Here is a 52707-nt window from a genome sequence, read left to right as displayed (position 1 = left end):
ACACCCCAGCCCAACGCCTAGCCGCGCTCTTGAACCAAGCCGCCTAGCCACGTTGCACTAATCGATTGACTTTGAGGGGCGAATTCTCGCGATCTTCTTCACGTTCGACGCAAAACGCCCTAGCGGGCAAACATCAAGGCGCGCTTGACTTCCTGGATCGCCTTGGTCACCTGGATGCCACGGGGGCAGGCCTCGGTGCAGTTGAAGGTGGTGCGGCAGCGCCACACGCCGTCGACCTCGTTGAGGATGTCCAGACGCTCGGCGGCGGCCTCGTCACGCGAGTCGAAGATGAACCGGTGCGCGTTGACGATGGCGGCGGGGCCGAAGTACGAGCCCTCGCTCCAGTACACCGGGCACGACGTGGTGCAGCAGGCGCACAGGATGCACTTGGTGGTGTCGTCGAAGCGGGCGCGGTCGGTCTGCGACTGGATGCGCTCACGGGTCGGGGGGTTGCCCGACGTGATGAGGAACGGCTTCACGGCGCGGTAGGCGTCGAAGAACGGCTCCATGTCGACCACGAGGTCCTTCTCCACGGGCAGGCCGCGGATGGGCTCGATGGTGATGGTCAGGTCCTTGCCGGGCTTCTTCGGCAGCAGGTCACGCATGAGGACCTTGCAGGCCAGCCGGTTCACACCGTTGATCCGCATGGCGTCCGAGCCACACACGCCGTGTGCGCAGGACCGGCGGAACGTCAGCGTGCCGTCGAGGTAGCCCTTCACGTACAGCAGCAGGTTCAGCAACCGGTCGCTGGGCAGGCAGGGCACGCGGAAGCTCTGGAAGCCGGCGGCGTCCGGGTTCTCCGGGTTGAACCGGGCGATCTTCAGCGTGACCATGACGGCGCCTTCGGGCACCGGGGGCAGCGGCGGGTCGCCGGCTTCGGGCTTGTCCAATACGGGTGCACTCATGTCAGTACTTCCGTTCCATCGGCTCGTACCGGGTCTGGACGACAGGCTTGTAGTCCAGCCGGATGTCGGACAGGAGGTCGGCGCCCTGCTTGTAGGCCATGGTGTGGCGCATGTAGTTGGTGTCGTCGCGGTCCGGGTAGTCCTCGCGGGCGTGGCCGCCACGCGATTCCTTGCGGTTCAGCGCACCGACGACGGTGACCTCGGCCAGTTCGAGCAGGAAGCCCAGCTCGATGGCCTCGAGCAGGTCGCTGTTGTAGCGCTTGCCCTTGTCGTGCACCGTGATTCGGCTGTACCGCTCCTTCAGCGCGTGGATGTCCGTCAGTGCCTGCTTGAGGGTCTCCTCGGTGCGGAACACGGCGGCGTTGTTGTCCATCGACTGCTGCAGCGCGGTGCGGATGTCGGCGACGCGCTCGTTGCCGTGGTCGGACAGGATGTCGCCGACCCAGCCCACGACCATGTCGGCCGGGTTGTCCGGCAGCTCGACGTAGTTGTGGTTCTGCGCGTACTCGGCGGCCGCGATGCCGGCGCGACGGCCGAACACGTTGATGTCGAGCAGCGAGTTGGTGCCCAGGCGGTTGGCGCCGTGCACCGAGACACAGGCGCACTCGCCGGCGGCGTACAGGCCCGGGACGATGTTGACGTTGTCGCGCAGAACCTGGCCGTTGATCGTGGTCGGGATACCGCCCATGACGTAGTGGCACGTCGGGTACACCGGCACCAGTTCGGTGACGGGGTCGACGCCCAGGTAGGTGCGCGCGAATTCGGTGATGTCCGGAAGCTTGGCCTCCAGCACCTCTTCACCGAGGTGACGCACGTCGATGTAGACGTAGTCCTTGTTGGGTCCGGCGCCGCGGCCCTCGAGGACCTCCAGCACCATCGAGCGGGCCACGATGTCACGCGGCGCGAGGTCGACGATGGTGGGGGCGTAGCGCTCCATGAAGCGCTCGCCTTCGGCGTTGAGCAGACGCCCACCTTCACCACGCACGGCTTCCGAGATCAGGATGCCGAGGCCGGCCAGGCCTGTCGGGTGGAACTGGTGGAACTCCATGTCCTCCAAGGGAAGTCCCTTGCGGAAGATGATGCCCAGGCCGTCACCGGTGAGGGTGTGGGCGTTGGAGGTCGTCTTGTACATCCGGCCCGAGCCGCCGGTGGCGAAGACGATCGCCTTGGCGTGGAAGATGTGGATGTCGCCGGTGGCCAGCTCGTAGGCGATGACGCCGGTGGCGACGGGGCCGCCGGGGGTCTCGGTGAGGACCACGTCGAGCGCGTAGAACTCGTTGAAGAACTGGACGTCGTGCTTGACGCAGTTTTGGTACAGCGTCTGCAGGATCATGTGGCCGGTGCGGTCGGCGGCGTAGCAGGCGCGGCGGACCGGGGCCTTGCCGTGGTCACGGGTGTGACCGCCGAAGCGACGCTGGTCGATGCGGCCCTCGGGCGTCCGGTTGAACGGCATGCCCATCTTCTCGAGGTCCAGCACGGCGTCGATGGCTTCCTTGCACATGACCTCGACGGCGTCCTGGTCAGCGAGGTAGTCGCCACCCTTGACGGTGTCGAAGGTGTGCCACTCCCAGTTGTCGTCCTCGACGTTGGCGAGTGCGGCACACATGCCGCCCTGCGCGGCACCGGTGTGCGAACGCGTCGGGTACAGCTTGGTCAGCACGGCGGTGCGCACGCGCGGGCCGGCTTCCACGGCCGCGCGCATGCCTGCGCCACCGGCACCGACGATGACGACGTCGTAGCGATGTTCCTGAATCATCCTGCGAGCCCCTATTTGATGTTCGCGTCGAAGGTGACGAGCACGTAGCTGCCCAGCACCAGGGTGAATCCGGTGGCCAGCAGCAGAATCGAGTTCAGCCAGAACTTGGTGGTGTTCTTGCGGGCGTAGTCACCGATGATGGTGCGCATGCCGTTGGCGCCGTGCACCAGCGCCAGCCACAGCAGGGCCATGTCCCAGATCTGCCAGAACGGCGAGGCCCAGCGCTGCGCGACGTAGTTGAAGTCGATGCGGTAGACGCCGTTCTGCCAGATCAGCCCGATGAACAGGTGACCGAGGGCGAGCAGCACCAGCGCGGCGCCGGAGAAGCGCATGAACAGCCAGGCGTACTTCTCGAAGTAGGGGATGCCACGGGCGCGCCGGGGAGCGCGCGGGTGATCGAGGGCTGCGGGGCGGTCGTGCTCGCGCTCCATGACCGGGGCCGGACGGCCCCCGCGGCGCGCCTCGGCGGCGCCGGAATCGGTGTGCGTGGTCACTTGAGCCACCCGTAGTGCTCAACCATGTGCATGCCCTCTACCCCAACTGCGGCGATGACGACCGCGATCCAGATGGCCAGGATGGTCCACAGCATGACCCGCTGGTACTTGGGTCCCTGCTGCCAGAAGTCGATCAGAATGACTCGCACGCCGTTGAGGGCGTGGTAGAGCACCGCCGCGACCAGGCCCATCTCCATGAACCCGATGATCGGTGTCTTGTAGGTGTTGATCACCTCGTTGTAGGCCTCGGGGCTGACCCGGACCAGAGCCGTGTCCAGAACGTGGACCAGCAAGAAGAAGAAGATGGTGGCACCGGTGATGCGGTGTAGCACCCAGGACCACATGCCCGGGTCTCCGCGATACAGGCTCCGTCGCTTCTGTGCTGAACGCGGCGCGGGTATGGCGGATTCCGCGGCTGCCGCTGTACTCATTTCGACCTCCAACGCCGTCGGTGGACGCGTGACCCGGCAGCAACTTTTTCGCGTGCCGAGCCCAAACCTCGGGGCGACTCTAATCCCAATTTGCGCACAGTCAGAACTAGCGTGTGGGGGGAATGGGCAACCCGCGCCGGAAATTAGGTTTGCCTACATTAACTTACTTGGTGGTCGGGTCGGTCCTCGAGGCAGTGTCGGGGTGCCGGGAACGGGGTGTCAGTGATGCCGGAAATTGACTGGAAACTGTTGCGGGACAAGGCCATAGCTGTTTCTCGGGGTGCCTATGCACCCTATTCGCACTTCCCGGTGGGGGCGGCAGCGCTGGTCGACGACGGCCGAATCGTGGTGGGCTGCAATGTGGAAAATGTCTCATATGGCCTTGGCCTCTGCGCGGAGTGTGCTGTGGTCTGCGCCCTACATTCCAGCGGTGGTGGACGGCTGCTCGCGCTGGCGTGTGTGGACGGTTCGGGGGCCGTGTTGATGCCGTGCGGACGCTGCCGGCAGGTGCTGCTCGAGCACGGTGGGCCGGCCATGTTGATCGATCACGCATCGGGTCCGCGGCCATTGGCCGAACTGCTGCCCGACGCCTTCGGGCCGGATGACCTGAACCGCCGGTAACGCCAAGCGGTGCAACACTTCTGATTACCCGCCGGTAACCAGTTTCGATGGGGTCGACCGAGGCCCCGGCAGGAGGATCCCAGCGATGCCGTTCGATGCGCCGACAGTCATTCGCACCAAACGCGACGGCGGTGTGCTGTCCGACGCCGCGATCGACTGGGTGATCGACGGCTATACCCATGGGCGCGTCGCCGACGCGCAGATGTCGGCCTTGTTGATGGCGATCTTCCTGCGCGGCATGACGCCGGCCGAGATCACCCGCTGGACCGCGGCCATGGTCGACTCGGGGGAGCGCTTCGATTTCACCGACCTGCGGCGCGAAGGCCGTCCGCTCGCACTGGTCGACAAGCACTCCACCGGCGGCGTCGGCGACAAGATCACCATCCCGCTGGTGCCCGTCGTCCTGGCCTGCGGCGGCGCCGTCCCACAGGCCGCCGGCCGTGGCCTCGGGCACACCGGCGGCACGTTGGACAAGCTGGAAGCGATCCCCGGATTCACCGCCGAGCTGTCGAAAGACGCTATCCGCCAACAGCTTTCCGGCATCGGCGCGGCGATCTTCGCGGCCGGGGACCTGGCGCCTGCCGACCGCAAGATCTACGCCCTGCGCGACGTCACGGGCACGACGGAATCGCTACCGCTCATCGCCAGCTCGATCATGAGCAAGAAACTGGCCGAGGGCGCCCGCTCGCTGGTGCTGGACGTCAAGGTCGGTCGCGGTGCGTTCCTCAAGACCGAGGCCGAGTCGCGTGAGCTGGCGCGCACCATGGTCGACCTCGGCACGGCCTACGGCGTCCCGACGCGGGCGTTGCTCACCGACATGGACCGGCCGCTCGGTCGCGCGGTCGGGAACGCGATCGAGGTCGCCGAGTCGCTGGAGGTGCTGGCCGGCGGCGGCCCGGACGACGTCGTCGCACTGACTGTCGCCCTGGCGCGCGAGATGCTCGACGTGGCCGGCCTCGACGGCGTCGACCCCGCCCAGACCCTGACCGACGGCACCGCGATGGACTGCTTCCGGCAACTGATCGCCGCACAGGGTGGCGATCCCGATGCGCCCCTGCCGATGGGGACGCACACCGAGACGGTCGTGGCGTCGCGAAGCGGGGTGATGGGCGACGTCGACGCGATGGCGATGGCGATGGCGGTGTGGCGGCTCGGCGCGGGACGGGCCCAGCCCGGAGACCCGGTGCAGGCCGGGGCGGGGCTGTACCTCCACCGGCGCAGCGGCGAGCCCGTCGCGGCCGGTGAGACCCTGTTCACGCTGTACACCGAGACCCCCGAGCGGTTGCCGTCTGCGCTGGCCGAACTCGACGGCGGGTGGTCGGTGGACGACGCGGCGCCGCCGCAGCGTCCCGTGGTGCTCGACCGCGTCGAATAGCCGCGAAACCAACGGTGGTCAGCGACCCCGCCCGCCACTAGGGTCGTCCGCATGGCTGACGATGACCTCCGCGACTTCGAGCGCACCGAGTTCACCCACGATGGCACGACCCGCACGGTCTTTCGGAAGGGCACCGGTCCGGCCGTCATCGTGATCGCCGAGATACCCGGCATCACGCCCAAGGTTCTCGACTTCGCCCGCAAGGTCGCCGACCTGGGTTGTACCGCCGTGCTGCCGCACCTGTTCGGCATCCCCGGCCTGGATCCGAACGCCAGCAACCTGGCGGCACTCAAGGCCATGGGGTCGGCGCTGCCGTCGTGCATCAGCAAGGAGTTCACCATCCTCGCGACCGGGAAGACGTCGCCGGTGGTCGATTGGCTGCGCGCGTTGGCCCGTGCCGAACACAAGCGCTGCGGTGGCCCCGGCGTCGGCGCCATCGGCATGTGCTTCACCGGCGGCTACGCCCTGGCGATGGCCACCGACGACGTCATCCTGGCGCCGGTGCTGTCCCAGCCGTCGATGCCGTTGGGCCTGACCGCCAAGCAGCGCCGCAACATCGACATCTCGCCGGCCGACCTGGAGGTCGTCAAGGGCCGGTGCGCCGCGGGCCTCAACGTCATCGGCATGCGGTTCAAGAGCGACAAGCTGGTGCCCGCAGAGCGTTTCGACTTCCTGCGCGAGCAGCTGGGTGACGCCTTCATCGCCGTCGAACTCGAGGACGCCGACGCCAACCCGGATGCGCGCCTGGCGCCGCACTCGGTGGTCACCGAGCACCTGATCGACGAGCCGGGCCAGGCCACCCGGGCGGCGCTGGACCAGGTGCTGGATCTGTTCCGGACGCGGCTGCTGCTGGCGGACGAGCCGGCGGGCTAAAAGCGACGATCCGGCGCAAGATGGACAGATGACCACCCTGACGCTGGATCAGATCAAGCAGGCACCGAAAGCGCTGTTGCACGATCACCTCGACGGCGGGCTGCGTCCCGCCACGGTGGTGGAGCTGGCCGAACAGAGCGGCTACGGCGACCTGCCCACCATGGACGTCGACGAGCTCGCGAAGTGGTTCCGCACCCAGGCGCACAGCGGATCGCTCGTCCGGTATCTGGAGCCGTTCGCGCACACCGTCGGCGTCATGCAGACCACCGATGCGCTGTACCGCGTCGCGTACGAATGCGTCGAGGATCTGGCCGCCGACAACGTCGTCTACGCCGAGGTGCGGTTCGCGCCCGAACTGCACATCGACGGCGGTCTGGTGCTGGACGAGGTCGTGGACGCGGTGCTGGCCGGGTTCGCGGACGGCGAGAAGGCGGCGGCCGCGGCCGGGCAGGTGACGACGGTCCGCTGCCTGGTCACCGCCATGCGGCACGCTGCCCGGTCTCGCGAGATCGCTGAGTTGGCCATCCGGTTCCGCGACCGGGGTGTGGTCGGCTTCGACATCGCCGGTGCCGAGGCCGGCTACCCTCCGACCCGCCACCTCGATGCCTTCGAATACATGCGGGGCAACAACGCGCGGTTCACGATTCACGCCGGTGAGGCCTTCGGCCTGCCGTCCATCCACGAGGCCATCGCGTTCTGTGGCGCCGACCGGCTGGGCCACGGCGTCCGCATCGTCGACGACATCGAGGAGGGGCCGGACGGCACCTTTCACTTGGGTCGGGTGGCGAACATCGTGCGGGACAAGCGAATTCCGCTGGAGATGTGCCCGAGCAGCAACGTGCAGACCGGCGCCGCGGCCAGCATCGCCGAGCATCCGTTCGACCAGCTGGCGCGGCTCCGCTTCCGCGTCACCGTGAACACCGACAACCGCCTGATGAGCGACACCACCATGACGCAGGAGATGGCGCTCCTCGTGAACGAGTTCGGCTACGGCTGGACCGACCTGCAGCGGTTCACCATCAACGCCATGAAGTCGGCCTTCATCCCGTTCGACGAGCGACTGGCGATCATCGACGACGTCATCAAACCGCGCTACGCCGTGCTGGTGGGGTAGCTGTCGGTCGGGGTGTCGTCGACGAAGCCGGAGCGACCGGCGGCGCCCGCCGACACCGGCTCCTGCCGGGCGGGCTGCTGGAACGCCTTCGGCACGAACTTCTCGGTGTTGTACCTGCCGCGCGGGTGCACCACCTGCGGCCACCAGAACCAGCGGCCCAGCAGCACCGCGATCGACGGCATGAGCAGTGACCGCACGATGAAGGTGTCGATCAGCAGACCGATGGCGATCGTCGAACCCATCTGTGCCAGCACGATGAGCTTGCTGGCCATCATGCCGGCCATGGTGGCCGCGAACACCAGTCCGGCCGAGGTGACGACACCGCCGGTGCCGGCCATGGACCGGATGATGCCGGTCTTGAGGCCGGCGTGGATCTCGTCCTGGAACCTGGAGACCAGCAGCAGGTTGTAGTCCGAGCCGACCGCCAACAGGATGATGACCGACATCAGCATGACCAGCCACTGCACCTGAATCCCGAACAGGTCCTGCCACAACAGCACCGAGATGCCGAACGACGCGGCGATGGAACTGCCCGCCGTGCCGACGATCGTCAGGGCCGCGACCGCGCTGCGCGTCAGGATGAGCATGATCATGAAGATCAGCGTCAGCGATGACACCACGGCGATCATCAGGTCGTAGCGGGCGCCGTCGGCCATGTCCTTGTAGGTCGCCGCGACGCCGCCGAGGTAGATCTTGGCGTCCGACAGCGACGACATCTTCAAGGCGTCCTGGGCGGCCTTGCGTTCGGACTCGACGCGGTTGATGCCGTCGACCGTCGCGGGGTCGGTCTGGTGCGTGATGAACATGCGCGCGGACTTGCCGTCCGGCGACATGAACATCTTCAGGCCGCGCTGGAAGTCCGGGTTCTGGAAGGCCTCGGGTGGCAGGTAGAACAGGTCGTCGTTCTTGGCGCCGTCGAATGCGGCACCCATCGACAACGCGGTGTCGTTCATGGCCTGCATCTGGTCGATGAGGGCCTTCTGCGAGTTGTACGACGCCAGCGACAGGTCGCGGCTGGTCTTCATCGACGCGATGGTCTGGGGGAGCAGCGCCGTCAGCTTCGGTGCCAGGTCGGCCAGCTTGTCGGTGTTGACCTGGACGTCGCCGGTCCGGTCGGTCAGCTCATCGATGCCGTCCAGGGAGTCGAACACCGACCGCATCGCCGCGCACATCGGGATGTCGAAGCAGTGCGGTTCCCAGTAGAAGTAGTTGCGCATCGGCCGGAACTGGTCGTCGAAGTTGGCGATGTTGTTGCGCATCTCCTCGGTGACCTCGAGGAGCGCCTGCGACTTACGGGCCGAGTCCTGCGTCAGCTTGGTCTGCTCGAGCGACAGCGCGTACTGCTTCTCGAGGATGCTGATCGACACGTTCGTGGCGTCGACCATCCGGAGCTGGTCCTCCAGCTGCTTGCGCTGGAACGGCAGGTTCATGTTGCTGGTCTGGCCCGAGACGCTCGTCTGGAACGGAATCGAGCTGTGCTGGATGGGAATTCCCAGCGGCCGGGTGATGCTCTGCACCATGGCGATGCCGTCGGTGTGCATCACGTTGCTCGCGATCTTGTTGAGCACCAGCATGTCTGCGGGATTGCGCATGTCGTGCGTCGACTCGACCATCAGGATGTCGGGGTTCATGCGGGCCTGCGTGAAGTGCCGGTCGGCGGCGGCGAAGCCGACGTTCACCGGCGCGTCCTCGGGCAGGTAATAGCGGTCGTTGTAGGCCGGTTTGTAGCCGGGGATGGCGACGATGCCGACCAGCACGACGAACAGGCTGGCCACCAGAATCGGTGCGGGCCACCGCACGACGGCCGTCCCGATGCGGCGCCAGAAGCGGCTCTGCGGCGGTCGCTTGGACTCGTACATCCCGACGCGGCTGCCGAGGTACAGCACGGCTGGGCCGAGCGTCACCGAGATCGCCACCACGACGAGCATGCCGATCGCGACCGGGGCGCCCATCGTCGTGAAGTACGGCAGGCGGCAGAAACTCAGACAGTACGTCGCGCCGGCGATGGTCAGGCCGGAACCCACGATGACGGGTGCGACGGACTTGAACGTCGCGTAGTACGAGTCGTCCCGGTCCAATCCGATGCCGCGGTCTTCGCGGTACCGCCCGAAGATGAAGATGCCGTAGTCGGTGGCCGCGGCGATGGCCAGCATCGTCAGGATGTTGCCCGCGAAGGTCGTCAGCCCGAACACGTCGTGGGTCGCCAGGACCGACACCACGCCGCGCGCGGTCAGTAGCGCCAGGAACGTCAGGAACAGCTGGACCAGGGTGGTCCGGACCGAGCGGTAGACCACGAGCAGCATGCCTGCGATCGCGGCCAGGGTGATCACCGTGATCATGACCAGGCTGGCGTTGCCGATGACGTGCATGTCGTTCGTGAGGGCAGCGGGCCCGGCGACATGCGCCTGGACTCCGGGCGGAGCCTTGGTCTCCTCGATGACCTTGCGGACGGCGTCGACACCCTCGTTGGCGAGCGTCATGCCCTGCTCGCCCGCGAGGTTGATCATCACGTAGGACGCCTTGCCGTCGGCGCTCTGCGCGCCGGCCGCGGTCAGCGTGTCACCCCAGAAATCCTGGATGTGCTGGATGTGCTCGGGATCCTGCTGCAGCTTGCGGATGATCTCGTCGTAGTACTTGTGGGCGTCCGGACCGAGCGGTTCCTTGCCCTCGACGACGATCATGATCGTGCTGTTGGAGTTGAACTCCTTGAAGTTCGCGCCCATCAGCTTCATCGCGTGCATCGACGGGGCGTCCTCGGGCGCCATCGGCGCGGCGTGCATTTCACCGACGACTTCCAGTTGCGGCGCGATCACGTTCACCAGAACGGCGATCGCGACCCAGAACAGGATGATCGGCACCGACAGGATGCGCAGCGCATGGGCGAACTTCGGCCGCTTCTCCGCCGTCTTGTGCTGTGTCTCAAGTGTTTCGGTCATGCGGACTTCACCAGGCAGTAGGTCTGGGCGTTGACGCCATCGGCGGACTGCTCCTCGCGGACGGTCCCGTTCACCGTGACGCGGCAGCCGATGTGGTCGCTGCTCTGCTCACTGTCGCTGCGCGCCATCAGGTTTGCGCTGACGGTCGGCAGCGTGGTGGACAGGGTGACGGACCAGGGCAGCGCGGCGCTCACCGAGTGCACGTTGGCGTCGGGATCGAAATAGCTGATCTCCGCCGAACTTCCCGGCGGCCCGTAGACCTCGTACACCAGGACCTTGGGGTTGAACTGGACGATCTCGACGCCTGCGCCCGCATGCGCGTTGAGGTTCTCCGACCCGAACTTCGCGTGCAGGCGGGACACCACGAGGCCCGACACCGCCAATACGGCCACCAGGACGAGCGGTATCCAGACTTTCTTCAGCAGGCCCTTTGATTCCGACCGCACCCGACCACCTTCCGCTCAACACGCGCTGACCGAATCCCCGACGATCAAGCTGCTGCCTTCGCCTGCGCTCGGCAGGCGGCTCCGCTCACTCAGCGGATTCTTGGGAAATTCTTACGCCTTGCTAACTAATTTTGCAACGCGGCGTAGTTGTGTGTCGGCTGTGAGCGCGCGCGGTGGCCGGGCGACTCGGGGTTTCAGTCGGACAGAACGGCCCGCAGCGCGTCGGCGAATTCGCCGGGCGCACTCATGAACCCGCCGTGATCGCCCGGGAAGATGACGGGCTCGACGCCCAGCAGGCGGCACAGCGCCAGTGAGGTGCCGTAGGTGATGAGATGTTCCGACTCGGCGCCGATGCCCACCACGACCCGGCCGGCCCGCAACGCCTCAACATCGGGCACATACGTTGTGGTGCAGAGCAATTCATGGTTGAAGAACCGGGACAGGTCGGCGAGTTGCTTGGTCATCTCATCGGGAGCGGGCGGCGGCCCCTGCGGCCCGGGAGCGCCGTCGTCGGCCTGATCGAAGCCCGCCGTCGCCATGAACTTCGCCATGGCCGCGCCCGGCCCGTCGCTGTGGAAGGTGTCGATGATGTCCCGCGTCGCGGCGCGCTGCTTGGCGGCTTCCGAAGCCGGCAACAACTCCAGCAGCGGCGGCTCGTGCGCGATCAGCGTCCGAACCCAACCGGGGTACTTGGCGGCCAGCGCCAGGCCGGTCACCGCGCCGCCGCTGGAGCCGAACACGTCGGCCGGACCGGCACCGAGATCCTCGAGGACCGCGGCGACGTCGTCGGCCCGCAGTTCGGGCGTCGAGTCCTGTGCGGGATCGTCGATGGGGCTGGCGCCGAGTCCCCGCGGGTCGTACGTCACGACGGTGTGGTCGGCGGCCAGGGCATCGGCCACCGCGACGAACTCCGATGCCGTCATGGGCGAACCGATGACGGCCAACACCGGCCCGCTGCCCCGCACCTCGTAATGCAGCGTGGCGCCGGGAACGGCGAGATTTCGGATGATGGGCTGGGCGCTGGTCTGGGTCATGTCAGTGCAGACCCGACCAGTCGCTCTAACTCATCGCACCGCGCGTCATTCCTGACGCAGGCGCGACTCGACGAAACGCTCCAGGGTTTCCCACTGGGCCACGGCCTCGGCGTACGGCTTCGACGGGGCGCCGACGGTCTCGGGCTCCAGCACATGACCGACGAACTTGCCCAGTGGCTGGCTGGTGGTCAGGTACTTGTCGGCGGTGCCGTCCTCGGCGTAGTCGCACACGTCGCGCACGAACTCGACCGCCAGGTCCAGCTGCTCGCGGTCGACGGCCTCGGGGCCGTCGGCGATGTCGTCGGACAGGCCACTGAGCACGTAGACGTTGTCCTCGGTGACGCGGATCTGCAGCGAGCCGTCGGTGGCAGCGGTGCGGATGTCGCTGTAGGCCTCGAAGCTGGACAGGTCGCTCTCGTGCTCGTCGGCCAGGTAGCGGGCCAGGGTGCGCTCCGAGCCGAACACGCTGATCCGGCCGTTGCGGCCGAGGAACCGCGGCTGGTCGTTGTAGTAGCAGCGCAGCGTGTAGAGGGTGGCGCCCTTGGTCATGATGCGGATCGGGTCGATGCCGACGCGCTCCCAGAAGTCCTCGTCACTGCCGAGCAGCTGCCGCTCGGCCTGCGCGGTGAGGGCCGCCTCCTCGGAGTCGGTGTCGACCTCGTCCTCGATGACGACGTCGTCGACGTCGGTCTCGTCGACCTCCTCGAGTTCGTCTTCCTCGGGCTCGGGTGCGGGCCCGTCGAGTTCGGCCTGGGCCTTCTCTGCGGCCTTGGCGTCGACCTCGGGGGTGGTCACCAGGGCGTCGATGGCGTCGAGCACGTGGTCCCAGCTGCGGCCGACGGCCGCCTCGATGTCGGCCCAGCGCTTACGGCCGGCCCGGCCCGAGTAGGCCTCGGCGCCGCCGCCGAGCGTCGACAGCACGGGGTTGCCGTTGAAGAACTTCGCGACCGCGATCAGGTCGCAGACCGAACCGAGCGCGCCGACCACCTGGAGCGTCCGCCGCAGCGAGGTGACGGATTCCTCGGTGGGCTTCTCGGCGACCAGCTCGGGCACGCCGACCAGGTCGTGGATGTGGCTCTCGTCGGGGTTGAGGCGGTGGGCGTTGGCCTCGCCGAGCGCCTTCCACTTCGGATGGTCGGCGAGGTCGTTGTCGGTGTTGGTCCGCACGAAAGCGGCCAGGTCCGCGACGGATTCGAAGGCGTAGAGGTCGTCGCCGTGACCCAGGAACGCTTCCCACTCGTCGTCGGAGTCGCGCCACAGCGGCGCCCACAGGGTGTACAGATCGCCATTGGTCAACCCGAGCCGAACCGGCACGATGTCAGCAGCCATGCGGCACAGCCTATCGACGTGTGGGTCGGGCCACGCTGGGGGCATCTTGTCGGTGCAGATCGTCGCGCAGGTGGCGCAGGGCCGTGGTGACATCAGCGGTGGCGTCGGCGTTCGACAGCTCGGCAGCCGTGCGCCGGAACACCGCGAGCGCCGCGCGGGCGCGGGCCATCGCGTCGTCGTATTCCGGCTTCATCTATGGGCCGCATTCCTCATCGCGCTCGTTCCTCGCTGCTTGATCGTCATGCGGCGGTGTCATGCCGTCGGGCGGAAGAAGCCGTGGAAACCCTGATTCAGGTTGGTCGTCCGGATCGGGGACAGCTGAACCGGATCGCCCGCCTCGACCATGAGGCCGTTCCCGACGATCATCGCGACGTGGCCGTCCCACACCGCGAGGTCGCCCGGGCGCAGCGAGCCACGGTCGACGGCGGCGCCCACGTCCTGCTCCTGCGCCAGCCTCGGCAGGTCGAGTCCCGCTTCGCGGTACGCCCACTGCGTCAGGCCGCTGCAGTCCAGGCCAACGCCGGGCGTCGTGCCACCCCACACGTACGGCACGCCGAGCTGGGTGAGGGCGTGCCGCACCGCGTCGGCGGCGACCTTGTTCGGTGCGGTGGCGGTGCGGCCGTCGGGCAACGTGACGGCCTCGCCGGCGCCGAACTTCCCGGGGTCGGGTGGCCGGCGGTGGTTCCGTGTGCTGAGTGCCGCTTGCGCGGCGTGCGCCGCGGGAGTGGCGAGGGCGCCGAGTCTGCCGGCCCCGGTCGCACCTTGGCCACCGGACGCGCCCAGGCTGGGCAGGCTCACGGCCGGGCGTGATCCGCTTGTCTCCCAATCTGATCCGTGGCTCTGGGGTGCGGCGGCGCTCGTCGTCGCGGTGATCTGCTCGGCCTGCGTGGCGAGTTCGGTGTGCAGCTCGTCGACGACGCTGATGGCCTCAGCCAGGGCCCGGCCGGCTTCGTCGACGAGCGCGGCGGCGTCGGCAGGGGATTCGAGAGTGGCTTCCAGTTCGGTCGCGCGGGCCTCGAAGTTCTGGAGGATGGTTTGGAGGCGCTCGCGGGCCCGGGCCACCGCGGCAGCGGACCGTTCGGTGTGCGTGCTCAGTTGCCCGGCCGTCATCGCCATCGCCACGATGGCGGTGACCGCCGCGCTCGCGAACTGGCCCGCACTGCCTGCTGCCGTGCCGGTCCACTGGTCCTGGGTCCGCTGCCACCCGTCGTCGGCAGCGGCGGCCACGCCGTCGAGCCCGGTTTGCACCGCACGCAGGGCACCGGCCGGATCCGCGCCCGAGAAGCCGGGGCCCACCAGTGCCTGCACGTCTCGGATCGGCGCGGCCAGCGCGGCTGTCAGGGAGCCCGTCACCACCAGGTTCCGATCCGGCCGCCGACGTTGTGGTCGGCGTCGACGAAGGTGTTCGCGGTGGCGACGGCGGTCGTGGCGCCGGCGTCGAGATGCGCGCTGAGGCGGTACGCCAACTGGGCCTGGTGGTGCGTCGCCTGCGCCAGGGCCGCGGCGAAGGCCTCGCCCACGGGGCCGAACACGTCGAACTGTCGGGCGATGGCGGTCAGGTCCGCGGCGTGCGCGGCCAGTTCGGTGCTGTGACCGCGGTAGTCCGCGGACAGGTTGTGCAGGGCTGACGGGTCCACGGTCAGGTTTCGGATCATGTGGATAAGACGGGCGCCGCGCCCGTTCGGTTCCATTAATGTTGGCGCCCATGGACGTCCGGGTCGTCGATCACCCTCTGGCCGCGGCGCGGCTGACCACTCTGCGCGACGAGCGCACCGACAACGCCGGGTTCCGGGCGGCGCTGCGCGATCTGACGCTGATGCTGGTCTACGAGGCCACGCGCTCGCTGGCCAGCGAGGAGTTGCCGGTGCAGACCCCGGTCGCCGCGTGCACCGGCTCGCGTCTGTCGAACCCGCCACTGCTGGTTCCGGTGCTGCGGGCGGGCCTGGGCATGGTCGACCAGGCACACGCGCTGATTCCGGAGGCCCAGGTCGGCTTCGTCGGCATGGCGCGCGACGAGACGACTCACCAACCGACGCCGTATCTGGAGTCCCTACCGGCCGACCTGAGTGGCCGGCCGGTGATGGTGCTCGACCCGATGCTGGCCACCGGTGGGTCGTTGGCGTACACCCTGCAACTCCTGGTCGACCGCGGGGCCGACGACATCACCGCGGTGTGCGTGGTGTGTGCGCCGGAGGGAATTGTGTTGGTGGAGAAGGCGGTTCCGTCACTGCGACTGTTCACGGCCACCATCGATGCCGCGCTGAACGACGATGCCTACATCTTGCCGGGCCTGGGCGATGCGGGGGATCGGCAGTTCGGTCCGCGCTAGTGGACGATCGGCCCGGTCGGGGTCGGTAGCGGGGTTTGGCTCGGCCGGGGAACCGCATCGGGCAGATTCGGCTTGCCGGTGGAGTCGACGGACACCGTGCCGCCCCAGGCCATGAGAGCGCCGGTGTTGCAACCGCCTTCGATTCCGGTGGCGAAGACGCTCACCTGCATCGCACCTGCCGACATGTGGGCGTGCGGGCCCACGGCGGTCTGGCCAGGGCTGAGCCGGTAGCTGCTGCTGAGGGTGCCCGGAGTTCCTGCGGGGCTGACCGAGAAGCGCACCGAGATATCGGAACAGCCGTCGGCGGCATTGGTGAAGGACGGCTGCACCCAGTCGTCGGTCGGAAGGTCGAAGCGGAGCACCGCCGGCTGCCGGCAGTCCTGCACGGTGGCAGGCCGACAGTACGTCGAGATGTACTGCTCGGCGTGGACCGCGGCCGCCGGTGGGGCGAGAGCGATGCCCGCAGTACCGATTCCGCCGATCAGGACCGTCGCGGCGCCACCACAGCGCCGAGCGAGTGTGTTGTCCGACATGCCGACACCTCTTTCCTCCGATGAATCGAGGCTAAGTCGCACAGGAGCCCGCCGGATATAAGGGATCTCCCTACGGTTCGGCGTCAGGCCGGGGCCAGCAGGCCGGTGACCACGGCCTCGACGTCGCGTAGTTCGGCTGCGGCCGACGTCCGACCGGTCGCCAGATCGGCGGTCGGCGGCTTGCTGACCTCGATGTAGCACTTGATCTTTGGCTCGGTTCCCGACGGGCGCACCGCCACCCGCAGGCCACCGCCGGTGAAGACCAGGGCGTCGGTGCGCCGTTTTCCCCGCAGCTCGGCCAGGTCCTCGATCCGCACCGGGACACCGGCGATCTGGGCCGGCGGCTCGGCGCGCAGGCGGGCCATCACCGCGTCGGCGTCGGTGTGCACCGAGACCGCGCCGGTGACGTGGACGCCGAATTTCGTGGCCAGGGCGTCCAGCCGATCCTGCACCGACTGGCCCTGATGGCGAAGTGCCACAACCAGATCGCAGAACACCACGGCCGCGCTGATGCCGTCCTTGTCGCGCACGGCATCGGGGTCGACGCAGTGCCCGATGGCCTCTTCGTACGCGTACCGCAGCGTGGCACCAGGGATGTCCTGGTCGGCGCGCGCCAGCCATTTGAAGCCCGTCAGCGTTTCGACGTGGTGGGCCCCGTGGTCGGCGGCGATCTTCGCGAGCAGCTGCGACGAGACCAGTGAACTGGCGACGACGGTGGTCGCGGCTTCCTCGGGAGTCAGGTTCGACAGCAGATAATCGCCCAGCAGCCAACCGGTTTCGTTACCGGACAACAGGCGCCAGCCACTCGTGGTCGGGATGCCCACGGCGCAGCGGTCCGCGTCGGGGTCCAGGGCGATGGCGACTTCGGCGCCGGCCTCGGCGGCGAGGGCGAGCAGCAGGTCGGTGGCGCCGGGTTCCTCGGGGTTGGGGAACGCGACGGTGGGGAAGTCGGGATCGGGCTCGAATTGTGTTGCCACCGTCCGGATATCACTGATACCGGCGCGGTTCAGGACGTCGATCGCCAGCGCGCCACCGACACCGTGCATCGCGGTCAGCGCCACCCGGACCTCGCCTTGTGTCCGGCGTAGTGACCCGGCCCGGCGCGCGTACTGCTCGATGAGGGTTTCGTCGACGGGCGTGACGGGCTGCCGGGCGATGCCGGTCGGTGCCTGCCGCATGGCCGTTTCGATGTCCCGGTCGGTGGGTGGGACGATCTGGATGCCGCCGTCGAAGTACACCTTGTAGCCGTTATCGGCAGGGGGATTGTGCGAAGCGGTGATCTGTACGCCGGCAACGGCGTCGAGCTGCCGCACCGCGTAGGCCACGACCGGGGTCGGCGCGGGGTGGGGGAGAAGGATGACGGAAAACCCTTCGGCGGCAAAGATTTCCGCGGTCGCGGTGGCGAATTCGTCGGAGTGGTGCCGGGCGTCCCGGCCGACCACGACCGTCGACCCGCCCAGGCAACGGTCCTTGAGCACCTGCGCCACGGCCCACGTCGCGCGGCTGACGGTGGTGACGTTCATGGCGTCGAGGCCCTCACGCATGGGGCCACGCAGGCCCGCGGTGCCGAAGGTCAGGGGTGTGTGGTTCACGGGGCCATTGTGCTCGCAGTGGGCGGACGTATGCGGCGACGTTGGAAAGATGACGACGGGACTATCTACGAGTGGGACAGCCAGCACGGCAAGGTTGAGGTCTACAACAAGCGTGGCGTTCATCAAGGCGAGTTCGACCCGGGCACGGGTGCGCAGACAAAGCCAGCAGATCCCGGAAGGAAGGTGGAGCCGTAGTGCTTACGTGGTGGCTTCAGGGTTTTGACCGCACGACGGAGCGACTAGTGCAGGAGACGCATCTGACCCGTCTGACGGTGGCTGCGATTCGCGAGATCCTGCGGGTCGACGATGACATTCCTGTGGAGCCCTTTGACTTCGATATTCCGAACCTCGATGCGGTTCGATCACTGGCGGAGTATGCGGATCAGCCGATTGCAATCGATGAAGCGCTCATCTATCAGTTGGGTTGCTACGAGGGCTCATAGAAGTTTCGAAACGCCTGAATCGGCTTTCGTTGGGCGTTGCCTCCATCAAAGCTTGGTGTCGCTGTCTCACAACCGCGCCAACACCTCGCCCAGCAGCGTCCCCATCCGGGTCGCTGACTGGCGTCCGGCCTCCAGGACCTCGGCGTGGCTCAGCGGCTCACCGGTCATACCGGCCGCCAGGTTGGTCACCATCGAGATGCCCAGCACCTCGGCGCCGCCGGCGCGGGCCGCGATGGTCTCGTGCACGGTCGACATGCCGACCAGGTCGGCGCCCAGGGTGCGCAGCATCCGGATCTCGGCGGGTGTCTCGTAGTGCGGGCCGGGCAGCCCGGCATACACGCCTTCGGTCAGCGACGGGTCGACCGCGCGGGCCAGTGCCCGCAGCCGCGGCGAATAGGCGTCGACGAGATCGACGAACTGGGCGCCGACCAGAGGCGACCGCGCCGTCAGGTTCAGGTGGTCGCTGATCAGCACCGGCTGGCCCACCGAGTACTCCGCACGCAGGCCGCCGGCGGCATTGGTCAGCACCACGGTGCCCACACCGGCCGCGATGGCGGTGCGCACCGGGTGCACGACATGGCGCAGGTCGTGGCCCTCATAGGCATGGATGCGGCCCAGCAGGACCAGCACGTTGCGGCCGCCGACCTGCAGCGCGAGTGCCTGACCGCCATGACCCGACGCGGTCGGTGGGGTGAATCCGGGCAGGTCACCCATGGCGATGGTGGCTGACGGCTCGCCCAGCACGGCGGCGGCCGGGGCCCAGCCGGAACCGAGGACGACGGCCACGTCGAAGCCGGCGATTCCGGTGCGGTCACGGATGGCGGCGGCGGCCGCAGCGGCGGCGGAGTCAGGGGTGGCCTGCGGATCGGTCACGGCGTCCACCTTAGTTGCCAGCTGCGGCCGAACAGGCCGGTGCGATACTTCCATGATGCTGACGGGAGACGCCCTGCAGACGGTCACCGATGCCGTCGCGCGTCACCGTGCCGATTTGATCGAGCTGTCCCACTCGATCCACGCCGAACCGGAACTGGCTTTCGCGGAGCACCGCAGCTGCGCCAAGACCCAGGCGCTCGTGGCCGAGCGCGGCTTCCACGTCACCCCGGCCGCCGGCGGCCTGGATACCGCGTTCCGTGCCGACTACGGCAGCGGCGAGCTGGTGATCGGCGTCTGCGCCGAGTACGACGCGCTGCCCGGTATCGGACATGCGTGCGGGCACAACATCATTGCCGCGTCGGCGGTCGGCACGGCGCTGGCGCTGGCCGAGGTCGCCGACGAGATCGGCATCACCGTGGCATTGATCGGTACGCCCGCCGAAGAGGCCGGCGGCGGAAAAGCGTTGCTGCTGAAAGCCGGCGTATTCGACGACGTCGCGGCATCGGTGATGCTGCACCCCGGTCCGGTCGACATCGCGGGGGCGCGGTCCCTGGCGCTGTCCGAGGTGTCTGTGGCCTACCGCGGGCGCGAGTCGCACGCCGCCGTCGCGCCCTACCTGGGCATCAACGCCGCCGATGCGGTGACGGTCGCCCAGGTCGCGATCGGGCTTCTGCGTCAGCAGTTGACGCCCGGTCAGATGGTGCACGGCATCGTCACCGACGGCGGTCAGGCGCCGAATGTGATTCCGGCGCATACGGAATTGCTGTACACGATGCGGGCCACGGACTCCGCGTCACTCGACGAACTGGAAGTACGCATGTTCTCGTGCTTCGCGGCCGGCGCCTTGGCGGCGGGCTGCACGCACGAGGTGACGGAGGTGTCGCCGCGGTATGACGCGCTGACGCCCGATCCGTGGTTGACGACGGTGTTCCGCGCCGAGATGGAGCGTCTCGGCCGGACGCCGCTGCCGGTGGACCTGGAAGTGTCTGTGCCCCTTGGCAGTACCGACATGGGCAACGTCACGCAGGTGATGCCGGGAATCCACCCGGTCGTCGGGATCGAGGCCAATGGCGCGTCGATCCATCAGCCGGAGTTCACCGCGGCGGCGGCGGGGCCGAGTGCGGACAAGGCCGTCACCGAAGGCGCGATCATGTTGGCGCGCACGGTGGTTGCGCTGGCGCAGGCGCCTGACGAGCGGGCTCGGGTTTTGCAGAAGATGGCGGACCGGGCGGCGGTTCAGCGACAAGTGAAGGCAGGGCGCGGATGACCCTCTCGGACCACGCCGAGCGCTGGCTGGCCACGAACTACGACGACCTGGTCGGCTGGCGGCGGCATCTGCACGCCAACCCCGAGTTGGGCCGGCAGGAGTTCGAGACCACCAAGTTCGTTGCGACGCGGCTGGCCGAGGCCGGGTTGAACCCGAAGATTCTGCCCGGCGGTACCGGCCTGACGTGCGATTTCGGTCCCGAGGACCGGCCGCGGATCGCCCTGCGCGCCGACATGGATGCGCTGCCGATGGACGAGCGCACCGGCCTGCCGTTCGCCTCGACCGTGCCCAATGTGGCGCACGCCTGCGGACACGACGCGCACACCGCGGTGCTGCTCGGCACCGGGTTGGCTCTGGCGTCGGCGCCGACGCTGCCGGTCGGTGTGCGCCTGGTGTTCCAGGCCGCCGAGGAGCTGATGCCCGGCGGCGCGCTGGACGCCATCTCCGCGGGTGCACTGGCTGGTGTGTCGAGAATCTTTGCGCTGCACTGTGATCCGCGGCTCGAGGTCGGCAAGGTCGCCACCATTCCGGGTCCCATCACCTCGGCCGCCGATCAGATGGAGATCACCCTGCACTCGCCGGGCGGCCACACGTCGCGCCCGCACCTGACCGGTGATCTGGTCTACGCGCTCGGCTCGCTGATCACCGGGGTGCCCGGCATCTTGTCCCGCCGCGTCGATCCGCGGCACAGCACCGTCATGGTGTGGGGCGCGGTCAACGCCGGATTCGCGTCGAACGCCATCCCGCAGACGGGCACCCTGGCCGGGACCATCCGCACCGCCAGCCGTGATGCCTGGGTCGAGATGGAATCGATTGTCCGCGAGATCGTTTCGTCCCTGCTGGCGCCGCTCAACGTGGATCACACGGTGCTGTACCGCCGCGGCGTCCCGCCGGTGGTCAACGAGGAACTCTCGACGCGCATCATGACCCACGCCATCGAGGCGCTGGGCCCCGATGCCCTGGCCGACACCAAGCAATCCGGTGGCGGCGAAGACTTCTCGTGGTATCTCGAGGAGGTGCCGGGGGCCATGGCGCGCCTCGGCGTGTGGCCCGGCGTCGGCCCGCAGTTGGACCTGCACCAGCCGACCTTCGACCTCGACGAACGCGCCCTCGCCGTCGGCGTCCGGGTCCTCGTCAACATCATCGAACAGGCCGCCGCTTTTTAACCCGCGGGCGCGCGTGTCTGCTCCTAACCGCGAGCGGCCGTGTTTGTACGCCGACACGCCGTGTTTCGCGTGCATCTTGGGGCCGCTCACGCTCGCCGAGGGGCCGTGAACTGCGCACCTGATCCACGTGCCGCGAAATTCCACAGTTCGTGATTGATCCACAGATCGTCTGATGCGCCTTTCGGCCACAGCCGTGGAAGCAGAGCATCAACGACGTGGACGCCGACCTTCAAGCACTACTCGACCTCCAGCATGGAGTAGCTACCAGCGCTCAGATCCTGTCGAAGCTGTCCCGCAGGACATTTGACTCGTATCTGAAAACTGGTGCCCTCGAACGTATCTGGCAAGGGATCTACTCGCGGGGTGAACCCGACGACTGGACGCGGCTGCGCGGCCTGGACCTCTCGGCCGGCAAGCCGGTCCCGGTGTGTCTGGGGACGGCGGCGGCCCTCTACGGATTCGACACCGAGAATCCCAAGGACCTGCATGTGCTCAATCCCGCAGGTTCACATCTGCGGCACGCCGATGGACTGGTGATCCATCGCCGCGACGGCGCACCGATGGTTGTGGAGCAGGGCCGGCCCGCGACCGCGCCGGCGTGGACTGCGATCGAAGTGGCACGCTCGCTGCGAAGGCCACGTGTACTGGCGACGCTCGATGCTGCTCTGCGTTCCGGCACCTGCGACCGGGTGGAGCTGTCGCGAGCGGTGACCAGGCAGGCCGGACGTCGTGGAATCGTCATCGTGAGGGAGATGTTGCCGATCGCAGATCCGCGCGCGGAGTCGCCGATGGAGAGCGAGGCGCGCCTCGTGATGATCGACGGCGGCCTACCGATGCCCGAACTGCAATACGAGGTCATCGACGGCCGGGGAAAGCTGCGTCGGCTGGATTTCGCGTGGCCGCAGTACATGGTCGCCGCAGAGTACGACGGATTGGATTGGCACAGCGGACCGGACGCGATGTTGGCCGACCGCGAGCGCAGTTCGGCACTGATGGACGTCGGATGGACGGCGATCTCGATGGTGTTCGAGGACGTCCGCTACCGCCCGGACGACCTCGTCGCGCGCATCAACGCGAACTTCGGGCGCGCTCGCGCCGCCTGAGCGACCCCAAATTGCACGCGAAACACGGTGTGTCGCTGTACAAACACGGCCGCTCGCGGAAAGGAGGTTGCCGCTCGCGGGAAAGAAAAAGGGACTACGGCCCGATGTTGCGGGAGGGGCGGGTGCGGAGGTGGTGGACGTAGTCCGCGGGGGCGCCGGCGATCTCGGCGGCCTCGGCCATGACGCCGAGGTACCGCGCCGAGGGCAGCCCGCCTTCCCAGGCGTCGACGACGTACATCCAGGCCAGCACAGGGTCGGTCGAGGTGTCCGACGACACCCGGTGCACCCGGCAGCGGATCTTCTTGTGGATCCCCAGCTCGGAGCCTTCCCACCGATCCAGGCGTTCCTCGTCCTCGCGGGTCATGTCGTAGAGCACGACGAAGACCTTCGAGAGCGGATCCTCGACCAGCGTCGCCAGCGCGCCCTCCCAGCCGATGTCGGCGCCGGCGAACGTCAGTCGCCAGCCGTGCAGCCACCCCGTGGCCGCCATCGGAGAATGAGGCGCCCGCTGAAGCATCTGCTCCGGATGCATGTTCGATCCGTAAGCGGCGTAGAGCGGCACTCGGCAAGCCTACGGCTTGTTGTCCGGCGACCAACACCCAACTCGGGGTTAGATGTAGCCGTGGCTACCCGCATCGTGATCATCGGCGGCGGTCCCGCCGGATATGAGGCCGCCCTGGTCGCCGCCGGTTACGGCCGTGAGGCGACCGAGGTGACCGTCGTCGACCGCGACGGCATCGGCGGTGCCTGCGTGCTCTGGGACTGTGTGCCGTCCAAGACCTTCATCGCGTCGACGGGCGTGCGCACCGAGCTGCGCCGCGCCGACGGGCTGGGCTTCGACATCAAGATCGAGGACGCCAAGATCTCGTTGCCGCAGATCAACAACCGGGTCAAGACGCTGGCTCGCAGCCAGTCCGTCGACATCGGCGGGCAACTGCTGCGCGCCGGTGTCAACGTCGTGGCCGGCCGCGGCGAGCTCGTCGACAGCATCCCGGGAATGGCGCACCACCGGGTCAAGGTCACGACGCCCGACGGGCGGTCCGGCGTGCTGAAGGCCGACGTGGTGCTGATCGCGACCGGCGCCAGCCCCCGGGTCCTGCCCAACGCGGTGCCCGACGGCGAACGCATCCTGAACTGGCGGCAGCTGTACGACCTCACCGACCTGCCGGAGCACCTGGTCATCGTGGGCTCGGGCGTCACCGGCGCCGAGTTCTGCAACGCCTACACCGAACTGGGCGTCAAGGTCACGGTGGTGGCCAGCCGCGACCAGATCCTGCCGCACGAGGACTCCGACGCCGCCGCGGTGCTGGAGGAGGTGTTCTCCGAGCGCGGTGTGACGTTGGTCAAGAACGCGCGCGCCGATTCGGTGGTCCGGACCGAGACCGGCGTCAAGGTCAGCCTCGCCGACGGCCGCGTCGTGGAGGGCAGCCACGCGTTGATGAGTATCGGGTCGGTGCCCAACACCTCGGGCCTGGGGCTGGAGAAGGCCGGCATCGAACTCGGTCCGGGCAATTACCTGACGGTGGACCGGGTGTCGCGCACCAAGGCGCCGGGCATCTACGCCGCGGGCGACTGCACCGGCCTGCTGCCGCTGGCCTCGGTGGCCGCCATGCAGGGCCGCATCGCGATGTATCACGCACTGGGTGAAGGGGTTTCGCCGATCAGGCTGCGGACGGTCGCCGCCGCGGTGTTCACGCGCCCGGAGATCGCCGCGGTCGGCGTGCCGCAGTCCGCGATCGACGCCGGCACGGTGCCGGCCCGCACCCTGATGCTGCCGCTGAACACCAACGCGCGAGCCAAGATGTCGCTGCTCGAGCACGGTTTCGTGAAGATCTTCTGCCGCCCGGCCACCGGTGTGGTGATCGGCGGCGTCGTCGTCGCGCCGATCGCCTCCGAGCTGATCCTGCCGATCGCGCTGGCGGTGCAGAACCGGATCTCGGTGACCGATCTGGCGCAGACGCTGTCGGTCTACCCGTCGTTGTCGGGCTCGATCATCGAGACGGCCCGCCGGCTCATGGCTCACGACGATCTGGACTGACACGCGAACCGCGCCGACCACGTAGGCTCGGTCACGCAAGGCCTACCGACGAGTAACCACGAGGAGTTCCGCCGTGAGTGACCCGATTCCCGGTCCGGGCAATGGTCAGACCCTGCTGAGTCCCGCGCAGCGTGACACCGCATGGAACCGGTTGGGCTCCGAGCAGTTCGACGTCATCGTGATCGGCGGCGGTGTCGTCGGCGCCGGTGCGGCGCTCGACGCGGCGACGCGCGGCCTGAAGGTCGCCCTGGTCGAGGCTCGCGACTTCGCGTCCGGCACTTCCAGCCGCAGCAGCAAGATGTTCCACGGCGGCCTGCGCTACCTGGAGCAGCTCGAGTTCGGCCTGGTTCGTGAGGCGCTGCACGAACGCGAACTGTCCCTGACGACGCTGGCGCCGCATCTGGTGAAGCCGTTGCCGTTCCTGTTCCCGCTGACCAAACGGATCTGGGAGCGCCCCTACATCGCCGCCGGCATCTTCCTGTACGACCAGCTCGGCGGAGCCAAGTCGGTGCCGGCGCAGAAGCACCTGCTCAAGGCCGGGGCGCTGCGGCTGGCACCCGGGCTCAAGCGCAGTTCGCTGATCGGCGCGATCCGCTACTACGACACCGTCGTCGACGACGCCCGGCACACGATGACCGTCGCCCGCACCGCGGCGCACTACGGCGCCGTTGTCCGCACCTCGACGCAGGTGGTGGCGCTGCTGCGCGAGGGCGACCGCGTCACGGGCGTGCGGGTCCGTGACTCGGAGACCGGTGCGGTGACCGAGGTGTGCGGCCACGTGGTGGTCAACGCCACCGGCGTGTGGACCGACGAGATTCAGGCGCTGTCGAAGCAGCGCGGGCGGTTCCGGGTCCGCGCCTCCAAGGGCGTGCACATCGTCGTCCCGCGGGACCGCATCGTCAGTGAGGTGGCGATCATCCTGCGTACCGAGAAGTCGGTGCTGTTCGTCATCCCGTGGGGGACGCACTGGATCATCGGCACGACCGACACCGACTGGAACCTGGACCTGGCGCACCCGGCGGCGACCAAGGCCGACATCGACTACATCCTCGGACACGTCAATAAGGTGCTGGCGACACCGCTCAACCACGACGACATCGACGGCGTCTACGCGGGTCTGCGCCCGCTGCTGGCCGGTGAGAGCGAGGAGACCTCGAAGCTGTCCCGCGAGCACGCGGTCGCGGTGCCGGCCCCGGGCCTGGTGGCCATCGCCGGCGGCAAGTACACCACCTACCGGGTGATGGGCGAGGACGCCATCGACGCGGCCAGTGAGTTCGTGCCGACGCGGGTGGCGCCGTCGATCACCGAGAAGGTGCCGCTGCTGGGTGCCGACGGCTACTTCGCGCTGATCAACCAGACCGAACACGTGGGCCAGCACTATGGTCTGCACCCCTACCGGGTGCGGCACCTGCTGGACCGTTACGGCTCGTTGATCGGTGAGGTGCTGGACATGGCGGCCGACCGGCCTGACCTCTTAGAGCCCATCACCGAGGCGCCGGTGTACCTGAAGGTCGAGGCCTGGTACGCGGCCGCGGCCGAGGGCGCACTGCACCTCGAGGACATCCTGGCGCGCCGCATGCGGATCTCCATCGAGTACCAGCACCGCGGCGTCGACTGCGCCCGTGAGGTCGCGGAAGTTGTTGCGCCCGTGCTGGGTTGGAGTGCCGAGGACGTCGACCGCGAGGTCGCCACCTACCTGGCGCGTGTCGAGGCCGAGGTGCTGTCGCAGACGCAGCCCGACGACGAATCGGCCGACGCGCTGCGCGCGGCGGCTCCCGAGGCCCGGTCCGAGATCCTCGAGCCGGTGCCGCTCGATTGAGCCTGCCCGTCCGTCCCGGATACGAGGGGATCGGGCCCGCCCGGCTACGGGTGCACGGTGGGCCGGTGCTGGCTGAGCTGCGGTCCCGGTTCGGCGACGAGGCGGCCGCCAAAGTGCTTGCCGGCGAGGTGCTTTGCGCCGACGGGTCGGTCGTCTCCGACACCACGGAGCTACCGGCCGGCGCGTTCATCTACTGGTACCGGGACCTGCCCGACGAGGTCGTCGTCCCGTTCGACGTGCCGGTGCTGTACCGCGACGACAACATCGTCGTGGTCGACAAGCCGCACTTCCTGGCGACCATGCCGCGCGGTGGGCACGTGGTGCAGACAGCGCTGGTGCGGCTGCGCCGGGCCTTGGGACTATGGGAACTCTCACCGGCACATCGGCTGGACCGGCTGACGGCCGGTGTCCTGGTGTTCACCGCACGGCGCGAGGTCCGCGGGGCGTATCAGACGATGTTCGCCTCGGGTGAGGTGTCCAAGACGTATCTGGCCCGATCGTCGGCCGGGACGCCGGCCGGGCCCGTCGAGCTGCGGAACCGAATTGTGAAGCGGCGCGGGTCTTTACAGGCCGTCATCGAGCCCGGCGACATCAACGCGGTGACTTTCGTCGAGCCGCTGGGGGACGGGCTGTTCCGGCTGACGCCGGCCACCGGCCGCACCCACCAGTTGCGCGTGCACATGAACTCGCTCGGGCTGCCCATCGACGGTGATCCGTTGTACCCCACGGTGCTCGAGGTTCCTGTCGGCGACTTCTCCACGCCGCTGCAGTTGTTGGCCCACCGGCTCGCATTTGTCGACCCGGTGACCGGAGAGCAGCGGGAGTTCGTCAGTGAGCGGACGTTGGCGAACCGGCCCGAATAACCCCTGTGTTCTACTGCTAGCCATGGACCGCACCACATTTGACCGCCTGTTCGACATGACCGACCGCACCGTCATCCTGACCGGCGGGACGCGCGGTATCGGCCTCGCGATGGCCGAGGGGTTCGCGCTGGCCGGTGCCAATCTCGTGGTCGCCAGCCGTAAGCCCGACGCGTGCGAGGCTGCGGCCGAGCACCTGCGCGGTCTGGGTGGCAAGGCGATCGGCGTGCCCGTGAACATGGGCAACCTCGACGATCTCGACCGGCTGGTCGAGGCCACCGTCGCGGAGTTCGGCGGCATCGACGTGCTCGTGAACAACGCGGCCAACGCGCTCGCCCAGCCGCTGGGGGAGATGACGCCCGAGGCGTGGGCCAAGTCGTACGACTCCAACCTGCGTGGGCCGGTGTTTCTGGTGCAGAAAGCGTTGCCGCACTTGAAGACGAGCCCGGCTGCCGCGGTCCTGAACATGTCGTCGGTCGGCGCCTTCCAGTTCGCGCCGTTCGTGTCGATGTACGCCGCGGGCAAGGCGGCGCTGCTGTCGTTCACCCGCTCGATGGCGGCCGCCTACGCGGCCGACGGCATCCGGGTCAACGCCATCGCGCCCGGCCCCGTCGACACCGACATGGTGCGCAACAACCCGCAGGAGGCCATCGACGCGATGGCGTCGAACACGCTGCTGAAGCGGCTGGCCAGCCCTGACGAAATGGTGGGCACGGCGCTGCTGTTGTGTTCGGGCGCAGGCAGTTACATCACCGGACAGGTCGTCATCGTCGACGGCGGCGGGACGCCGCGGTAGCTGTCGGTACGTGTGCAGGGGGCCGTATGACTTCCCGTACATCACCCGCAGCGCGCCGTCGCGGACGAATCCTTTGTCGAGAAGCTTGATACCCGTGTTCGGAATGGCAGGGATGCCGGCGAGCTTGTGGCCGAAGCGGCCCATCCGGTACTCCCGGCCCCAGGCCGCTTCCAGGCGCTGGGTGTAGTTGGTGAAGTCGTCGGGGCCACCGTTCTGCAGCGCCGCGATGACGCATTCGCCGGCGACCAGGCCGGCCTCGAGCGCTTTCGAAATGCCCGCGCCGGAAACCGGTTTGGCGGCGCCGAGTGCGTCGCCGGTGAAAACCACACCCGGACGCCACGGCGGCCACGCGGTGAAACCCATCGGCAGCCGCCACGCTCGCACGCTCTTGCTCTTCTTCAATTCCGCGATCGACGGCAGCTCCCAGTCACGCGGCAGGGATGCCAGGAATTCACCGAGCAATTGCGTGGCGTTGATGGCCTGCCAGTTCCGGTAGCAGTTCACATAGCCCACGCCGATGTTGAGGACGCCGTCGCCCATGGGGAACACCCAGCCGTAGCCGGGTAACTGATCGCCCTGGAACTGCAGTTTGAGGTAGATGTCGAGCGAATCGGTGTCCGGCCGGTTGGCGTGCATCTCCGCGCGGATCGCGATGGCCGAGTAGCCGTTGTACTCCGAATCGATGTGCAGGGCACGCTTTACGGGCGAGTACGCGCCGTCGGCGGCGACGACGGCGTCTGCGGAGATCTTCTCCCCGCTCTTGAGGACCACGCCGACCACCCGGCCGTCGGCATCGAGTTCAGGTCCCGCCACTTCGGCGCCTTCGCGTACCTCTGCGCCGGCCTTCTCGGCGTGCCTGAGCAACACCGTGTCCAGACGCGTGCGGCTGACGGTGTGGCCGTGATCGGGCATGCCGGGGCGGCGCGGGAAGGACATCTCCCACCGGCTCGGACTGAACACTGTGACGCGGTTGACCCGATGGAAGGTGGCGACTTCGTCGGCCAGGCCCATCTTCTGCAGGTAACTGACGGCGCGCGCCGTCAGTCCGTCGCCGCAGGGTTTGTCGCGGGGAAACTCGGCCTTGTCCACGACCAGCACCTTGGCGCCCACCTGCGCGGCCTGCCAGGCGGCGGCAGAGCCCGACGGACCACCACCGGCGACGACGACGTCGTACCGCTGTGCCATCGTGCCCCCGCCCGTCCCGAAGTGGCTCCAGTTCATCAGCTTTCGTGCGGAGCCGCCAGGTGACCAACTTACCGATGCGGGTCGTCGACTTTCAGGCTGTCCCCGGTGTTCGAGACGAAGACGACGAGGAGCTTGGCGGGTTCCGTCTGACTGGTGTTCTCGGTGAGCACGTGGTGCGCGCCGGGCTGCTCCACCCAGTTCTGGCCCCGGCGATACTCGGTGACGGGGGAGTCGTCGACCTGACTGCGCACCGCGCCGTCGAGGACGTAGGCGTAGATGAACGCGTCGCCGTGCCGGTGCGGCGCGGCCCGGGCGCCGGGCGGGAATTCGACGACCGCCGACGTGAACGTCTTGCCCGGCACGTTGGGCAGCGCCTGCGCGATCAGTGGCGTCAGTGCCTCGACCGGTGGCGGCGATGCGGTGCCGGTCGACGTGCACCCGGTGGTTCCGATGACCAGGGCAGCGGTGAACAGGCCTGGTGCGCAGCGCATCCCGATCATCGAGTGGCGTCGTTCACTTGGATGATCGCCTTCCCGCGCGTCCGCCTGTCGGGTGCGAACGCCGCCACCGCTTCGGCAAGGGGCCGGACGGCACCGACGATCGGCGTGAGGCGTCCGTCGCGCACCCGGTTGGCGAGTTCGATCAGCTGCGAGCGGTCTGGTTCGACGACGAAGAACAGCCCGCGGCCGTTGCGGGGAAGCACCTCGGGCGGCTCCGCGATGGTGACGAGCGTGCCGCCGTCCCGCACGAGCGAGGCCGAGCGGGCGAGGATGTCGCCGCCGATGACGTCCAGCAGGACGTCGACTTCACCGGCATCTTCCAGCTTCTCGGTGTCGAGATCGACGAAGGCGTCGGCGCCGAGCGCCAGTGTCCGGTCGCGGTCGGCGGTGCGGCCGGTCCCGATGACGAAGGCGCCCACTTCGTGAGCCAGCTGTACCGCGAGCGAGCCGACGCCGCCTGCCGCGCCGTGAATCAGGACCGTCTGTCCGGTGGTGAGACGACCGTGCGTGAACAGGCCCTGCCAGGCCGTCAGTCCCGATATGGGCAGTGCGGCGGCGACGACGTGGTCGATGTCGGCAGGTAGCGGCGCGAGGTTGCGGGCCTCGACGGCGGTGTATTCGGCGAGCGACCCGTCACGCGTCCAGTCGGCGAGCCCGAATACCCGCTGTCCCACGGTCAATCCGGTTGTGCCGTAACCCAACTCGACGACGACCCCGGAAAGTTCATGGCCGGGCACGCTCGGAGTCCGGTCGCGTCCCGCCCGGTCGGTCCAGGTGGCGGGCCAGTCCAGCTCGCCGGGCGTGAACCCGGCCGCATGCACCCGGACGACGACGTCGTTCTCGGCGGCGTGCGGGTAGGGCAGTTCCATCAGGGTCATGCCCTTGATGCCGGCATCACGATCGTTCACGACCATGGCTTGCATGACGTTTCCTCCTTCGGTCCACCTCCATGAGAACAATCGAGACCAATCAAGTCCAATGACCAGAGTTGATCTTTCCGATCAGCATCATTGATAGGTTGTCGCTATGGAACTGCGTCAGCTCGAACACTTCCTCGCGGTGGCCGGCGCGATGAACTTCTCGCGTGCGGCGCAGCAGGTGCATGTCGTGCAATCCGCACTGTCGATGTCGATCGCGAAGTTGGAGAGGGAGCTCGGCGTCGAGCTGTTCGATCGGACCAAGCAGCAGATCAAGATCACGCCGGCGGGTGAGTTGTTTCGCGAACACGCCCGGCGCGTCATCCAGACCGCGCGGTTGGCAAAGGATTCGGTCGGCGACTTCCGTGGCGAGCTGTCCGGAACGGTCGATCTGGGTTCGCTGATCTCGTTCGGCACCTTGGATGTGCCGAAGGTGCTCGGGGAGTTCCACCGCACCTACCCCTTCGTCCAGATCAGGCTGCGGCAGAGTCAAACCGGTTCGGCTGCTTACCTTTCGGCGATCGCGGAGGGTTCACTCGACCTGGCGCTGGTGTCGGCGCCCGACCGGTTCCCGCCACGGGTTCAGATGCAGTTGATGTGCGAAGAGCCGATGGTCTTCGTCTGCCGTGCCGACCACCGCCTGGCGCAGCGTCGTCACGTGGACCTCACGGAGCTGTGTGACGAAGACCTGATCGGCTTCCCTCCCGAGTTCGGGCTCAGAAGGCTGGTGGAATCGGCGTTTTCGGCGGCCGGCGTCTCGGCGCGTACCCCGCACGAGGTCGCGCTCGAATATTCGATCGCAGCCAGGCTGGTTCAGCATGGGTTGGGCACCATCATCATGCCGGGCAGTGAAGCCGCAAACTTTCCGGACTTGCGCGCCATAGAGATTCGGCCCGCGATCGTGTGGCAGATCTACCTGGCTTCGGCGGAACAATCACAGATCGGCCCGGCCAGCGCGAAGTTGGCCGAGATGCTGCTGGCCGAAGTCGGGCCGCGCGCGTCCCGGTAATCCGGGCGTACCGGGGCTACCGTGGATGGCGTGGCATCCATCTTCGGCGACTCGCATCTGAAGAACGTCCGCCTGGTCACCCCGCAGACCACGAAAGGCTGCCAGGACTGCATCGCGGCCGGCACCCGCTGGGTGCACCTGAGGCTGTGTCTGACGTGCGGGCACGTCGGCTGTTGTGATTCCTCGCCGATGAAACATGCGAGTGCGCACGCGCGAACGCCGGGACACGAGATCGTGCAGTCCTTCGAGCCGGGCGAGAACTGGCGGTGGTGCTACGTGCACGAGAAGTACGTCTGACATGTCCTGATTTGTGGGATGCGTGGCATTGCGCGCCCTGTCAGGTAGGGCCGATCCGCGGACAAAATGGACTGTGTCCAATCAAGTCCGACGGAGAGTTGACGATCATGACCGAAGTCATTGCAGGAGTGACGATTCCGGATACCGAGCTGGTCCGGGAGGCCACCTCGATCGTCCGGAAGGCGACCGACGACACCTTGTTCAACCACTCCCGCCGGGTGTTCCTGTGGGGATCGTTGAAGGCCGCTGCGCGGGGCCTCGACGTCGACCCGGAACTCGCCTACGTGGGCGGCATGTTCCACGATCTGGGCCTGACGACGGAGTACGGCACCAAGCATCAACGGTTCGAGATCGACGGGGCCGACCTGGCTCGAAAACTGTTGCTGGACTTCGGCCGGAGCGAGCAGGAAGCGACGAACGTGTGGCTCGCGATCGCGCTGCACACCACACCAGAGGTCCCGCACCACCTGGCGCCCGAGGTCGCGGTGGTGATTCTGGGTGTCGAAACCGACGTCATCGGGCTGGGCCTCGACGAGATCAGTGCAGAGCAGCGCGCCGAAGTGGTTGCCGCTCATCCGCGTCCGGACTTCAAGAACCGCATTCTGCGGGCGTTCAACGACGGCATGGCCCATCGGCCGGCCACCACGTTCGGAACGATGAACGACGATGTGCTCGCACACTTCGATCCGTCGTTCGAACGGACGAACATGGTGGATCTCATTCAGAACAACGCCTGGCCGGAGTAGCGAAGGCGATGGGCAATGCCGGGCCGGGCGACAGGACGCGGGGGAACCCGGCCCGGCATTGCCTGCGGATCAGGCCTGCTTGACGGCTTCGATGTCGAGGGTGATGGTGACCTTGTCGCCGACGACGGCGCCACCGGTCTCCATCGGCAGGTCGAGGTCGACGCCGAAGTCCTTGCGGTTGATGACAACTGACGCCTCGTAGCCCGAGACCTCGCCGTTGCCCATGCCGGGGCTCACGCCGTTGAATTCCAGGTTCAGGGTGACCGGGCGGGTGTTGCCCTTGATGGTCAGGTTGCCGTCGAGGAGGTACGCATCGCCGTTGGGGCGCACCGCGGTCGAGACGAAGGTCGCGACGGGGTGGTTCTCGGCGTCGAAGAAGTCGGCCGACTTCACATGGCCGTCGCGCTGCTCGTTGCCCGTGTTCAGCGACGTCACGTCGATCTCAGCGGTGACCGACGGGGTGCCGTCGGCGGCGACGGTGATGGCGCCACTGAAGTTCTCGAACTTCCCGCGGACCTTGCTGACCATCAGGTGGCGTACCGAGAACTCGACGGTGGAGTGGGCGGTGTCGATCGCCCAGGTGCCGACGCTGAGGGGAGCGGTTGCGGTGGAGGTCATGTGCCTGTCCTTTGCTTGGTTCGAGGGCCGGCCTGTCCGGCCTCTGCCGATCACCAACCGGACTACGGTCCGGATTATTTCCGGCCGCCGGCTCGCATTCCTTAATGAAAATGATTATCGTTAAGCCATGCCCTCGACTTCAGCTGACCTGATCCCTGTGACCGTGCTTTCGGGCTTCCTGGGAGCGGGCAAAACGACGCTGCTCAACCACATCCTCGCCAACCGGGAGGGTCGCCGGGTTGCGGTGATCGTCAATGACATGAGCGAGGTGAACATCGACGCGGCCCTGATCGCCGGTCAGGGTCATCTCGACCGGACCGAAGAGAAGCTCGTCGAGCTCACCAACGGATGCATCTGCTGCACCCTGCGTGAGGACCTCATCACCGCGGTCGCGGATCTGGCCCGGCAGAACCGATTCGACCAGATCGTGATCGAGTCGACGGGCATCTCCGAGCCGATGCCGGTGGCGGCGACCTTCAGCTGGGAGTTCGAGGACGGCTTCATCCTGTCCGAGCTCGCCCGCCTCGACACGATGGTCACCGTCATCGATGCGTGCACCTTCCTGCCGGAACTGGCGCGCGGGGAAGCGCTCACCGACCGGAACCTCGCGGTGGCCGACGGCGACGGGCGCAACATCGCCGATCTGCTGGTCGACCAGGTCGAGTTCGCCGACGTCATCCTCATCAACAAGACCGACCTCGTGAGCGCCAAGACGACCGCGACCGTCGAGGCTGTCGTGCGGCGCCTCAACCCCAATGCGCGGATCGAGCGCACCGAGCACGGGATCGTGCCGCTGGCAACCGTTTTGGACACCGGCTTGTTCGATCCGGAACTTGCCGCGGAGGCTCCCGGGTGGGATGAAGAGATCGCCAACGGGCACACCCCGGAAACCGAGGAGTACGGGATCAGCAGCATGACGTTCCGTGCCGATCGCCCGTTCCATCCCCAGCGTCTCGCCGATGCCCTCGATCAAGTGCGAGGTCTGTTGCGCAGCAAGGGTTTCTGCTGGATCGCCACCCGGCCGAACATCGCCGCCATCTGGTCGCAGGCCGGCCCCAACCTCACCATCGAACCCGCCCAGTACTGGACGAGTACCGAAATCGAGCCCGGTCAGGAGATCGTCTTCATCGGTATCCGCCTCGAAGCGGGCAAGGTGCGAGGGCTTCTCGACGCGGCGCTCCTCACCGACGACGAAGTGGCGGCCGGCACGGGTGCCTGGCTGCGTTACGCCGATCCGCTACCGGCGTGGACTGCGGCGCACAGTCACGTCTGAGGCGTGTCATTTGAAGCAAGCCCGCCGCGCAGGGGCATCACGCACTACCTTGGGCTGTATGACACGCGTCCGCGGTGCCGGCCCGGTCCGCCATGATCACGGCCGCCGCTCGTGCCTCATCGCCGGGGAACGCGTGAAAATGACAACCGCACAACACATCACATGACGAGAGGGACCGCCTGATGTCGATTCACCCAGCACTGATCAAAGCCACCAGGACGGTGGCCACTGGCGTCATCGGCGTGGCGGCGTACGACGTGCTGCGCAAAGCGTTGCGTGCGGCGCCCATCCACGAAGCGAGTGTCACCACCGCATCGTGGGCGCTGCGCGGTACCCGCAAAGCCGAGGAGGCGGCAGAGAACGCCCGGCTGAAGGTCGCCGATGTGATGGCCGAAGCGCGAGAGCGAATCGGCGAGGAGGTGCCGCCGCCGTCGGTGGCCGACGCCGAACATTCCCATGACCACTGATGTGCTGACCGACGTGGCAGATGCGTCCCGCATCGCCGCCGACGCCGACCTGACGGTGATATCCGTTGCAGCGGGCCGGATTCGGGTTCAGGTTCCGTGGCTGCGGGGCGACGCCGTCGGCGCTGTGGCGATCGAAGATGCCGTCGACAAGGTCGGTGGCGTCAGAACTGTCCACGCCTACCCGCGTACCGCGTCAGTGGTGGTCTGGTACTCGCCGCAGCGCTGCGACACTTCGGAGCTGCTGGCTGCAATCCGCGCCGCGCAGGCCACACCGCGGCAGCTGGTCCCGGCTCGCTCGCCGCGTTCGGCTGACATTCACAACGCGGATGTACTGCGCATGGCGCTCGGTGCTCTGGCTCTCGCGCTCTTGGGAGTCCGTCGTTACGGCCTGGCCCGCCCGCGGTTGCTCGGGCCGGCCAGCCGCACGTTCGCCACCGGAGCGACCATCGTCACCGGATACCCGTTCCTGCGCGGTGCGCTGCGCGCACTGCGCGGGGGCAAGTCGCCCGGCACCGATCTGCTGGTGTCCGCGGCGACCATCGCGAGTCTGATCCTGCGCGAGAACGTCGTGGCACTCACGGTGCTGTGGCTGCTGAACATCGGTGAGTACCTTCAGGATCTGACCCTGCGTCGTACGCGCCGCGCCATCGCCGACCTGCTGCGGGGCGTTCAGGACACCGCCTGGGTGCAGCTTCACGACGGCACCGAGGTGCAGGTCAACGCCGAAACCCTGCGGATCGGCGATCTGGTCGTCGTTCATGAGCAGGTCGCGATCCCGGTCGACGGCGAGGTCGTCGCAGGGGAGGCGATCGTCGACCAGTCCGCCATCACCGGTGAGACGCTGCCGGTGACCATGGCACCGGGTGCGACGGTCCACGCAGGATCCGTGGTCGTCCGCGGCCGGGTCGTCGTGCGGGCCCGCGCGGTGGGCAGTCACACGGTGCTGGGCCGCATCGTGGCGAGAGTCGAAGAAGCGCAACGTGACCGGGCGCCGATCCAGACGGTGGGAGAGAACTTCTCCCGTCGGTTCGTGCCCGCGTCGTTCGTCTTGGCAACGGCAACGTTCGTGGCCACCGGCGACGTACGCCGGGCAATGACCATGCTGCTGGTGGCGTGCCCGTGCGCGGTGGGGCTCGCCACCCCGACCGCGATCAGCGCGGCCATCGGCAACGGAGCACGGCGTGGCATCCTCATCAAAGGCGGTTCACATCTGGAGGCGGCCGGCCGGGCCGATGCCGTGGTCTTCGACAAGACCGGCACCCTCACTCTCGGTCGGCACATCGTCACGAACATCGTTTCTTTCCAGGAGAGTTGGACTCCCGAGGAAATTCTCGCCTACGCCGCGAGCTCAGAGATTCACTCACGGCATCCGTTGGCCGAAGCGGTCATCCGCTCGACCGAAGACAAACACATCGTGATTCCGCCGCACGAGGAGTGCGAGGTACTCGTGGGTCTGGGGATGCGGACCCGCGCCGACGGTCGCACGCTGCTGCTCGGCAGCCCGTCTCTGCTGGAGCGCGAGGACGTCGCGGTGTGCGGCGAGGCCGATGCGTGGGTGCAGCGATTGCGCCGTCAGGCCGAGACGCCACTGCTGCTTGCCGTCGACGGTGAACTGGTGGGTTTGATCAGCCTTCGCGACGAGGTGCGCCCCGAAGCGGCAGAAGTGCTTGCGCGCCTGCGGGCCTCGGGTGTGCAGCGGATCGTCATGCTCACCGGGGACCACGCGGACACCGCGCAGGCCGTCGCTGCCGAGCTCGGCATCACCGAATGGAAGGCAAACGCGCTACCCGAGGACAAACTCGCCCTGGTGCGCACGCTGCATGACGAGGGCTACACCGTTGCGGTGGTGGGCGACGGGGTCAACGACGCACCCGCGCTGGCCGCGGCAGACATCGGTATCGCCATGGGATTGGCCGGCACCGACGTCGCCGTCGAGACTGCCGACGTGGCATTGTCGACAGACGACCTGCGGCGGCTGCTCGACGTGCGCGGTCTCAGTGACCACGCAGTCGGCGTGATTCGGCAGAACTACGCCATGTCGATCGCGGTGAACGCGGTCGGGCTGCTACTCGGAGCGGTCGGCGGATTGTCGCCCGTCCTCGCCGCGATCCTGCACAACGCGTCGTCGGTCGCCGTTGTCACCAACAGCTCGCGCCTCATCCGTCACGAGCTGGCACAGTCCGGCGCGAGGTCACCGAGCAGGTAGCGCTGCAGCGTCACGCCGAGGTCGGCGGCGAGCTGTTCGTTCGAGCGGTTGGCCAGTGGTTCCAGGCCGATGACGTAGCGCGCCATCGCGAAACCGTTGACCTGCGACATGACGAGCGCGGCGCGGTAGTCGGCATCGGCGGAGCCAAGTCCTTCGGCGATGGGCGCAATGATCTTGCGCGCCAGGAAGTCCCGGACCAGCTTCGCGGCTTCGGGTTCGGCCGTGGCCGCGCGCACCATGCCGATCATGGGTTGTCGCCGCACTTCATCGTCGAGAACCTCGAGGATGAACGTCGCCAGCCGGAGCCCCGCTGAGTCCTTGTCGCCGTCGAGCACCCGGCCGATGACCGTGGCGGGCTCGACCGGCAGTTCGACCACGGCGAGGAACAGGTCGCGCTTCTTGCCGTAGAAGTGGCTGACCAGCGCCGGGTCGACGCCGGCCTGCAGCGCGATCTGCCGCAGGGAGGTCCGTTCGTATCCCAATTCCGCGAACAGCTTTCGCGCGGTTTCCTCGATTGCCTCGCGGGTGCCGCTGGGGCCCGGGCGGCGTCCACCGCGGGCGGGTCGCTGGCTCATTCGACTCCCTGATTCACAGAATTCTTTACGTGTTGAATTATAGCCCCGGCGGGTCTACTGTCATACCGTCAACCTTCTTGATTAGCCACGCTAGAAGGCGTTCCGCGCAGTCCGTGCCTCGCGTACGGATTGAAAGGGGCACGGATGCAGCAGCTTTCGATCAGGCGCCGACTCGGCCGGCACTGGATGTATGTGGTGGCCGTGGTGGTGGTCGTGGTCGCCGGGTTCGCGGTGTACCGACTGCAGGGCATCTTCGCCTCGCATGACGTCACCTCGACCCCGAGTGGTGCGGTGAACGACATCGTGCCGTTCAACCCCAAGCATGTGGTGATGGAGGTCTACGGACCGCCGGGCACCGTCGCCACCGTCACCTACCTGGACGTCAATGCCCAACCGCAGCGTGCCGACTCCGTCACGCTGCCGTGGACGTACGACACGACCACCACGCAGCCCGCGGTGTTCGTCAACCTTCAGGCCCAAGGCGACAGCGACTCGATCGGCTGCCGCATCACCATCGATGACGCCGTCAAGGACGAGAGAACGGTGAACACCGTGCACGCCTTCACCTACTGTCTGGACAAATCCGGATGAGCGCCAACCGCGTTCCCGACTTCATCCGCCGGTACTCGGTGCTGATCGCGTTCTTCTGGCTGGGCCTGGCCGTCGTCACGAACGTCTTTGTGCCGCAACTGGAGACCGTCGCCGAGTCGCACAACGTGTCGCTGAGTCCGACGGACGCCCCGTCGCTGCAGGCGGCGAAGCGGATCGGCAAGGTCTTCCAGGAGTTCGACTCCGACAGTTCGGCCATGATCGTCCTGGAGGGCGACAAGCCGCTGGGGGCGGACGCACACCACTACTACGACGGCCTGATCGACAAGCTCATCGCCGACACCAAGCACGTCCAGCATGTCCAGAACTTCTGGGGTGACCCGCTGACGGCGGCCGGATCGCAGAGCGCCGACGGCAAGGCCGCGCTGGTGCAGGTGTATCTCGCCGGCAATCAGGGTGAATCGCTGGCCAACGAGTCCGTCGACTCCGTCCGCAAGATCATCGAGAACACCCCGCCGCCAACAGGTTTGAAGGTCTATCTCACCGGTGCCGCGCCGCTGATCACCGACCAGTTCGAGGTGGGCCGCCACGGGACGCTGAAGACCACCCTGATCACCATCGGCGTGATCATGGTGATGCTGTTCTCGCTGTACCGCCGGATCACGACGGTGATCATGGTGATCTTCACGGTGATGATGGAGCTGACGGCCTCTCGCGGCGTCGTCGCGTCGCTGGCCAACGCGGGCATCATCGAGCTGTCGACGTACTCGACAAACCTGTTGACACTCTTGGTCATTGCCGCGGGCACCGACTACGCGATCTTCCTCCTCGGCCGGTTCCACGAAGCCAGATACGCCGGGCAGGACCGCGTCGAGGCGTACCACACCATGTATCACGGCACGTCACACATCATCCTGGGATCGGGCCTGACCATCGCGGGTGCGGTGTTCTGCCTGACGTTCACCCGGCTGCCGTACTTCGAGAGCCTCGGAATCCCGGCCGGCACAGGCGTTCTCGTCGCCGTGGTCGCCGCGCTGACGCTCGCGCCCGCGCTCCTGTGCATCGGGCGGCACTTCGGCCTCTTCGAACCCGTGCGCCAGCTGCAGACCCAGGGTTGGCGGCGCATCGGTACCGCCATCGTGCGCTGGCCCGGCCCCATCCTGGTGGTGACCGTCGCGGTGGCCCTCATCGGTCTGATCGCCCTGCCCGGCTACAAGACGAGTTACGACACCCGTCCGTACATGCCGGCCGACGCACCCGCCAACATCGGCTACGCCGCCGCCGAACGGCACTTCTCCCAGGCCCGGCTCAATCCCGAACTGCTGATGATCGAAGCCGACCACGATCTGCGGAACTCCACCGACATGATCCTGCTCGAGCGCGTCGCGAAAGCGGTCTTCCACACCGACGGCATCGCGCAGGTGCAGTCGATCACCCGGCCGCTGGGGACGCCGCTGGACCATTCGTCGATACCGTTCCTGATCAGCGCCGGAAACGCCGGCCAGATCAACAACCTGCCGTTCCAGCAGGCGCGTAGCGGTGACCTGCTGAAGCAGGTCGAGGTGATCAACAAGTCGATCGACATTCTGCGGCAACAGTATGCGCTGCAACAGCAGTCGAGCGGTATCACCCACGAGCAGGCCACGGCATTCCAGCAGACGGTCGCGACCGCCCAGGACCTGCGTGACAAGATCGCCAACTTCGACGATTTCTTCCGTCCGTTGCGCAACTACTTCTACTGGGAGCCGCACTGCTACGACATCCCGGTGTGCGCTGCCCTGCGGTCCATCTTCGACGCGCTCGACGGCATCGACGAGCTGACCGATCAGCTGAACGACGTCGCGGGGAGCATCGCCAAACTCGATGCGCTGCAACCGAAGTTGCTCGCGCTGATCCCGCCGCAGATCACCAGTCAGGAGACCAACCGCGAGCTGACGATGACGAATTACGCCACGAACAAGGGTCTCAACGACCAGGCTGCCGCATCGCTGCAGAACGCCACCGCGCTGGGCCAGGCGTACGACGCGTCGAAGTCCGACGACTCCTTCTATCTTCCGCCGGAGGCGTTCACCAATCCCGAGTTCCAGCGCGGTATGAAGCTGTTCATGTCCCCGGACGGCAAGGCCGCCCGGATGATCATCACGCACGACGGTGATCCCGCGACGCCGGAGGGTATTTCGCACATCGCCGCCATCCGGCACGCCGCGCAGCAAGCGGTCAAGGGCACGCCGTTGGGCGGGTCGAAGATCTATCTCGCCGGAACCGCGGCCACCTACAAGGACATTCAGGACGGCGCCAAATATGACCTCATGATCGCCGGCATCGCCGCGCTGAGTCTGATCCTGCTGGTGATGATGTTCATCACCCGAAGCATCGTCGCGGCCGTCATCATCGTCGGTACCGTGGCGCTGTCGTTGGGCGCCTCGTTCGGGCTCTCGGTGCTGATCTGGCAGGACATCTTCGGTATCGAGCTGTACTGGATCGTGTTGGCGCTGGCCGTCATTCTGCTGTTGGCTGTGGGATCGGACTACAACCTGCTGCTGGTCTCGCGGTTCAAGGAGGAGATTCACGCCGGCATCAACACCGGCATCATCCGCGCGATGGCCGGCTCGGGCGCGGTGGTGACCTCGGCCGGGTTGGTGTTCGCCGCGACCATGGCGTCCTTCGTGTTCGCCGACCTGCGGGTCCTCGGTCAGATCGGGACGACCATAGCCCTCGGTCTACTGTTCGACACCTTGATCGTGCGGTCGTTCATGACACCGGCCATCGCGGCGCTGCTCGGACGGTGGTTCTGGTGGCCGCTCAAGGTGCGGCCACGCCCGGCCAGCCAGATGTTGCAGCCCTACGGATCTCGCCAGTCCGTGCGTCAACTGCTGCTGTGGGAGGACAGTGATCCCGCGATCGCGGGATCGGGCGCAGGTGCGCGACGGCACGGAGGAGACGCATGACGGGCATCGAGCTGTGGGGCGGTCTGACGATCCTTGCCGGGTTGATGGCACTGATCCTTCTGGTGTGTGTCTTCGTGTACATCCGCGGCTTGGAGCTGCGGCCACCCGCCGCCCTGGGTGAACAGGTGGGCGCCCACAAAGCCGTACTGGCCAAAGTGCGTCAAGGCCAACCGATGTCGCAGGACGAGATCGACTACGCGAAGGAACTGGTGTCCGACGCCGGCTCACCGCTTGCCTACGCGATACCTGCGCTGCTGTTCACCATGGGCTTCTTCTACGTGGTCGGCTGCATGTACGAACTCCAGGTCCACGGCGGCCACCCCTCGTTCCGCACCTTCGTCGGCGGCATCCCGATGTTGACGTCGCTCAACATCTTCGGTCAGTTGCACCGGGTGGCACGATTGAAGAAGCGCGTGCCCTAGTTACCGGTTACCGAACGCCTTTGCCGCCAGATCGATGTGGGCCGAGGCCGCGAGAATCTGGCTGCGGTTCTCGACATGCAGTGCGGCCTGCAAGCTGGGAGCCTCGAGGTTGGCCCACAGCACCTGCTTGGTCGATTCGACACCGAACTTTCCGTAGCCGCACAGGGTTTCGGCGATGGCCAGGGCATCGGCGACGACGTCGTCCGCGGACAGTCGTGAGACCAGCCCCAGACGCAGCGCCTCGTCGGCCTCGACCGTCCGGGCCGTGAGGATCAGGTCGAACGCCTGCCCGGCGCCGACGATCCGGGGGAGGGTGTAGCTCACCCCGATGTCGCAGCCGCCGATGCCCAGCTTGATGAACTGGGTGCAGAACCGTGCGCCGGGTCCCGCGATCCGGATGTCGGCGGCCAGCGCGATGGCGAAACCGCCGCCGTATGCCGGCCCGTTGACCGCGGCGATCACCGGCTGGCGCAGATTCTGGATCCGCGTGGTCAGCTCGGCGATACGTTCCTGCCAGCGCATGCCCGAGCGTGGAAATTCCAGTCCGCCACCGGCTTCCGGCGGGTTGGGGTCGGAAAGGTCCAGGCCGGAACAGAATCCGCGGCCGGCGCCGGTGAGTACGACAACACGGCACTCGTTGTTCCGGTGGATCTCCTCGAGGGTGCTGTGCAGGGCCTCGACGAGTTCGAGGTTCAGCGCATTGAGTTTGTCCGGCCGGTCCAGCGTGAGGACGGCGATATCGGGGCGAGGATATGCGAGCGACAGCGTTGTCATGCGCCTGACGTTAGCCGCTGTGCCACCCGGCCACGCCGACGGCGATCATGCGCAGCTGCTTGCGTGCGGTCCGTTTGACGTCGTCCAGGGCCTTGGCGTCGTTGGCGTCGTCGATGGATTCGGCGGTGGTCATCATCGTGTTGACGAAGAGTCCGGCCACGATGTTCAGGTCCTCGGCGCTCCAGGTGGTGAGCCCCGGCAGCCGGCCGAGGTCGATCGCGAGCTCCGAGGTGATCAACCGGATTTCCGTGCGAATCGCGTAGCGCAGCGCGGTGACGCCGCTGTTGCGTTCGCGGCTGATGAAGCGCCAGTGCTCGGGGCGTTCGGCGACGCTGTTGAACAGGATGTCGACCGAGGACTCGATGATGCGCTTGGGATCGAGTTGGCCGGCGCGGGCGCCACGAAGCATCTCCCGCAGGGCGCGGAACGACTCGTCGATCAGGACCAGGCCGAGGGCGTCCATGGTTTCGAAGTGCCGATAGAAGGCTGCCGGCACGATGCCGGCCTCGCGGGTGACCTCACGCAGGCTGAGCGCGCTGAAACTGTCCTCGTCGAGCAGCTTGAGGGCGGCCGCGATGATGGCGCGGCGGGTGGCTTCCTTGCGCTCTTCGCGAGAGAGGTTGTCCTGGACGCGGGAGCTTGATGAGCGGCTGGACCTCCGGTCGCGTGAACCAGGGGTACGACTGTTCACCGAACAAAGTTTACACAGCGCACCGAAACCGCAGATCGATACAGATGTGTATGAGTTATCGATACGGATGTTCACCCTGTGATCCGGGCAACAACCTGCACTTTAAGTCTTGACGCAAACGGTTGGAGTCGGCCACTGTGTACACATGTTCACCGAAACTTTGAGCCGCCGAGTACGGCGCTCCGCCCTGGTTGGCATCCTCACCGGCCCGCATGGCGTGGACCGGTACACCGAGGTTTTCGACCGCACCTGGACTGTCAACGATGCCCGCGCCAAGGTCGTCGCGGTCCGTCGGCAGACGCCGCGCAGCGTCACCCTGACCCTGCAGCCCAACGACGCCTGGCAGGGCTTCAAAGCCGGCCAGCACATCAACCTGACCGTCGAGATCGACGGCCGTCGCCGCACCCGGTGCTACTCGCCGGCCAACTCCGAGGGCAGCCCGGTCATCGAACTGACCGTCGGCCTGCACGACGGCGGCCTGGTCTCCACCCACCTGTTCGAGCACGCCGAGCCCGGCATGGTCGTCCACCTCGACTCCGTCGGTGGTGACTTCGTCCTGCCCGAGCAGCGCCCCCGGCGCATCCTGCTGGTCTCCGGCGGCAGCGGCATCACCCCGGTGCTGTCCATGCTGCGCACCCTGCGTGAGGAGAACTTCGACGGTGAGGTGGCCTTCATCCACTACGCCCGCAACCCCGAAGAGGCCGCGTACGCCACCGAGCTGGCCGCCACCCCCGGCGTGAAGGTGCTGCACAGCTACACCCGGTCCAACCGCGGCGACCTCAGCGGCCACTTCGGCCCGGATCACCTGGCCGCCGCCATGCCGAACCCCGATGCGGTGTTCGTCTGCGGCCCGCCGGCACTCGTCGATGCGGTCAAGGACCTGCTGCCGGGCGCGCAGTCCGAGAGCTTCGTGCCTCCGGTCATCGCGGTCCCGACCGAGGCCTCCGGAGGCAGCGTCGCCTTCACCGAGAGCAAGGTCGACGTCGTCGACGACGGTCGCTCGATCCTCGAGCAGGCCGAGGCCGCCGGCCTCAACCCGACCAACGGCTGCCGCATGGGCATCTGCCACACCTGCACGCGCAAGAAGATCAGCGGCCCCGTGAAGAACCTGATCACCGGCGCCGTCTCGACAACCCCCGACGAAAACATCGAAATCTGCGTGACCGCCCCGTGCGGCGACGTCCAGATCGACCTCTAGACCACCCACCCAGCCCACACACAAAGGAGACGAACCATGGCTCAACGTCCCGCCCCCATGACCGCCGAGCAGTTCGACGAATTCGGCCGCGCGCTCGACGCCATCCGCGAACGCCACCTCGCCGACCTCGGTGACCGCGACTCCGACTACATCCGCAACATCATCGCCATGCAGCGCAAGCTGGAGGTCGGTGGCCGCGCCCTGCTGTTCCTGCCGCCGGCCTGGCCCATCGGCACCGTGATGCTCGGCCTGTCGAAAATCCTGGACAACATGGAGATCGGCCACAACGTCATGCACGGCCAGTACGACTGGATGGGTGACCCGGCGCTGCGCGGCCAGAACTTCGAATGGGATTCGGCCTGCCCGTCCAACCAGTGGCGGCACTCGCACAACTACATGCACCACACCTACACCAACATCGTCGACATGGACCGCGACATCGGCTACGGCATCCTGCGCATGAGCGAGGACCAGAAGTGGAGCCCGTACTTCCTGGGCAACCCGGTGTACGCCTTCCTGCTGATGGTGTTCTTCCAGTACGGCGTCGCGCTGCACGAGCTGGAGGCCGAGCGCATCCGCACCGGTGAAATCCGCCTGCGCGACAAGAAGGACATGCTGCGCGAGATGTGGGCGAAAGTCCGTAAGCAGACCATCAAGGACTACGTGGCGTTCCCGCTGCTGGCCGGGCCGTTCCTGCCGTTCGTGTTCGCCGGCAACATGACCGCGAACCTGATGCGCAACGTGTGGTCGTACGTGATCATCTTCTGCGGCCACTTCCCCGAGGGCACGCACGAGTTCACCATCGAGGAGACCAAGAGCGAGACCCGCGGCCAGTGGTACTACCGCCAGCTGCTGGGTTCGGCGAACCTGTCCGGCGGCAAGTGGTTCCACATCTTCAGCGGCAACCTGTCGTTCCAGATCGAGCACCACCTGTTCCCCGACATCCCGGCGCACCGCTACGCGGAAATCTCGCCCGAGGTCAAGGCACTGTGCGAGAAGTACGACCTGCCCTACAACACCGGCCCGATCCACAAGCAGTTCTTCTCGGTGGTCAAGAAGATCTGCCGCCTGGCCCTGCCGGACTCATGGCTGACAAAGCGGGCACCAGAAGGTGATCCGGTCACGGAGGTTGTTGAGGTCGCCGACGACGTCGAGGTTCTGGTGCCGGTTCCGGTCGCCTGATTCGATCAGCGTCCCGCACCTGCGACACGCCTGCCCGGCCCGGCCGTAAACCCAGAGTTGACGGCCGGGCCGGGTATCGCCCGTTGTAGTCCTGCTCCATCGGTTTCTGTTCAGCCACAACATGTCCCGGGCCCGCTGCGCCAGCCGCAGCGGGTCTTTCACTGTGCTGACCGGGGCGGTCGGGCGGCGGCCGACGATGAAACACAGCTCATTGGCGTAGACGTTGCCGACGCCGGCGAGGTTGCGTTGGTCGAGTAGTGCTTCATGCAGTGGCCGGTCGGGGTCCTGGGTGAGGTTCTGGGCAGCCCGGTGTGGATCCCAGTCCGGGCCGAGCAGATCCGGGCCGAGGTGCTTGACGGGCTCCTCGTCGTGGTCCCGCTTGAGGACTTCCAGGATGCCGAGTTCTGAACCCACCGCTTGAATGTCCTTGGTTTCCAGGATGATTCTCGTCTTGTGGTCGGGCCGGCGGGGCCTGGTGTTGACCTGCCACTTGCCCTCCATCTTGAGATGCGAGTGGATGCTGGCTTCGGCCGTGCGGATGAACAAATGCTTGCCGCGGCTGATGACGTCCTCGACCGTCTGGCCCGTGAGGTCGACGGTGGCGAACTTCGGGACGCGAATGTCGCAGCGCGTCAGCGTCTTTCCCTGCAGCGCCTCACGGAGGATCGCTGCGGTGTGAAAAACGGTGTCGCCTTCGGGCATCAGCGGATGTAGGCGTGGGCTCGGGTCAGCGCGCGTTCGGCGTCGTGCGCGATTTTCTGGACCAGGGGAGCGGCCAGTTCCAGCTCGTCGATCAGGTCGAGGGCCTCACCGGCCCAGATCGGCACGTAGTCCATGTCCAGCTCGGCGACCTTGGTGCGGAACTCGTTTTGTGCCTTGGGATCCGCGTCGAGCTCGGCGTCGCGGTCCTGCCACGTGTCGGTGAAGACGCTGCGCAACGTGCGCGCCGGATACTCGGCGGGCCAACGCGTTTCGACGGGCCGGGCGGCGATGTCGATGGCGCGTCCGCTCGTGGTGTCCGCCGCCTTCGCCTTGAGCATGACCTTCGACTCGGCGGCGCTGAGCAGGGACTCGTGGGTGGCCTCGAATCGGGTGCCGATCATGGCGCCCGCGGCGCCGAGCGTCAGTGCAGCGGCCAGGCCGCGGCCGTCTGCAATCCCACCGGCGGCAAGAACCGGGATGCCGTGCGCGATGTCGACGACCGCGGGGACGAACGGCAACGTCGACCGGCCGCCGTGGTGGCCCCCGGCTTCCCGGCCCTGCGCGACCAGCACCTGGACTCCGGCGTCGAGGGCCTGCTTGGCCTCATCGAGGCTGTGGACCTGGGACAGCAGCGGAATGCCGGCGTCGTGGATCGCTTTGGCGAACGGGGCCGGGTCGCCGAACGACAAGATGATGGCGGCGGGCTGCTGCGCGATCACCCAGTCGATGATCTCCTGATTGACCGCCCAGGTGAGTAGGCCGACGCCCCAGGGTTTTTCGGTGCCCTGCTTGGCCAACTGGCATTCGGTGGCGAGCATCGTGAGGTCGCCGCGGCCGCCGCCGATCAGGCCCAGCCCGCCACCCTCCGACACCGCGGCTGCCAGCCGGCCACCGGATACGTCGCCCATCGGGGCCAGGACGATCGGGTGCTCGATGCCGAACAGTTCCGTCAACGGGGTGTGCAGGGCCATGGCTTCACTCTAGGACTCGGTGTGAGCGGGTCCCGCGGCCGCGGAAGTTGACCTTGCCCCCGGCGGCAATGTTTACCCTCTCGATTGAGGACATTGACCATGCAGATTTCCGAGCTGGCCCGGCGGACGGGCGCGTCGACCAAGGCCGTGCGGTACTACGAGGACCTCGGCCTGCTGGCGCCGTCGCGCCTGCCCAACGGCTACCGGGACTACTCCGAAGAGGATGTGCAGATCGTCAGCGAGGTGCGTGCTCTCGCCGCCGTCGGCATCGCCCCGTCGAAGGCCGGACCGTTCATCGACTGCCTTCGTCATGGCCACGAACACAGCGACGAGTGTCCCGAGTCGCTCGTGGCGTATCGGGACAGCATCGCCGTCCTCGACGAGACCATCGCGTCGCTGACGCGGCGCCGACACGACCTCGCGGCGCGGCTCGACGCGGCCGCATGCCGAGCATTCGACAAGAAGGACGAACCGTTGACAGATTTCACGACGCTCCCCGCCGGCCTGCCTGTCCCCGAAAACGACGGTGCCGCTGATCATCTCGTCGGCCTGGAGGTCCCCGACATCACGCTGAGGTCGAGCGGCGGCGGGGAAGTCCAGCTGCGGCAGCTGCCGGCGGGGCGGACGATCGTGTATCTGTATCCACTGACCGGCCGTCCCGGTGCTGACCTCCCCGCGGGCTGGGATGCGATTCCCGGGGCCCGAGGGTGTTCCACCGAGGCATGCGACTTCCGTGACCACTTCGCCGAACTGAAAGCCGCTGGGGCGAGCCAGGTCTGGGGAATGTCCAGCCAGGACGTCGACTATCAGGCGGAAGTGGTGCGGCGGCTGCGGCTGCCGTTCCACATGCTGTCCGACGAGACGTTCGTTCTGGCCGACGCGCTGCGGCTCCCGACGTTCGCTGCCGACGGGCATCCGCGCCTCTACACCCGACTCACCATGGTGATCTGCGACGGCCACATCGAGCACGTCTTCTACCCGATCTTCCCGCCGAACACGCACGCGCAGCAGGTGCTGGACTGGTTGCGCGCGCACCCGGCCTAGCGTCTGCTGCTCGCGCGGCCCTGGCGGATCGCCCTCTGGCGGAGCGTCGTCAGCGGTACGCTCGGCTCGACATCGAGCGGGAGACGTCTGATGACAGAAGCATTTGTGCTTGGTGGTGTCCGCACTCCATTTGCGCGGTACGGCAGCTCGCTGTCGCACATCCGCACCGATGACCTCCTCGGAATGACGATGAAAGGCGCGTGCGAACGCGTCGGCGTCGAACTCGGCGCCATCGAGGACGTCGTCGCCGGTTGTGTGAACCCTGCCCACGAGGGGATGGGTGACGTCGCCCGCTGGGCGGCGCTCGCCGCCGGATTCCCGGACACCGTGGCCGGGACGACCATCAACCGGTTCTGCGGTTCGTCGCTGAGCGCCACGATCAACGTCGCGCACGCGATCCGGGCCGGCGACCTGGGCGTGGGGATGGCATGCGGCGTCGAGTCGATGTCGCGATCGGGCTGGGCCTACATGAAAGGCGACGCACCGTTCGCGCCGCGCGGGCCGGTCATCCTGCTCGACACCATGTGGGCCGGTGCCGGCGGCCCGCCCAACCCCGCGCTGTTGGCGCGCAACGCCTACATCAGCATGATCGAGACCGCGCAGAAGGTGGCTGATCGCTACGGGATGACGCGCGAGGAGATCGACGCCTTCGCGCTGCGCACGCAGCGAAATGCCAAGGCGGCCCGCGATTCCGGGCGCCTGGCCAAGGAGATCATGCCGGTCGAGATCACCGCGACGAAGAAGGCGCCGGCGCGGCTTTTCGAGCACGACGAATTCATCCGCGACGAGACCACGGCCGAGCAGCTGGCGGCACTACGACCGCAGCCGGGTACGACCCAGATGACCGCGGCCAATTCGACGCCGCTCACCGATGGCGCCAGCGCCCTGGTACTGGCGTCGGGGGAGCGCGCGGCGGAACTCGGCGTCGAGCCGTTGGCGCGGGTGGTGTCCTCGGCGGTGTACGGGATCGACCCGCTGTTCATGGGGCTGGCACCGGCGTGGGCCCTGCCCCTGGCCATCAAACGTGCCGGTCTGACGCCTGAGCAGATCGATGTCTGGGAGGTCCACGAAGCGTTCAGCGCGCAGGCCCTCGGGGTGTTGCGCGAGCTGCCCAATCAGCTCGACGGATTCGTCGTGCCCGACGAGAAGCTCACACCCAACGGGGGCGCCGTGGCGATCGGCCACCCGTTCGGCGCCACCGGTGCCCGGTATGTCCTGACCCTGGCCACCGAACTGCGCGAGCGCAATGCCCGCTACGGAGCCATCGGCGTCTGCGTCGGATCGGGTCAAGGCGTTGCCATTGTGCTCGAAAATCCCTCTGCTGCTTGAGGAGTAGGCGAGCGACTGGGTGCGATTTTTTGTCGTACCCCTCTGGTTTGATGGTGTTATGTCCAGCAGCGCAACGGCTTTCGATGTTGAGTCGTCGCCGTGCGAGCGGATGGATGCGTACTTCGCCGAGATCGGTGAGCTGACCGGTCAGCGCAACGCGATCGACGCGCGGCTGGTGCAGATTGCCGCCGAGATCGACCGGGACGGGCTCTGGGGTGCCACCGGTGCCCGGTCGATGGCGTCGTTGATGGCATGGAAAACCGGTGTCTCGCCGCGTAATGCGGAAGTGATGATGGCGGTGGAGCACCGGCTCGAGGAGTTCCCGCGCTGCGCCGAGGCGATGCGCCAGGGGCGGTTGTCGCTGGATCAGGTCGGGGTGGTCGCCGAACACGCGGCCGACGGTTCTGATGAGCATTACGCGCAGTTCGCCGAATCCGCCACGGTGACCCAGTTGCGGACGGCGGTGAAGCTGGAGCCGCGCCCGGAGCCTGAGCCGCAGCCGGAGGTGCCGCGGTCGATCGCCAAGACCAGCCATGACGATGGCTCGGTCACCTACAAAATCCGGCTACCGAAGTTGGAGGCGGCGAAGTTCGATGCGGCGCTGGCGTCGCATCAGGATGCGTTGGTCGCGGACTGGAAACGCGACCACGAGGACACCGAAGGGCAAGTGTCGGAGCAGGCACCGCCGTTCCCGAACCAGGTGGATGCGTTCATGAGCGTGGTGGAGGCCGGTTGGGATGCCGACGTGGCACGCCGTCCGCATGGGCAGCGCACCACCGTGGTGGTGCACGTTGACCTCGAACAGCGCACGGCCGCCTTGCATGTGGGGTCGGTGCTCACCGAGGAGGAACGCCAACTGCTGTTGTGCGATGCGACGTGCGAGGTGTGGCTCGAGAGGCACGGTCAGCCGTTCGGGGCCGGGCGCAGCACCCGCACCATCAGTCGCCGGCTGCGCCGCGCGCTGGAACACCGCGACCGCTGCTGCCGGGTCCCCGGGTGCGGGGCGACCCGCGGCTTGCATGCGCATCACATCATTCACTGGGAGAACGGCGGGGAGACCGAACTGCACAACCTGGTGTTGGTGTGCCCCTACCACCACCGCCTGCACCACAAAGGCATCATCACCATCACCGGACCGCCCGACCGACTCGTCGTCACCGATGCCGCGGGCCGCCCACTCGACGGCGGATCCCTGGCCCGGCCACCCACCACGGCCCGCCCTGATGTGCCGCCCTGCCCCGGACCCACCGGGGAACGCGCTCAATGGTGGTGGTACCAACCCTTCGAACCACCACCCACACCGTCGACCAACTAGGGCAGCAGCGGCAGCCGCCACAGCGGTGCGCCGGGTTCGAGGAACCACAGCCGCGTCGCGGTCAGACGCAGAATCCGGATGGCGCCGGTCATCATGAGCACCGCCAGCGGCAGTTCGATCAATACCGCGGTGACCAACGGCACCGTCGAGTCGTGGCCGAAATCGGACGTCATGACGTCGAACCAGGCATCACAGACCAGCAGCACCCCGGTCGTGAACGCGGTGAGCAGCACGAGTTGACGACGCAACCAGCCCAGCACCGCGGTCGTGGCCATGAAGGCGACGAGGAGACCGTCGAAACCGATCCAGGTCGTCGGCCAGTTGTGCGCCGTGTAGGTGTCCGGAAGCGTGAATCCGAGGTAGACGACCCACGGAATCAGCACGATGCAGCTGCCGGTCATCACCGTCAGCCGGATGCGCCGCATTCTCCTCGCCATCGCAGGCGGGAACACTTCATCCAGTGGACGCTGCAAGCGCATGATCAGGTCGTGCCGCTGCGCCGGCGTCATCGCGGCGATGGCGGCGTCTGACAACCCACTTTCCATGCGGTCGATACTGCCGAACGTCTTGCCGGAGGCCTAGCGCAGCCGCAGCCCTCGCGGCGTTCGGGAGAAACCGGCGTCGGCAAGCGCGGCGTGGACCTCGGCCTGCGCCGCGTCGGGGGTAGGGGCCAATACCGGCTCCCCGTTGACCTTCTCGATCAACAGCGACTGCAGCCGACCGGTGCTCACCAGCTCGGCCAGCGCACCGGCCGCCGCGCGTTGTTGTTCCGGGGTGGCGCCGAACGACAACAACGATTTTCCGCCGCGCTCCAGGAACCACACCAACTCGCCGTCGACCAACGCGACCAGCGCGCCCGCCTTGCGGCCCGGCCGGTGGCCGGCTGCCTCGGGCCAGGGGAGCGCGACGCCGTAGGGATTTCCCGGGTCCGTGGCGGCGAGCACGATGGCGGTGTAGTCGGGGCTGCTCTGGTCGACGTTGTCGAGATAGTTGCGCAGCCGGTCCACCGTCGAGGCCACCGCGAACTGTGCACCACCGAGGGACTCGATGAAATACCCGCGCTGGCAGCGTCCGGCCTCCTCGAACGCGGTCAACACTTTGTAGAGGGTGGCGAACCCGCCGGGCAGACCGTCGGCCGCGCCACGCGTGACGACGCCATAGCGGTTGAGGAGCAGCTCGGCCTGAAAGTGTGCCCGTGTCGTGGATTCCGGCTCAGCGGGTGGCAGGGCCGACCACCGGCCGGCGACAGTGGGATCGACGGTGCGGGCCTGCGGCCGGGCGACGCTGTACCGGCTGAGCCGGGGCGGACGCTGCTGCCGCTGCCGGTGCGATCCACCGGGTTTGCGTCCCGCGTTGCCGAGGAGCGCCCGTACCGGCGCGAAGGTATCACCGGTGACCCAGCCGGCCCAGATCAGTTCCCACAGTGCCTGTTTCGCATCGGTGCTGTCCTCTGCTGCGAGTTGCCGGAAGAAGTAGGCGCCGCCGTTGCTCAGCGTGTCCAGCAGCTCGCGGTGCGCGTCGGTGAACTCGATCTCGGTGCCCGGCGCCAGTGACAGCGGCGCGGTGTCGGCTCGATGGAAGACGACCCAGCCGTCGTTGGCGCCGATCTGGCCGGCGCCCGACCAGGTGACCTCACCGGAGGCCAGCAGTTCGTCG

At 67.4% G+C, this 52707-nt stretch carries 53 protein-coding genes and 1 pseudogene (1 of these 54 only partly in view); 28 read left to right on the top strand and 26 right to left on the bottom strand.

Features of this window, described 5'->3' with window-relative positions; translation table 11 throughout:
• Window positions 1–119: 119 nt before the first annotated feature.
• From ACJH6I_RS06160 to sdhC, 4 genes are read right to left on the bottom strand one after another with little or no spacing between them, the layout of a single operon-like run.
• Complete coding sequence (locus ACJH6I_RS06160) at window positions 120–905, bottom strand: succinate dehydrogenase iron-sulfur subunit (protein WP_020102797.1); 786 nt, start codon at window positions 903–905, stop codon at window positions 120–122.
• Window position 906: 1 nt separating this feature from the next.
• Window positions 907–2661, bottom strand: a complete 1755-nt coding sequence (gene sdhA, locus ACJH6I_RS06155) for a succinate dehydrogenase flavoprotein subunit (protein WP_212806680.1) — start codon at window positions 2659–2661, stop codon at window positions 907–909.
• Between the two features lie 11 nt (window positions 2662–2672).
• Entirely contained in the window at window positions 2673–3092 is a 420-nt protein-coding gene (locus ACJH6I_RS06150) for a succinate dehydrogenase hydrophobic membrane anchor subunit (RefSeq protein WP_061002042.1), read from the bottom strand.
• Window positions 3093–3151: 59 nt separating this feature from the next.
• Complete coding sequence (gene sdhC / locus ACJH6I_RS06145) at window positions 3152–3586, bottom strand: succinate dehydrogenase, cytochrome b556 subunit (protein ID WP_212806679.1); 435 nt, start codon at window positions 3584–3586, stop codon at window positions 3152–3154.
• Window positions 3587–3811: 225 nt separating this feature from the next.
• Here sdhC and ACJH6I_RS06140 point away from each other — a divergent pair, with 225 nt between their 5' ends.
• The 4 genes from ACJH6I_RS06140 to ACJH6I_RS06125 all read left to right on the top strand — a co-directional run bounded on the left by ACJH6I_RS06140 (window position 3812) and on the right by ACJH6I_RS06125 (window position 7569).
• On the top strand, window positions 3812–4207 hold the full coding sequence (locus ACJH6I_RS06140) for a cytidine deaminase (RefSeq protein ID WP_318986371.1): 396 nt from the start codon (window positions 3812–3814) through the stop codon (window positions 4205–4207).
• Between the two features lie 85 nt (window positions 4208–4292).
• Window positions 4293–5582, top strand: a complete 1290-nt coding sequence (locus ACJH6I_RS06135; protein ID WP_318986372.1) for a thymidine phosphorylase — start codon at window positions 4293–4295, stop codon at window positions 5580–5582.
• Window positions 5583–5633: 51 nt separating this feature from the next.
• Window positions 5634–6455: a dienelactone hydrolase family protein gene (locus ACJH6I_RS06130; protein WP_212806673.1), complete on the top strand. Its 822-nt coding sequence runs from the start codon at window positions 5634–5636 to the stop codon at window positions 6453–6455.
• Between the two features lie 28 nt (window positions 6456–6483).
• The gene (locus ACJH6I_RS06125; RefSeq protein ID WP_020102806.1) at window positions 6484–7569 is read left to right on the top strand and encodes an adenosine deaminase; all 1086 of its coding nucleotides are present in this window, start codon (window positions 6484–6486) and stop codon (window positions 7567–7569) included.
• Here ACJH6I_RS06125 and ACJH6I_RS06120 read toward each other — a convergent pair.
• The 7 genes from ACJH6I_RS06120 to ACJH6I_RS06090 form a co-directional block, all read right to left on the bottom strand.
• Window positions 7548–10505 carry an MMPL family transporter gene (locus tag ACJH6I_RS06120; RefSeq protein WP_318986373.1) on the bottom strand — a complete coding sequence of 986 codons (2958 nt, stop codon included), beginning with the start codon at window positions 10503–10505 and terminating at the stop codon, window positions 7548–7550. The genes ACJH6I_RS06125 and ACJH6I_RS06120 overlap by 22 nt on opposite strands.
• Window positions 10502–10951, bottom strand: coding sequence for an MmpS family transport accessory protein (locus tag ACJH6I_RS06115; protein ID WP_318986374.1), 450 nt, complete (start codon window positions 10949–10951; stop codon window positions 10502–10504). Before ACJH6I_RS06115 ends, ACJH6I_RS06120 begins: the two co-directional genes overlap by 4 nt.
• Before the next feature lie 194 nt (window positions 10952–11145).
• A complete protein-coding gene (locus ACJH6I_RS06110; protein ID WP_318986375.1) occupies window positions 11146–11985 on the bottom strand; it encodes an alpha/beta hydrolase in 840 nt (279 codons plus the stop codon).
• A gap of 45 nt (window positions 11986–12030) precedes the next feature.
• On the bottom strand, window positions 12031–13314 hold the full coding sequence (locus ACJH6I_RS06105; protein WP_318986376.1) for a primosomal protein: 1284 nt from the start codon (window positions 13312–13314) through the stop codon (window positions 12031–12033).
• 10 nt (window positions 13315–13324) lie between these two features.
• Window positions 13325–13507, bottom strand: a complete 183-nt coding sequence (locus tag ACJH6I_RS06100; protein ID WP_318986377.1) for a hypothetical protein — start codon at window positions 13505–13507, stop codon at window positions 13325–13327.
• 59 nt (window positions 13508–13566) lie between these two features.
• Entirely contained in the window at window positions 13567–14667 is a 1101-nt protein-coding gene (locus ACJH6I_RS06095; RefSeq protein ID WP_318986378.1) for a C40 family peptidase, read from the bottom strand.
• Entirely contained in the window at window positions 14664–14969 is a 306-nt protein-coding gene (locus tag ACJH6I_RS06090) for a type VII secretion target (protein WP_318986379.1), read from the bottom strand. The genes ACJH6I_RS06095 and ACJH6I_RS06090 overlap by 4 nt, the downstream gene beginning before the upstream one ends.
• 50 nt (window positions 14970–15019) lie before the next feature.
• Here ACJH6I_RS06090 and upp point away from each other — a divergent pair, with 50 nt between their 5' ends.
• Window positions 15020–15643 (top strand): uracil phosphoribosyltransferase, encoded by a 624-nt coding sequence (upp, locus tag ACJH6I_RS06085; RefSeq protein ID WP_318986380.1) that lies wholly within the window; start codon window positions 15020–15022, stop codon window positions 15641–15643.
• On the opposite strand, the gene ACJH6I_RS06080 is transcribed toward upp, so the two are convergent.
• Together ACJH6I_RS06080 and ACJH6I_RS06075 are read right to left on the bottom strand one after the other, a co-directional pair.
• Window positions 15640–16176 carry a hypothetical protein gene (locus ACJH6I_RS06080; protein ID WP_318986381.1) on the bottom strand — a complete coding sequence of 179 codons (537 nt, stop codon included), beginning with the start codon at window positions 16174–16176 and terminating at the stop codon, window positions 15640–15642. The genes upp and ACJH6I_RS06080 overlap by 4 nt on opposite strands.
• A gap of 83 nt (window positions 16177–16259) precedes the next feature.
• The gene (locus ACJH6I_RS06075) at window positions 16260–17819 is read right to left on the bottom strand and encodes a phospho-sugar mutase (RefSeq protein WP_406783852.1); all 1560 of its coding nucleotides are present in this window, start codon (window positions 17817–17819) and stop codon (window positions 16260–16262) included.
• Here ACJH6I_RS06075 and ACJH6I_RS06070 point away from each other — a divergent pair.
• On the top strand, window positions 17799–17963 hold the full coding sequence (locus tag ACJH6I_RS06070) for a colicin E3/pyocin S6 family cytotoxin (protein WP_406783838.1): 165 nt from the start codon (window positions 17799–17801) through the stop codon (window positions 17961–17963). The genes ACJH6I_RS06075 and ACJH6I_RS06070 overlap by 21 nt on opposite strands.
• A gap of 47 nt (window positions 17964–18010) precedes the next feature.
• Complete coding sequence (locus tag ACJH6I_RS06065; protein WP_318986382.1) at window positions 18011–18211, top strand: hypothetical protein; 201 nt, start codon at window positions 18011–18013, stop codon at window positions 18209–18211.
• 66 nt (window positions 18212–18277) lie between these two features.
• Here ACJH6I_RS06065 and ACJH6I_RS06060 read toward each other — a convergent pair whose 3' ends face one another.
• Window positions 18278–19138: a purine-nucleoside phosphorylase gene (locus ACJH6I_RS06060; protein WP_318986383.1), complete on the bottom strand. Its 861-nt coding sequence runs from the start codon at window positions 19136–19138 to the stop codon at window positions 18278–18280.
• Between the two features lies 1 nt (window position 19139).
• Here ACJH6I_RS06060 and ACJH6I_RS06055 point away from each other — a divergent pair, with 1 nt between their 5' ends.
• From ACJH6I_RS06055 to ACJH6I_RS06045, 3 genes are all read left to right on the top strand, one after another.
• Complete coding sequence (locus ACJH6I_RS06055; protein ID WP_318986447.1) at window positions 19140–20351, top strand: M20 family metallopeptidase; 1212 nt, start codon at window positions 19140–19142, stop codon at window positions 20349–20351.
• The gene (locus ACJH6I_RS06050) at window positions 20348–21517 is read left to right on the top strand and encodes a M20 family metallopeptidase (protein ID WP_318986384.1); all 1170 of its coding nucleotides are present in this window, start codon (window positions 20348–20350) and stop codon (window positions 21515–21517) included. Before ACJH6I_RS06055 ends, ACJH6I_RS06050 begins: the two co-directional genes overlap by 4 nt.
• A 215-nt stretch (window positions 21518–21732) precedes the next feature.
• Complete coding sequence (locus tag ACJH6I_RS06045) at window positions 21733–22620, top strand: hypothetical protein (protein ID WP_318986385.1); 888 nt, start codon at window positions 21733–21735, stop codon at window positions 22618–22620.
• Window positions 22621–22714: 94 nt separating this feature from the next.
• Here the strand turns inward: ACJH6I_RS06045 and ACJH6I_RS06040 are convergent, their stop codons facing one another.
• Window positions 22715–23182 (bottom strand): gamma-glutamylcyclotransferase, encoded by a 468-nt coding sequence (locus ACJH6I_RS06040; RefSeq protein WP_267318214.1) that lies wholly within the window; start codon window positions 23180–23182, stop codon window positions 22715–22717.
• Window positions 23183–23242: 60 nt separating this feature from the next.
• Here ACJH6I_RS06040 and ACJH6I_RS06035 point away from each other — a divergent pair, with 60 nt between their 5' ends.
• The 4 genes from ACJH6I_RS06035 (at window position 23243) to ACJH6I_RS06020 (ending at window position 28133) form a co-directional block, all read left to right on the top strand.
• Window positions 23243–24658, top strand: a complete 1416-nt coding sequence (locus ACJH6I_RS06035; protein WP_318986386.1) for an NAD(P)H-quinone dehydrogenase — start codon at window positions 23243–23245, stop codon at window positions 24656–24658.
• 73 nt (window positions 24659–24731) lie between these two features.
• Window positions 24732–26477: a glycerol-3-phosphate dehydrogenase/oxidase gene (locus ACJH6I_RS06030; protein WP_318986387.1), complete on the top strand. Its 1746-nt coding sequence runs from the start codon at window positions 24732–24734 to the stop codon at window positions 26475–26477.
• Window positions 26478–26479: 2 nt separating this feature from the next.
• Window positions 26480–27340: a pseudouridine synthase gene (locus ACJH6I_RS06025; RefSeq protein WP_406783851.1), complete on the top strand. Its 861-nt coding sequence runs from the start codon at window positions 26480–26482 to the stop codon at window positions 27338–27340.
• A gap of 22 nt (window positions 27341–27362) precedes the next feature.
• Window positions 27363–28133, top strand: a complete 771-nt coding sequence (locus ACJH6I_RS06020; RefSeq protein WP_318986448.1) for an SDR family oxidoreductase — start codon at window positions 27363–27365, stop codon at window positions 28131–28133.
• A 6-nt stretch (window positions 28134–28139) separates the two neighbouring features.
• Here the strand turns inward: ACJH6I_RS06020 and ACJH6I_RS06015 are convergent.
• From ACJH6I_RS06015 to ACJH6I_RS06005, 3 genes and pseudogenes are all read right to left on the bottom strand, one after another.
• Window positions 28140–29318 (bottom strand): annotated as a pseudogene (locus tag ACJH6I_RS06015) (geranylgeranyl reductase family protein); the annotation flags it as partial.
• Window positions 29319–29386: 68 nt separating this feature from the next.
• Window positions 29387–29809, bottom strand: coding sequence for a cupin domain-containing protein (locus ACJH6I_RS06010; RefSeq protein ID WP_318986389.1), 423 nt, complete (start codon window positions 29807–29809; stop codon window positions 29387–29389).
• A gap of 5 nt (window positions 29810–29814) precedes the next feature.
• A complete protein-coding gene (locus ACJH6I_RS06005) occupies window positions 29815–30741 on the bottom strand; it encodes an NADP-dependent oxidoreductase (protein WP_318986390.1) in 927 nt (308 codons plus the stop codon).
• Between the two features lie 103 nt (window positions 30742–30844).
• On the opposite strand from ACJH6I_RS06005, the gene ACJH6I_RS06000 reads away from it, so the two are divergent.
• From ACJH6I_RS06000 to ACJH6I_RS05990, 3 genes are all read left to right on the top strand, one after another.
• Window positions 30845–31744, top strand: coding sequence for a LysR family transcriptional regulator (locus ACJH6I_RS06000; RefSeq protein ID WP_212806652.1), 900 nt, complete (start codon window positions 30845–30847; stop codon window positions 31742–31744).
• Between the two features lie 30 nt (window positions 31745–31774).
• Window positions 31775–32041 (top strand): UBP-type zinc finger domain-containing protein, encoded by a 267-nt coding sequence (locus ACJH6I_RS05995; RefSeq protein WP_318986391.1) that lies wholly within the window; start codon window positions 31775–31777, stop codon window positions 32039–32041.
• 107 nt (window positions 32042–32148) lie between these two features.
• On the top strand, window positions 32149–32787 hold the full coding sequence (locus ACJH6I_RS05990; RefSeq protein WP_318986392.1) for an HD domain-containing protein: 639 nt from the start codon (window positions 32149–32151) through the stop codon (window positions 32785–32787).
• A gap of 69 nt (window positions 32788–32856) precedes the next feature.
• On the opposite strand, the gene ACJH6I_RS05985 is transcribed toward ACJH6I_RS05990, so the two are convergent.
• Entirely contained in the window at window positions 32857–33405 is a 549-nt protein-coding gene (locus ACJH6I_RS05985; RefSeq protein WP_212806650.1) for a YceI family protein, read from the bottom strand.
• Between the two features lie 127 nt (window positions 33406–33532).
• Here ACJH6I_RS05985 and ACJH6I_RS05980 point away from each other — a divergent pair, with 127 nt between their 5' ends.
• From ACJH6I_RS05980 to ACJH6I_RS05970, 3 genes are all read left to right on the top strand, one after another.
• A complete protein-coding gene (locus tag ACJH6I_RS05980) occupies window positions 33533–34678 on the top strand; it encodes a GTP-binding protein (RefSeq protein WP_318986393.1) in 1146 nt (381 codons plus the stop codon).
• A 182-nt stretch (window positions 34679–34860) separates the two neighbouring features.
• Complete coding sequence (locus ACJH6I_RS05975) at window positions 34861–35145, top strand: DUF1490 family protein (protein WP_029120166.1); 285 nt, start codon at window positions 34861–34863, stop codon at window positions 35143–35145.
• On the top strand, window positions 35135–37351 hold the full coding sequence (locus ACJH6I_RS05970) for a cation-translocating P-type ATPase (RefSeq protein ID WP_212806648.1): 2217 nt from the start codon (window positions 35135–35137) through the stop codon (window positions 37349–37351). The genes ACJH6I_RS05975 and ACJH6I_RS05970 overlap by 11 nt, the downstream gene beginning before the upstream one ends.
• On the opposite strand, the gene ACJH6I_RS05965 is transcribed toward ACJH6I_RS05970, so the two are convergent.
• Window positions 37309–37926 carry a TetR family transcriptional regulator gene (locus tag ACJH6I_RS05965; RefSeq protein WP_318986394.1) on the bottom strand — a complete coding sequence of 206 codons (618 nt, stop codon included), beginning with the start codon at window positions 37924–37926 and terminating at the stop codon, window positions 37309–37311. The genes ACJH6I_RS05970 and ACJH6I_RS05965 overlap by 43 nt on opposite strands.
• Before the next feature lie 144 nt (window positions 37927–38070).
• On the opposite strand from ACJH6I_RS05965, the gene ACJH6I_RS05960 reads away from it, so the two are divergent.
• Genes ACJH6I_RS05960 through ACJH6I_RS05950 form a run of 3 tightly spaced genes read left to right on the top strand, consistent with a single transcriptional unit; the run spans window position 38071 to window position 41845 of the window.
• Complete coding sequence (locus ACJH6I_RS05960; protein WP_318986395.1) at window positions 38071–38517, top strand: MmpS family transport accessory protein; 447 nt, start codon at window positions 38071–38073, stop codon at window positions 38515–38517.
• Window positions 38514–41423 (top strand): MMPL family transporter, encoded by a 2910-nt coding sequence (locus ACJH6I_RS05955; protein WP_318986396.1) that lies wholly within the window; start codon window positions 38514–38516, stop codon window positions 41421–41423. The genes ACJH6I_RS05960 and ACJH6I_RS05955 overlap by 4 nt, the downstream gene beginning before the upstream one ends.
• Window positions 41420–41845 carry a hypothetical protein gene (locus ACJH6I_RS05950; protein WP_318986397.1) on the top strand — a complete coding sequence of 142 codons (426 nt, stop codon included), beginning with the start codon at window positions 41420–41422 and terminating at the stop codon, window positions 41843–41845. Before ACJH6I_RS05955 ends, ACJH6I_RS05950 begins: the two co-directional genes overlap by 4 nt.
• Here ACJH6I_RS05950 and ACJH6I_RS05945 read toward each other — a convergent pair whose 3' ends face one another.
• The gene (locus ACJH6I_RS05945; protein WP_318986398.1) at window positions 41846–42619 is read right to left on the bottom strand and encodes an enoyl-CoA hydratase-related protein; all 774 of its coding nucleotides are present in this window, start codon (window positions 42617–42619) and stop codon (window positions 41846–41848) included. It abuts the gene before it with no gap.
• A gap of 10 nt (window positions 42620–42629) precedes the next feature.
• Window positions 42630–43310: a TetR family transcriptional regulator gene (locus tag ACJH6I_RS05940; protein WP_318986399.1), complete on the bottom strand. Its 681-nt coding sequence runs from the start codon at window positions 43308–43310 to the stop codon at window positions 42630–42632.
• A 145-nt stretch (window positions 43311–43455) separates the two neighbouring features.
• Here ACJH6I_RS05940 and ACJH6I_RS05935 point away from each other — a divergent pair, with 145 nt between their 5' ends.
• Window positions 43456–44508, top strand: coding sequence for a ferredoxin reductase (locus tag ACJH6I_RS05935; protein WP_318986400.1), 1053 nt, complete (start codon window positions 43456–43458; stop codon window positions 44506–44508).
• Window positions 44509–44544: 36 nt separating this feature from the next.
• Window positions 44545–45690: an acyl-CoA desaturase gene (locus ACJH6I_RS05930; protein ID WP_318986401.1), complete on the top strand. Its 1146-nt coding sequence runs from the start codon at window positions 44545–44547 to the stop codon at window positions 45688–45690.
• On the opposite strand, the gene nei2 is transcribed toward ACJH6I_RS05930, so the two are convergent.
• Together nei2 and ACJH6I_RS05920 are read right to left on the bottom strand one after the other, a co-directional pair.
• A complete protein-coding gene (nei2, locus tag ACJH6I_RS05925; protein ID WP_318986402.1) occupies window positions 45592–46392 on the bottom strand; it encodes an endonuclease VIII Nei2 in 801 nt (266 codons plus the stop codon). The genes ACJH6I_RS05930 and nei2 overlap by 99 nt on opposite strands.
• A complete protein-coding gene (locus ACJH6I_RS05920) occupies window positions 46392–47363 on the bottom strand; it encodes a nitronate monooxygenase (RefSeq protein WP_318986403.1) in 972 nt (323 codons plus the stop codon). Before ACJH6I_RS05920 ends, nei2 begins: the two co-directional genes overlap by 1 nt.
• Before the next feature lie 99 nt (window positions 47364–47462).
• On the opposite strand from ACJH6I_RS05920, the gene ACJH6I_RS05915 reads away from it, so the two are divergent.
• From ACJH6I_RS05915 to ACJH6I_RS05905, 3 genes are all read left to right on the top strand, one after another.
• Entirely contained in the window at window positions 47463–48407 is a 945-nt protein-coding gene (locus ACJH6I_RS05915) for a MerR family transcriptional regulator (protein WP_318986404.1), read from the top strand.
• A gap of 90 nt (window positions 48408–48497) precedes the next feature.
• The gene (locus tag ACJH6I_RS05910; RefSeq protein WP_318986405.1) at window positions 48498–49736 is read left to right on the top strand and encodes a thiolase family protein; all 1239 of its coding nucleotides are present in this window, start codon (window positions 48498–48500) and stop codon (window positions 49734–49736) included.
• 58 nt (window positions 49737–49794) lie between these two features.
• The gene (locus tag ACJH6I_RS05905; RefSeq protein ID WP_318986406.1) at window positions 49795–51051 is read left to right on the top strand and encodes an HNH endonuclease signature motif containing protein; all 1257 of its coding nucleotides are present in this window, start codon (window positions 49795–49797) and stop codon (window positions 51049–51051) included.
• Here ACJH6I_RS05905 and ACJH6I_RS05900 read toward each other — a convergent pair.
• Both ACJH6I_RS05900 and ACJH6I_RS05895 read right to left on the bottom strand, forming a co-directional pair.
• Window positions 51048–51596 (bottom strand): hypothetical protein, encoded by a 549-nt coding sequence (locus ACJH6I_RS05900; protein WP_318986407.1) that lies wholly within the window; start codon window positions 51594–51596, stop codon window positions 51048–51050. The genes ACJH6I_RS05905 and ACJH6I_RS05900 overlap by 4 nt on opposite strands.
• Before the next feature lie 33 nt (window positions 51597–51629).
• A protein-coding gene (locus ACJH6I_RS05895) for an ATP-dependent helicase (RefSeq protein ID WP_318986408.1) crosses the window boundary here: on the bottom strand, window positions 51630–52707 show its 3' portion. 3416 nt of this gene lie beyond the right edge of the window; the window shows 1078 of its 4494 coding nt (coding positions 3417–4494); its start codon lies beyond the right edge, outside the window; the stop codon is at window positions 51630–51632.

Origin of the sequence: Mycobacterium sp. SMC-13, from assembly GCF_045311035.1 — a bacterium.
Classification (GTDB): Bacteria; Actinomycetota; Actinomycetes; order Mycobacteriales; family Mycobacteriaceae; genus Mycobacterium.
This window is presented reverse-complemented; position numbering and strand designations above follow the sequence as displayed.

What these genes read in the sequence shown, in the direction of transcription:
- ACJH6I_RS06020 (WP_318986448.1), top strand. Translation starts at nt 27,363, where the DNA reads ATGGACCGCACCACATTTGACCGCCTGTTCGACATGACCGACCGCACC.
- upp (WP_318986380.1), top strand. Translation starts at nt 15,020, where the DNA reads ATGGACGTCCGGGTCGTCGATCACCCTCTGGCCGCGGCGCGGCTGACC.
- ACJH6I_RS05920 (WP_318986403.1), bottom strand. Translation starts at nt 47,363, where the DNA reads ATGGCCCTGCACACCCCGTTGACGGAACTGTTCGGCATCGAGCACCCG.
- ACJH6I_RS06105 (WP_318986376.1), bottom strand. Translation starts at nt 13,314, where the DNA reads ATGGCTGCTGACATCGTGCCGGTTCGGCTCGGGTTGACCAATGGCGAT.
- ACJH6I_RS05905 (WP_318986406.1), top strand. Translation starts at nt 49,795, where the DNA reads ATGTCCAGCAGCGCAACGGCTTTCGATGTTGAGTCGTCGCCGTGCGAG.
- ACJH6I_RS05960 (WP_318986395.1), top strand. Translation starts at nt 38,071, where the DNA reads ATGCAGCAGCTTTCGATCAGGCGCCGACTCGGCCGGCACTGGATGTAT.
- ACJH6I_RS05935 (WP_318986400.1), top strand. Translation starts at nt 43,456, where the DNA reads ATGTTCACCGAAACTTTGAGCCGCCGAGTACGGCGCTCCGCCCTGGTT.
- ACJH6I_RS05950 (WP_318986397.1), top strand. Translation starts at nt 41,420, where the DNA reads ATGACGGGCATCGAGCTGTGGGGCGGTCTGACGATCCTTGCCGGGTTG.
- ACJH6I_RS05975 (WP_029120166.1), top strand. Translation starts at nt 34,861, where the DNA reads ATGTCGATTCACCCAGCACTGATCAAAGCCACCAGGACGGTGGCCACT.
- ACJH6I_RS06060 (WP_318986383.1), bottom strand. Translation starts at nt 19,138, where the DNA reads ATGGAAGTATCGCACCGGCCTGTTCGGCCGCAGCTGGCAACTAAGGTG.
- ACJH6I_RS06000 (WP_212806652.1), top strand. Translation starts at nt 30,845, where the DNA reads ATGGAACTGCGTCAGCTCGAACACTTCCTCGCGGTGGCCGGCGCGATG.
- ACJH6I_RS06090 (WP_318986379.1), bottom strand. Translation starts at nt 14,969, where the DNA reads ATGATCCGAAACCTGACCGTGGACCCGTCAGCCCTGCACAACCTGTCC.
- ACJH6I_RS06125 (WP_020102806.1), top strand. Translation starts at nt 6,484, where the DNA reads ATGACCACCCTGACGCTGGATCAGATCAAGCAGGCACCGAAAGCGCTG.
- ACJH6I_RS06110 (WP_318986375.1), bottom strand. Translation starts at nt 11,985, where the DNA reads ATGACCCAGACCAGCGCCCAGCCCATCATCCGAAATCTCGCCGTTCCC.
- nei2 (WP_318986402.1), bottom strand. Translation starts at nt 46,392, where the DNA reads ATGCCCGAAGGCGACACCGTTTTTCACACCGCAGCGATCCTCCGTGAG.
- ACJH6I_RS06100 (WP_318986377.1), bottom strand. Translation starts at nt 13,507, where the DNA reads ATGAAGCCGGAATACGACGACGCGATGGCCCGCGCCCGCGCGGCGCTC.
- ACJH6I_RS06055 (WP_318986447.1), top strand. Translation starts at nt 19,140, where the DNA reads ATGCTGACGGGAGACGCCCTGCAGACGGTCACCGATGCCGTCGCGCGT.
- sdhA (WP_212806680.1), bottom strand. Translation starts at nt 2,661, where the DNA reads ATGATTCAGGAACATCGCTACGACGTCGTCATCGTCGGTGCCGGTGGC.
- ACJH6I_RS06130 (WP_212806673.1), top strand. Translation starts at nt 5,634, where the DNA reads ATGGCTGACGATGACCTCCGCGACTTCGAGCGCACCGAGTTCACCCAC.
- ACJH6I_RS05980 (WP_318986393.1), top strand. Translation starts at nt 33,533, where the DNA reads ATGCCCTCGACTTCAGCTGACCTGATCCCTGTGACCGTGCTTTCGGGC.
- ACJH6I_RS06080 (WP_318986381.1), bottom strand. Translation starts at nt 16,176, where the DNA reads ATGTCGGACAACACACTCGCTCGGCGCTGTGGTGGCGCCGCGACGGTC.
- ACJH6I_RS05915 (WP_318986404.1), top strand. Translation starts at nt 47,463, where the DNA reads ATGCAGATTTCCGAGCTGGCCCGGCGGACGGGCGCGTCGACCAAGGCC.
- ACJH6I_RS05945 (WP_318986398.1), bottom strand. Translation starts at nt 42,619, where the DNA reads ATGACAACGCTGTCGCTCGCATATCCTCGCCCCGATATCGCCGTCCTC.
- ACJH6I_RS05985 (WP_212806650.1), bottom strand. Translation starts at nt 33,405, where the DNA reads ATGACCTCCACCGCAACCGCTCCCCTCAGCGTCGGCACCTGGGCGATC.
- ACJH6I_RS06150 (WP_061002042.1), bottom strand. Translation starts at nt 3,092, where the DNA reads ATGGAGCGCGAGCACGACCGCCCCGCAGCCCTCGATCACCCGCGCGCT.
- ACJH6I_RS05990 (WP_318986392.1), top strand. Translation starts at nt 32,149, where the DNA reads ATGACCGAAGTCATTGCAGGAGTGACGATTCCGGATACCGAGCTGGTC.
- ACJH6I_RS06120 (WP_318986373.1), bottom strand. Translation starts at nt 10,505, where the DNA reads ATGACCGAAACACTTGAGACACAGCACAAGACGGCGGAGAAGCGGCCG.
- ACJH6I_RS06050 (WP_318986384.1), top strand. Translation starts at nt 20,348, where the DNA reads ATGACCCTCTCGGACCACGCCGAGCGCTGGCTGGCCACGAACTACGAC.
- ACJH6I_RS05965 (WP_318986394.1), bottom strand. Translation starts at nt 37,926, where the DNA reads ATGAGCCAGCGACCCGCCCGCGGTGGACGCCGCCCGGGCCCCAGCGGC.
- ACJH6I_RS06160 (WP_020102797.1), bottom strand. Translation starts at nt 905, where the DNA reads ATGAGTGCACCCGTATTGGACAAGCCCGAAGCCGGCGACCCGCCGCTG.
- ACJH6I_RS05910 (WP_318986405.1), top strand. Translation starts at nt 48,498, where the DNA reads ATGACAGAAGCATTTGTGCTTGGTGGTGTCCGCACTCCATTTGCGCGG.
- ACJH6I_RS06135 (WP_318986372.1), top strand. Translation starts at nt 4,293, where the DNA reads ATGCCGTTCGATGCGCCGACAGTCATTCGCACCAAACGCGACGGCGGT.
- ACJH6I_RS05955 (WP_318986396.1), top strand. Translation starts at nt 38,514, where the DNA reads ATGAGCGCCAACCGCGTTCCCGACTTCATCCGCCGGTACTCGGTGCTG.
- ACJH6I_RS05900 (WP_318986407.1), bottom strand. Translation starts at nt 51,596, where the DNA reads ATGGAAAGTGGGTTGTCAGACGCCGCCATCGCCGCGATGACGCCGGCG.
- ACJH6I_RS06070 (WP_406783838.1), top strand. Translation starts at nt 17,799, where the DNA reads ATGCGGCGACGTTGGAAAGATGACGACGGGACTATCTACGAGTGGGAC.
- ACJH6I_RS05970 (WP_212806648.1), top strand. Translation starts at nt 35,135, where the DNA reads ATGACCACTGATGTGCTGACCGACGTGGCAGATGCGTCCCGCATCGCC.
- ACJH6I_RS06010 (WP_318986389.1), bottom strand. Translation starts at nt 29,809, where the DNA reads ATGCGCTGCGCACCAGGCCTGTTCACCGCTGCCCTGGTCATCGGAACC.
- ACJH6I_RS06005 (WP_318986390.1), bottom strand. Translation starts at nt 30,741, where the DNA reads ATGCAAGCCATGGTCGTGAACGATCGTGATGCCGGCATCAAGGGCATG.
- sdhC (WP_212806679.1), bottom strand. Translation starts at nt 3,586, where the DNA reads ATGAGTACAGCGGCAGCCGCGGAATCCGCCATACCCGCGCCGCGTTCA.
- ACJH6I_RS05930 (WP_318986401.1), top strand. Translation starts at nt 44,545, where the DNA reads ATGGCTCAACGTCCCGCCCCCATGACCGCCGAGCAGTTCGACGAATTC.
- ACJH6I_RS06140 (WP_318986371.1), top strand. Translation starts at nt 3,812, where the DNA reads ATGCCGGAAATTGACTGGAAACTGTTGCGGGACAAGGCCATAGCTGTT.